General features: G+C 72.4%; 40 protein-coding genes. 22 read left to right on the top strand and 18 right to left on the bottom strand.

Annotated elements, in window-relative coordinates:
* Positions 1-551: 551 nt before the first annotated feature.
* The 7 genes from Ade02nite_RS03325 to Ade02nite_RS03295 all read right to left on the bottom strand — a co-directional run bounded on the left by Ade02nite_RS03325 (position 552) and on the right by Ade02nite_RS03295 (position 6463).
* Positions 552-800, bottom strand: coding sequence for a GntR family transcriptional regulator (locus Ade02nite_RS03325; RefSeq protein WP_203759994.1), 249 nt, complete (start codon positions 798-800; stop codon positions 552-554).
* Between the two features lie 266 nt (positions 801-1066).
* The gene (locus Ade02nite_RS03320) at positions 1067-1915 is read right to left on the bottom strand and encodes an HTTM domain-containing protein (RefSeq protein WP_203759993.1); all 849 of its coding nucleotides are present in this window, start codon (positions 1913-1915) and stop codon (positions 1067-1069) included.
* Positions 1912-2349, bottom strand: a complete 438-nt coding sequence (locus Ade02nite_RS03315; protein ID WP_203759992.1) for a hypothetical protein — start codon at positions 2347-2349, stop codon at positions 1912-1914. Before Ade02nite_RS03315 ends, Ade02nite_RS03320 begins: the two co-directional genes overlap by 4 nt.
* Before the next feature lie 14 nt (positions 2350-2363).
* Entirely contained in the window at positions 2364-3191 is an 828-nt protein-coding gene (locus Ade02nite_RS03310) for a carbohydrate ABC transporter permease (protein ID WP_203759991.1), read from the bottom strand.
* Entirely contained in the window at positions 3188-4213 is a 1026-nt protein-coding gene (locus tag Ade02nite_RS03305) for a carbohydrate ABC transporter permease (RefSeq protein WP_239168485.1), read from the bottom strand. The genes Ade02nite_RS03310 and Ade02nite_RS03305 overlap by 4 nt, the downstream gene beginning before the upstream one ends.
* A gap of 2 nt (positions 4214-4215) precedes the next feature.
* Positions 4216-5451: a sugar ABC transporter substrate-binding protein gene (locus Ade02nite_RS03300; RefSeq protein ID WP_203759990.1), complete on the bottom strand. Its 1236-nt coding sequence runs from the start codon at positions 5449-5451 to the stop codon at positions 4216-4218.
* A 25-nt stretch (positions 5452-5476) separates the two neighbouring features.
* Positions 5477-6463: a LacI family DNA-binding transcriptional regulator gene (locus Ade02nite_RS03295; RefSeq protein ID WP_203759989.1), complete on the bottom strand. Its 987-nt coding sequence runs from the start codon at positions 6461-6463 to the stop codon at positions 5477-5479.
* A 143-nt stretch (positions 6464-6606) separates the two neighbouring features.
* Between Ade02nite_RS03295 and Ade02nite_RS03290 the strand changes: the two genes are divergently transcribed.
* Positions 6607-8544 carry a glycogen debranching N-terminal domain-containing protein gene (locus Ade02nite_RS03290; protein WP_203759988.1) on the top strand — a complete coding sequence of 646 codons (1938 nt, stop codon included), beginning with the start codon at positions 6607-6609 and terminating at the stop codon, positions 8542-8544.
* On the opposite strand, the gene Ade02nite_RS03285 is transcribed toward Ade02nite_RS03290, so the two are convergent.
* Positions 8523-8927 carry a thiol-disulfide oxidoreductase DCC family protein gene (locus Ade02nite_RS03285; protein WP_203759987.1) on the bottom strand — a complete coding sequence of 135 codons (405 nt, stop codon included), beginning with the start codon at positions 8925-8927 and terminating at the stop codon, positions 8523-8525. The genes Ade02nite_RS03290 and Ade02nite_RS03285 overlap by 22 nt on opposite strands.
* 4 nt (positions 8928-8931) lie before the next feature.
* Entirely contained in the window at positions 8932-9495 is a 564-nt protein-coding gene (locus tag Ade02nite_RS03280; protein ID WP_203759986.1) for a GNAT family N-acetyltransferase, read from the bottom strand.
* Between the two features lie 59 nt (positions 9496-9554).
* Here Ade02nite_RS03280 and Ade02nite_RS03275 point away from each other — a divergent pair, with 59 nt between their 5' ends.
* From Ade02nite_RS03275 to Ade02nite_RS03255, 5 genes are all read left to right on the top strand, one after another.
* Positions 9555-10784 carry a winged helix-turn-helix domain-containing protein gene (locus Ade02nite_RS03275; protein WP_203759985.1) on the top strand — a complete coding sequence of 410 codons (1230 nt, stop codon included), beginning with the start codon at positions 9555-9557 and terminating at the stop codon, positions 10782-10784.
* Between the two features lie 5 nt (positions 10785-10789).
* Positions 10790-11314 carry a DUF2752 domain-containing protein gene (locus Ade02nite_RS03270; protein WP_203759984.1) on the top strand — a complete coding sequence of 175 codons (525 nt, stop codon included), beginning with the start codon at positions 10790-10792 and terminating at the stop codon, positions 11312-11314.
* A gap of 26 nt (positions 11315-11340) precedes the next feature.
* Complete coding sequence (gene dapA / locus Ade02nite_RS03265; RefSeq protein WP_203759983.1) at positions 11341-12234, top strand: 4-hydroxy-tetrahydrodipicolinate synthase; 894 nt, start codon at positions 11341-11343, stop codon at positions 12232-12234.
* 25 nt (positions 12235-12259) lie between these two features.
* Positions 12260-13948 carry a ribonuclease J gene (locus Ade02nite_RS03260; protein WP_203759982.1) on the top strand — a complete coding sequence of 563 codons (1689 nt, stop codon included), beginning with the start codon at positions 12260-12262 and terminating at the stop codon, positions 13946-13948.
* An 89-nt stretch (positions 13949-14037) separates the two neighbouring features.
* A complete protein-coding gene (locus Ade02nite_RS03255; RefSeq protein WP_203759981.1) occupies positions 14038-15555 on the top strand; it encodes a S1 family peptidase in 1518 nt (505 codons plus the stop codon).
* An 844-nt stretch (positions 15556-16399) separates the two neighbouring features.
* Here the strand turns inward: Ade02nite_RS03255 and Ade02nite_RS03250 are convergent.
* Positions 16400-16795 (bottom strand): YbjN domain-containing protein, encoded by a 396-nt coding sequence (locus Ade02nite_RS03250; protein WP_203759996.1) that lies wholly within the window; start codon positions 16793-16795, stop codon positions 16400-16402.
* 88 nt (positions 16796-16883) lie between these two features.
* Between Ade02nite_RS03250 and Ade02nite_RS03245 the strand changes: the two genes are divergently transcribed.
* Together Ade02nite_RS03245 and Ade02nite_RS03240 are read left to right on the top strand one after the other, a co-directional pair.
* Entirely contained in the window at positions 16884-19442 is a 2559-nt protein-coding gene (locus tag Ade02nite_RS03245; protein ID WP_203759980.1) for a DNA translocase FtsK, read from the top strand.
* A 45-nt stretch (positions 19443-19487) separates the two neighbouring features.
* A complete protein-coding gene (locus tag Ade02nite_RS03240; protein WP_203759979.1) occupies positions 19488-20051 on the top strand; it encodes a hypothetical protein in 564 nt (187 codons plus the stop codon).
* Here the strand turns inward: Ade02nite_RS03240 and Ade02nite_RS03235 are convergent.
* Positions 20048-21364, bottom strand: coding sequence for a glycosyltransferase 87 family protein (locus tag Ade02nite_RS03235; RefSeq protein WP_203759978.1), 1317 nt, complete (start codon positions 21362-21364; stop codon positions 20048-20050). The genes Ade02nite_RS03240 and Ade02nite_RS03235 overlap by 4 nt on opposite strands.
* 99 nt (positions 21365-21463) lie before the next feature.
* On the opposite strand from Ade02nite_RS03235, the gene rimO reads away from it, so the two are divergent.
* The 6 genes from rimO to pspM all read left to right on the top strand — a co-directional run bounded on the left by rimO (position 21464) and on the right by pspM (position 26571).
* Positions 21464-22927, top strand: coding sequence for a 30S ribosomal protein S12 methylthiotransferase RimO (gene rimO, locus Ade02nite_RS03230; protein ID WP_203759977.1), 1464 nt, complete (start codon positions 21464-21466; stop codon positions 22925-22927).
* A complete protein-coding gene (gene pgsA, locus Ade02nite_RS03225; protein ID WP_203759976.1) occupies positions 22924-23523 on the top strand; it encodes a CDP-diacylglycerol--glycerol-3-phosphate 3-phosphatidyltransferase in 600 nt (199 codons plus the stop codon). The genes rimO and pgsA overlap by 4 nt, the downstream gene beginning before the upstream one ends.
* 9 nt (positions 23524-23532) lie before the next feature.
* The gene (locus Ade02nite_RS03220) at positions 23533-24042 is read left to right on the top strand and encodes a CinA family protein (RefSeq protein WP_203759975.1); all 510 of its coding nucleotides are present in this window, start codon (positions 23533-23535) and stop codon (positions 24040-24042) included.
* A gap of 159 nt (positions 24043-24201) precedes the next feature.
* Positions 24202-24597 carry a helix-turn-helix domain-containing protein gene (locus Ade02nite_RS03215; RefSeq protein ID WP_203759974.1) on the top strand — a complete coding sequence of 132 codons (396 nt, stop codon included), beginning with the start codon at positions 24202-24204 and terminating at the stop codon, positions 24595-24597.
* Between the two features lie 312 nt (positions 24598-24909).
* A complete protein-coding gene (locus Ade02nite_RS03210; protein ID WP_203759973.1) occupies positions 24910-25767 on the top strand; it encodes a PspA/IM30 family protein in 858 nt (285 codons plus the stop codon).
* 24 nt (positions 25768-25791) lie between these two features.
* Positions 25792-26571, top strand: coding sequence for a phage shock envelope stress response protein PspM (gene pspM, locus Ade02nite_RS03205; protein ID WP_203759972.1), 780 nt, complete (start codon positions 25792-25794; stop codon positions 26569-26571).
* Here the strand turns inward: pspM and Ade02nite_RS03200 are convergent.
* Positions 26528-27322 (bottom strand): DNA-formamidopyrimidine glycosylase family protein, encoded by a 795-nt coding sequence (locus Ade02nite_RS03200; RefSeq protein ID WP_203759971.1) that lies wholly within the window; start codon positions 27320-27322, stop codon positions 26528-26530. The genes pspM and Ade02nite_RS03200 overlap by 44 nt on opposite strands.
* Positions 27323-27325: 3 nt before the next feature.
* Positions 27326-30031 carry an AfsR/SARP family transcriptional regulator gene (locus Ade02nite_RS03195; protein WP_203759970.1) on the bottom strand — a complete coding sequence of 902 codons (2706 nt, stop codon included), beginning with the start codon at positions 30029-30031 and terminating at the stop codon, positions 27326-27328.
* 66 nt (positions 30032-30097) lie between these two features.
* Here Ade02nite_RS03195 and Ade02nite_RS03190 point away from each other — a divergent pair, with 66 nt between their 5' ends.
* The gene (locus Ade02nite_RS03190) at positions 30098-30748 is read left to right on the top strand and encodes a hemerythrin domain-containing protein (RefSeq protein ID WP_203759969.1); all 651 of its coding nucleotides are present in this window, start codon (positions 30098-30100) and stop codon (positions 30746-30748) included.
* Positions 30749-30820: 72 nt separating this feature from the next.
* Here Ade02nite_RS03190 and Ade02nite_RS03185 read toward each other — a convergent pair whose 3' ends face one another.
* Positions 30821-31615, bottom strand: a complete 795-nt coding sequence (locus Ade02nite_RS03185) for an SAM hydrolase/SAM-dependent halogenase family protein (protein WP_203759968.1) — start codon at positions 31613-31615, stop codon at positions 30821-30823.
* A gap of 58 nt (positions 31616-31673) precedes the next feature.
* Here Ade02nite_RS03185 and Ade02nite_RS03180 point away from each other — a divergent pair, with 58 nt between their 5' ends.
* The gene (locus tag Ade02nite_RS03180; protein ID WP_203759967.1) at positions 31674-32600 is read left to right on the top strand and encodes an LLM class F420-dependent oxidoreductase; all 927 of its coding nucleotides are present in this window, start codon (positions 31674-31676) and stop codon (positions 32598-32600) included.
* A gap of 61 nt (positions 32601-32661) precedes the next feature.
* Here Ade02nite_RS03180 and Ade02nite_RS03175 read toward each other — a convergent pair whose 3' ends face one another.
* From Ade02nite_RS03175 to Ade02nite_RS03160, 4 genes are all read right to left on the bottom strand, one after another.
* Positions 32662-33915, bottom strand: a complete 1254-nt coding sequence (locus tag Ade02nite_RS03175; protein ID WP_203759966.1) for a hypothetical protein — start codon at positions 33913-33915, stop codon at positions 32662-32664.
* 181 nt (positions 33916-34096) lie between these two features.
* Positions 34097-35095 (bottom strand): hypothetical protein, encoded by a 999-nt coding sequence (locus tag Ade02nite_RS03170; protein ID WP_203759965.1) that lies wholly within the window; start codon positions 35093-35095, stop codon positions 34097-34099.
* A 172-nt stretch (positions 35096-35267) separates the two neighbouring features.
* Positions 35268-36572, bottom strand: coding sequence for a hypothetical protein (locus Ade02nite_RS03165; RefSeq protein WP_203759964.1), 1305 nt, complete (start codon positions 36570-36572; stop codon positions 35268-35270).
* A gap of 110 nt (positions 36573-36682) precedes the next feature.
* On the bottom strand, positions 36683-41263 hold the full coding sequence (locus Ade02nite_RS03160) for an ATP-dependent helicase (protein ID WP_203759963.1): 4581 nt from the start codon (positions 41261-41263) through the stop codon (positions 36683-36685).
* Between the two features lie 91 nt (positions 41264-41354).
* Between Ade02nite_RS03160 and Ade02nite_RS03155 the strand changes: the two genes are divergently transcribed.
* The 6 genes from Ade02nite_RS03155 (at position 41355) to Ade02nite_RS03130 (ending at position 49001) form a co-directional block, all read left to right on the top strand.
* Positions 41355-42185: a DUF4397 domain-containing protein gene (locus tag Ade02nite_RS03155; RefSeq protein ID WP_239168484.1), complete on the top strand. Its 831-nt coding sequence runs from the start codon at positions 41355-41357 to the stop codon at positions 42183-42185.
* Positions 42186-42980: 795 nt separating this feature from the next.
* Positions 42981-43556 (top strand): class F sortase, encoded by a 576-nt coding sequence (locus Ade02nite_RS03150; RefSeq protein ID WP_239168483.1) that lies wholly within the window; start codon positions 42981-42983, stop codon positions 43554-43556.
* A 64-nt stretch (positions 43557-43620) separates the two neighbouring features.
* Positions 43621-45312 (top strand): serine/threonine-protein kinase, encoded by a 1692-nt coding sequence (locus tag Ade02nite_RS03145; RefSeq protein ID WP_203759961.1) that lies wholly within the window; start codon positions 43621-43623, stop codon positions 45310-45312.
* Between the two features lie 123 nt (positions 45313-45435).
* On the top strand, positions 45436-46728 hold the full coding sequence (locus tag Ade02nite_RS03140; RefSeq protein WP_203759960.1) for a hemolysin family protein: 1293 nt from the start codon (positions 45436-45438) through the stop codon (positions 46726-46728).
* Positions 46725-47831, top strand: a complete 1107-nt coding sequence (locus tag Ade02nite_RS03135) for a hemolysin family protein (protein ID WP_203759959.1) — start codon at positions 46725-46727, stop codon at positions 47829-47831. The genes Ade02nite_RS03140 and Ade02nite_RS03135 overlap by 4 nt, the downstream gene beginning before the upstream one ends.
* A 144-nt stretch (positions 47832-47975) precedes the next feature.
* Entirely contained in the window at positions 47976-49001 is a 1026-nt protein-coding gene (locus Ade02nite_RS03130; protein ID WP_203759958.1) for a sporulation protein, read from the top strand.
* Positions 49002-49143 lie beyond the last annotated feature (142 nt).

The raw sequence follows: 49143 nt of genomic DNA, 5'->3' as shown, positions 1-49143 counted from the left end.
TCCATCGGCAATTCCAGGCCGGTTGCGCGGGTTGGTGGCCATCGGCGGAGCAGCTGGGCAGGGTTGGCGACAGGAGTAGCGGCGTCAGACAGGGGCCAGCGCAGGGCAGCTCAGCGCGACCATCTCGACATAGCCAGCTCGGCCTCGCCGGCTCAGCGTGGTCGGCTCGGCGGCGAGCTCGGCGTGGTCGGCTCAGCGTGGTCGGCTCGGCGGCCAGCTCGGCGGCTCGGCGCGAGCCATCTCAGCGAGCCATCTCAGCGAGCCATCTCAGCGAGCCATCTCAGCGAGCCATCTCAGCGAGCCATCTCAGCGGGGCAGCTCAGCGGGGTAGCTGTGCGCGGTACAGCTCAGCGAGGTAGCCGAGCGCGGGTCGCGAAGCGCGAGGTACCTCAGCGGGGTAGCTCGCGCGCGGGGTGACGAAGTGAGCGGTAGCTGATAGCGCGGGGTGACGAAGTGCGCGGTAGCGCGGGGTGGCGAAGCGTGCGGCTCACGGCGACGACGCGACGAGGCGCCGGCCGCGCTTGTCGCGTGTGTGCTGTGCCCGGCAAGCATTACGTGCGTGGGCTGACGAACGAGCCTCGCCCCGGCACCGTGTAGACGAGGCCGCGGTCTCGCAGCGCGGCAATCGCATGGCGGGCGGTCGCGCGAGCCACTCCCCAGCGCTGCTGGATGTCGTTCTCGCTGGCGATGGGGGAGTCCACGGGCGCCTTGGCGATCTCCGTGGCCAGCTCGTCCGCGATCATCACGTAGATCGGGCGGGGTGTCCGGTGACGATACGGCTCCTGCGCTTCATCGCCCATGCAGCGAACGGTAGGCGACCACTCACGCGTAGATCCTGCCATCACCGTATATGTACGTACGTAGACGGGCCTGTGCGAGCTGAGTATGGTGGAGATACCGGAGGAAGCCAGCCGGCCCGCGGGGCTTCTTGACCCCGCTGGCAGCTCGGCCCCGACGTCCACGGGACGTCGGGGCCAGTAGTGCCGACTGTGCTTCGACGGTCTGTCCCGCAGCCGGGAAACCGCGGGGAGGTGCGCTCGTGCGGCCGGGCGGCACAAACCGCCGGCTAGCCGCCGCTCTCGGCGACGGCTGGTCGCGTGGCCGTTCGGTGGCGGAGCCACGCGATCGGGCGCACCTTCTCCAGCGGCAGGAAGCTCGTCATCGCCACCAGATGTGGTGCGAACGAGATGGTGATCATGGAGAAGGTCATCAGGTGGAAGGAATAGAAGAAGGCGACGCCCCAGTTTCGCCACTTCTGCGGCACCGCGAAGATGAGCGGGCTGAGCAGCTCGAACAGGATGATGCCGAACTGGGCGGCGATCAGCAGGCCGGGCACGACGGCGATGTGGTCGGCCAGCCAGGTGCCGCGGCGGATGATGGCCTGGGCCAGCACGGCGCTGGTGAGCCAGTCGATGCCGCCGAAGCGGAGTTTCGCGATCGCGGCCAGGAAGTACGTGCAGATCACCGCGATCTGGGTGACGCGCAGCGCCCAGCCGCCCTTCTCGGACATCTCCGTCGCACCGTGCCGGGCGAGGCCGGCCGTCGGCAGCACCGCCAGGGCGACGAGCAGGCCGACGCGGTCGTGGTCGACCTTGCCGTAGCTCATCGCGATGATCATCCACTCGAAGTAGAGCGCGAAGACGGCCCAGCCCAGGGCCCGGGGCGCCCGGCCGGTCGCGGCCGCCAGCGACAGCGCGAGGAGCAGCCAGAACACCGTCCAGACGAGCGCCGGGCCGGGAGTGGGCAGGTGCAGGAGCCGGCCGATCAGCAGCGGCTGGTAGAGCTCCGCCGGCGTGTTCGCGTGCGAGCGCACCCACGGCGTGAAGACGGTGAGGTCGAGCGCCACGAAGCTGTAGACCACCGTGCGGAAGGCGGCGATGCGGCCCTTCGGCACCGGCGCGAAGAGCCACCTCATGGCCGCGTCCACTCGGCGACGACCTCGTCGCGGTAGTCGCCGGTCGGCCGGGCGTGCTCGATGCCGTGCCAGCGGATCACGATTTTCACGGTGCGCAGGGGTGCGGCGCCGGGCGTGTGGGAGGCGTACGCGTCGGCGATGCGGCTCAGGCGGGACGGGTCGGTCTCGTACGCCTGCTGCTGTCCCTCGATCTCGGCCCGCCGGATGCCGCTGTTGCCCTCGGTGATGGCCACCGTGCGCCCGGCGGTGTCGACGCCCTCGACGCGGGTGTCCTTCGCGTCGCCGTTCGGGTCGGGTGCCGTCGAATACATCCGGAACGGGCCGAACGGGAAGTCGTCGTCGACACCCCAGAAGGTGCCGGCGAGCAGCAGCGCGCCGGCGACCAGGGTGGCGACCACCCGCAGCCGCCGGCCACGCACGGTTAGCTCATCCACAGCGAGACAACCTACTAGCCCTTGTCAGCCCCTTCGGCCGCGTCCCGCACGAAGTAGCGCTGGAAGACCACGAAGATGATCGCGACCGGGATCGTGGCGAGCAGCGCGGCGCCCAGCTTGAGCGGATATTGGGTGCCGGCGCCGAGCGAGCCGCTGACCAGGTCGGCCAGGCCGCGCGGCAGGGTGAACAGGCCCGGGTCCTGCACGGCGACCAGGGTGTGCGGAAACTCGTTCCACACGCCGGTGAACATCAGTATGGTCACCGCGATGAGGGCCGGCCGGGCCATCGGGAGCACCACCGACCAGAAGGTCCGGAACGCGCCGGCGCCGTCGATGCGGGCGGCCTCCTCGACGCTGACGGGCACCGAGTCGAAGAACTGCTTCATGATGAAGACGCCGGTCGCGTCGGCCAGCAGCGGGACGATGAGCGCGGCGTAGCTGTCGTACATGCCGAGCTGGTTGAGCACCAGGAACTTCGGGATGAGCAGCACCACCGGCGGCACCGCCATCAGGGCGATGAGCAGGGCAAAGAGAAATTTCCGGCCGCGGAACCGGAGCCGGGACAACGCGTAGCCGGCCATCGAGCCGAACAGCACGCGGGACAGGGTGACGACCACGGCGACGAGCACGGAGTTGCCCAGCCAGGTCGGGAACCCGGTGCCCTCGAAGATGCGTACGACCGAGTCTGTGGTGAAGGGCGAGGGCACGGGGGACAGCGGATGGGCGGCCGCGTCGGCCTCGGTCTTGAACGAGTTCGCGATCTGGATGACGAACGGGTAGAGGAAGACGATCGCGAAGAAGGTCAGGATCGCGTAGCCGAGGAACCGGTTGAGCAGTTTCATCCGCGCTCCCGGGTCAGCCATCGCTGGAACAGGGTCAGCACCACGATGATGAGGAACAGGACGAACGAGATCGCCGCGCCGGTGCCGTAGTCGAAGTCGCGGAACGCCGTCCGGTACGACAGGAACGCCGGGGTCAGTGTCGTCTTCGCCGGGTTGCCCTGGCTCATCACGTAGATCTGGTCGAAGACCTGCCAGGTGCCGATCAGGCCGAGCGTGACCACCAGGAAGGTGGTGGGCCGCAGCGCCGGCAGCGTGATGTACCGGAACCGCTGCCACCGCGAGGCGCCGTCGATCATGCCGGCCTCCTCGAGCTGCACCGGCACGTTCTGCAGGGCGGCCAGGTACATCAGCATGAACGTGCCCGAGGTGGTCCAGACGACCAGCGAGATGATCGCGCACATCGCCACGCTGGGCCCGGAGGTCCAGTCCCACCAGCTCAGTCCGAGCACCCCGTGATCGGCGAGCGCGGACGGCGGCGCGTTGACGTCGACCAGCCCGATGCTGTCGAGGAACAGGTGAATGACGCCGCGCGGGTCGGAGAACCACTGCGGCCCGCTGATGCCGAACACGCTCAGGATCGCGTTGATCGCCCCGCCGTTGGCGAACATGAACAGGAACACCACGCTGATCGCGACCGAGCTGGTCACCGACGGGAAGTAGAACGCCGAGCGGAAGAACGCCTTGCGCTTGTTCACGATCACGGCGAGGCCGAGGGCGAGCACGGTCTGGATCGGCACCACGAAGAACACGTAGTAGGCGTTGTTGCGGATGCTGGTCATGAAGTCCTGGCGGGTCAGGCCCTCGTCGGTGAACAGCCGGGTGTAGTTGCCGGCGCCGGCGAACGGCACGTCGCCGGTGAACGGGCTGCCCTGGCCGTTCCAGCGGGTGAGGCTCACCCACAGCGCCATGAGGATCGGCAGCAGCATGAACAGCCCGAGGACGATCACGACCGGAGCGACGAAGAGCCAGCCCGCGACCCGTTCGCCGCTCCTCGTGGAGGGAGCCCGTCTCGAGAGCGCCACGCTCAGCCGCCCAGGGCCGACTTGGCGTTCTTGTCGAAGCGCTGGAGGACGGCCTTCGGGTCGCCGTTCTGCAGGCCCTGGAGGCCGGCGTCGAGGTCGGCGAGCACGCTGTCCATCTTGGGCGCGTTCACCGGGCCTTGCGCGTATCGCGCGCCGGCCACGAACGGGGCGTCGTCGGGGTACTGCTGCTGGTAGGAGGCTTGCGCGTCCTGCCGGGAGGGCATGACGCCGAACGCCTTGGCGAAGCCGAGCTGCTCGTCGGCGGTGGTCATGGCCTGCACGAAGGCGACCGCCTGCTGCTTGAACTTGCTCTTGGCCGCGATGCCCCAGCACTGCGTGAACGAGAGCGTGCCCTTGCCCTTCGGCCCGGCGGGCAGCTCCACGACCTTGTACTTGATGTCGGGGAAGTCGGCGCTGAGCGCACCCTTGATCCAGTTGCCCTCGATGGTCATGGCGACCTTGCCCTTGCCGAACGCCTCGCCGGCCCAGCCGGCGTCGAGCGCCTTGGGATACTTGGCCAGGCCGTCCTTGAGCAGTCCCTGGACGTACGTGAGCGCCTGCTCGTTCTGCGGCGTGTCCGCGGTGGCCTGCTTGCCGTCCGGGCTGACCCACCAGCCCCCGGCCTGCACGAGGAAGGCGCCGATCCGGTCGCGGGTGTCGCCGATCGCGAGCGGGGTGATGCCCTTCGCCTTGATCTTCTCGGCGGTCGCCCGGAGCTGGTCCCACGTGGTGGGGACGTCCGCGTCGGTCAGCCCGGCCTTCTGCCACAGCCCGGTGTTGATCTGCAGCGCCAGCGTCGAGGTGTCCTTGGGCAGGCAGTACAGCTTCCCGTCGTACGTGAAGCTCTGCCGCAGATTGGGCAGGAAGGCGTCACTGCCGGCAAGACCTTGGGCGTACGGGTCGAGCGCGCCCACACTCGCGTAGTCGGCGAAGCGGGCCGCGTCGACGTAGAACACGTCCGGCGGGTTGCTGCCGGCGAGGCCCTGCCCGAGCTGCTGGACGATGTCCTGCGCGGGGATGATCGTGGCCTTGTTGCCGCTGCCGGAGGCCCATTCGGCGGCCGCCGCCTGCACGGCCTTGGTCTCCGCGTCGCCGGACGAGGCGATCATGATCTGGAGGTCGGCCGGGCCGGCGCTCTGCTGGGTCGTGGACTTGTCGTCGTCGAAGCCGCTGCCGCAGGCGCTCACCGCGACGAGCGACCCGGCGAGGACCGCGGCGAGCAGTTTTCGGCTGGTCATCGCATGTCTCCTCAGGCGTGGGGGATCAGGCCGTCTGGCGGAGCACCAGGGACGGCGGGAGCAGGACGTGGGTGGGAGCCGAGGGGGCGCGGCCGTCGAGCAGCTCGCGCAGCAGGTCCATGCAGCGACCGGCGGCCTCGGCGAGGGGCTGGCTGACGCTGGTGAGGCCGATCGCGCGGGCGACGGCCGTGTCGTCGAAGCCGATCACCGCGCAGTCGCGGCCCATCTCGCGGGCCGCCTCGAGCGCCCCGAGGGCGAGGGAGTCGCTGGCGCAGACGAGCGCTGTCGTGTCGGGCTCGGCGGCGAGCAGCCCGCGGGCCGCCGCGGCGCCGGTGTCGACGCCGTCCTCGACGCCGGCCGAGGAGCCGAGCAGGTGGGCCGCTCCCAGGGCGCGCGCCCAGCCCTCGCGCCGCGCGTCGCCGACGCCGGACCCGGCCGGCCAGCCGAGGAATCCGATGCGCCGGTGGCCGGTGGCGAGCAACCGCTCGGTGGCGGCGGTGGTCCCGGAGGCGTTGTCGACGTCGACCCACGAGTGGGTGTCGGGGGCGCCCCAGGGCCGGCCGAAGGTGACGAAGGGAATGTCGCGCCCGGCCAGCCACGAGGTGCGGGGGTCGCCGTGGTGCGTGCTGGTGAGGACGAAGGCGTCGAGGTCGTACGCGGAGAGCAGCTCCTCGTACGTCGCGATCTCGTCGTCGTCGCCGGCGGCCGTGTAGAGCATCACGCGGTATCCGGCGAGGCCCGCGGCGTCGGTCAGCCCGTGCAGGAAGCGGTCGAGCACCGAGCCGTTGATGCCGTCGTTCGCCGGCTCGATGCGCACGGCGATCAGCCGGGACCGGCCGGTGCGCATCTGGCGGGCCGCCTGGTTGACCCGGTAGCCGAGCTCGGCGATCGCCTCGCGCACCCGCTCGCGGGTCTCCTCGCGCACCACGTCCGGCGTGTTGAGCACGTTGGACACGGTCTGGCGGGAGACGCCGGCACGCCGGGCCACCGTGGCGATCGTTACCTTTTCCACCGATTCGTGCCTTCCAAGGTCTTGAACGATCAAATTCCTGGACGGCAGTATTGACTGAAAAGCGGAATTGGATCGTTCAAGTTGCGGGATTGTTTCCGAGCTTCGCCGTTCCCCCGCACCGTGTCAACCCCCGAGGAGATCGCGTGGCTCTCCAGCCCCTCCTGCACGACCTGGTCCCCACGCTCGCCGCGCCGACCTCGGCGCTTTCCGGGCCGGACGGGCAGATCCGGGCCGCCGGCGTGCAGGGCGTCTTCCACGCCGACCGCCGGATCGTGTCGCTGGCCCTGCTGCGCCTCGACGGCCGTGAGCCCGAGCCCATCGGCTGGTCCGTCGAGGACGCCGGGACGACCCGCTTCGTCTCGCTGGCCCGCTGGCTCGGCGATCCCGGGCCCGACCCCACCGTGCGCGTCGACCGGATCCGGCGGGTGCGCCCCGGCTCGGTCACGGAGGAGATCCGCATCTCGTCGACCGCGTCCGTGCCGGTCACCACGGCGGTCACCGTGGACGTCGAGAGCGACCTCGCGCCGATCGAGACGGTGAAATCCGGGGAGGTCCGTTCGTCTCCGCCGGCCGCGATCGACGTCCGCGTGGGCGGTGACCTGGACTGCAAGGTCACCCTCGCGCCCGGCCAGAGCGTCACGCTGCGCTGGTCGGCGACCGTGGACGACGCCGGCGCGGTGATGCTGGCGGGCCCGCGGGGCGACTTCGCGAGGCCGGCCGTCACGGCGTACGACAACCGCCTGGAACGCCTCGTCGCCCGGTCGGTCGACGATCTCGCGGCGCTGCGGCTGACCACCCCGGACGACGACGGCGACACGTTCCTCGGCGCGGGCGTCCCGTGGTATCTCACGCTCTTCGGCCGCGACAGCCTCTGGGCGGCCCGGATGATGCTGCCGCTCGGCACCGACCTGGCCATGGGCACGCTGCGGGTGCTCGGCCGCCGTCAGGGCGTCCGCGCCGACCCGGCGACCGGCGAGGCGCCCGGCAAGATCATGCACGAGCTGCGCCGCGCCGACACCGCCGGCTCGCTGCCCGCCGCGTACTACGGCACGATCGACGCCACCCCGCTCTGGATCAGCCTGCTGCATGACGCCTGGCGCTGGGGCCACGCGCCGGACGAGGTCGCCGCCCTGCTGCCGCGGCTGGAGGCGGCCCTCGGGTGGCTCGCCGACCACGCCGACCCCGACGGCGACGGCTTCCTCGAATACATCGACAGCACCGGCCGCGGCCTCGCCAACCAGGGCTGGAAGGACTCGCACGACGCGGTCCGCTTCCACGACGGCCGGCTCGCCGGCGCGCCGATCGCGCTGGCCGAGGTGCAGGGCTACGCGTACCGGGCGGCCCTGGACGGCGCCGCGCTGCTCACCGCGTTCGGCAGGCCCGGCGCCGCGCGGTGGGAGGACTACGCGGCCGCGCTGTCGGAGCGGTTCCGGGCGGCGTTCTGGGTCGACGGCGGCCGCTACCCCGCGCTGGCGCTCGACCGCGACAAGCGCCCGGTCGACTCGCTGACCAGCAACATCGGCCACCTGCTCGGAACCGGCATTCTCAACGCCGACGAGGAGCGCCGGGTCGCCGCCGCCCTGGCCTCCGAGGAGATGTCGGGCGGCTACGGCCTGCGCACGATGTCGGCCGCCGACCGCGGGTTCGCGCCGCTGTCGTACCACTGCGGGTCGATCTGGGCGCACGACACGGCCATCGTCGCCGCGGGTCTCGCCTCCGGCGGCTTCGCCACCGCCTCGGCGCGTCTCATCGACGGTCTGCTCACGGCGGGTGAGGCGTTCGGCTTCCGGCTTCCCGAGCTGTACGGGGGCGACGACCGCGCGACGCTCAGCCGGCCCGTGCCCTACCCCGCCAGCTGCCACCCGCAGGCGTGGTCGGCGGCCTCCGCGATCCACATCGTGCGTGCGATGATCGGTCTGGATCCCGACGTGCCGAACGGGGTCGTGCGGGTGCGCCCGATGCCCGGCGCCCCGGAGGTCCGCGGCCTGCGCCTGGCCGGCCACGCCGTGGACTTTACGAACGGCGAGGTGAGCGGCCTACCGAGCCGTCTGACGGTGACCTATCCGGCGTCCTTGCCGTAGAGCAGGTCGCGCTGGGCCTGGGGGAGCGAGCACGCCGCGGTGCCGCCGGGCAGCAGGTGGCGATGCTCGGCGACCCAGCGGTACGCCGGCCAGGCGGCCAGCCGCACCGGGCCCAGCTGGAGCGCGCCGCCCGCGAACTGCCAGGCGCGGCCCGCGTCGCGCAGCATCAGGGCGATCGCGTCGGGACCGGCGGCCCGCGCCCCGTCGGCGCCGACCCACTGGACCGCCTCCTCGCACTCCTCGGTGGTCAGCCCCAGCGCGTCCAGGTCGGCGAACTGCCAGGGGATCACCCGGGCGTGGGTGGGGATGCGGCGCTCGATGAAGTCGGCGCACGTCGTACAGAAGGAGCAGTCGCCGTCGTAGACGAAGGTCGGCGTGGTCACGCGCCTATTCTTCCGCGACCGCGACGTGCATCCGCACCTGGGGCACGAGCATGTCGTCCACGTCGAGCGCCCGCCCGGCCCCGTCCGGCTCCCAGCCGGCCGACGCCAGGAACTTCTGCATGGCCTGGTCCTGTTCGTACGCCCAGGCGACCGCGCGCGCGAAGCCGTCGTCGCGCCAGTGCGCGACAGCCGCGCTGAGCAGGCGGCTCCCGTGCCCGCGCCGCCCCCAGCGCGGCTCCACCAGCAGGTCGGTCACCGCGGCGACCTCGGCCGGCAACGGCGGCTCCTCGGGCGCGAGCGCCTGCTCGTCGGCGGGGCCGAACGCGGCGAAGCCCACCACCTGGGTCGCCGTGTCGCTCTGCTCCACCGCGATGAGCACCCGGTGCCGCTGCGAGGGCGCCGCCGTGATCGCCTCGGTCCAGCCGCGCGCCAGATAGCCGACGTCCAGGTTGGCCAGCACGTGCGCCGGGAACATCCGCCGGTACGCGGAGCGCCATGTGCTCAGCTGGATCCGCGCGATCTCGGGCGCGTCCTCGGGGCGAGCGGGACGGACGAAGCCGATTGCCATGCGGGGCAGCCTACCGAGGGCGGATTTTTGTCACACCCTTCGTCTACCGTCCGAAGGCGATGGCACTCCCCGAGATCCTCTCCGTCGCGCAGGCCCGCCGCGTCACGCTGGCCGCGCAGGGCTTCGCCGACCCCAAGCCGGGCGGCGCGACCGACCTGCGTCACCTGCGGCGCGTGCTGCGCCGGGTCCACCTCATCCAGATGGACTCGGTCAACGTGCTCCAGCGGGCCCACTTCATGCCGCTCTACAGCCGCCTCGGTCCCTATCCGGTCGAGCTGCTCGAGCGGGCCGCCTACCGCAAGCCCCGCGAGCTCTTCGAGTTCTGGGGCCACGAGGCGTCACTGATCACCACCGACCTCCAGCCGCTGTTCCGCTGGCGCATGGAGCGGGCCGCCGACTACGCCTGGGGCGGCATGGTCCGCATCGCGCGGGAGCAGCCCGAGCTGATCGAGCGGGTGCTCGCCGTCGTGCGCGACCGCGGCCCGATCACCGCCGCCGAGATCGAGCACGACGAGCCCCGCCGCTCCGACCACTGGGGATGGAACTGGTCGTCGGTCAAGCAGGCGCTGGAGTGGCTGTTCTACTCCGGTCAGGTGACCGCCGCCGAGCGCACCACGTCGTTCGCCCGGCGCTACGACCTGCCCGAGCGCGTGCTGCCCGCCGCCGTGCTCAACGCGCCCACCCCGCACCCGCAGGACGCGTTCCGTGCCCTGGTCGGGCTCTCCGCCCGCGCCCTCGGCGTCGCGGCCGAGCCCGAGCTGCGCGACTACTTCCGCCTGCCGGTCGACGGCTTCAAGCGGGCCGTCGCCGAGCTGGTCGAGGACAAGGTGCTGCTGCCCGTGCGGGTCAAGGGCTGGAAGCCGTCCGCCTACCTGCATCACGAGGCCCGGCTGCCGCGCCGGGTCAACGCCGCCACGCTGATCAGCCCGTTCGACCCGCTGATCTGGGAGCGCGGCCGCACCGAGCGGCTCTTCGGCATGAACTACCGCATCGAGATCTACGTGCCCGCCGCCCAGCGCCTCTACGGCTACTACGTGCTGCCGTTCCTGCTCGGCGACCAGCTCGCGGCCCGGGTCGACCTCAAGGCCGACCGCAAGGCCGGCGAGCTGCTCATCCCGGCCGCCTGGCTCGAGCCCGAGGCCGACCAGGAGGAGACGGCGGCCGCCCTCGCCGCCGAGCTGCACCGCCTCGCCGGCTGGCTCGGCCTGGAGCGCATCGCCACCCCGGAGCGGGGTGATCTCGCCGGCCCGCTGACCGCGGCGCTCAAGAGCGCCGCGGGTGTAGCGTGACGGCCATGAGCGCGCTGGACAATCAGCCGGTGCAGGGCCCGCCGGTGCCGCCGGAGTGGCTCGCCTACTACGCGCAGCCCAAGCAGGACCGCGTCACGCGTTTCGTGCAGCGGGTCTGGACGAGGTCCCCCGTCTGGGCCGCCCCCGTTGCCCTTCTGGCCTGCATGGGCGGCGCGGTCGGCTATACCTTGGCCACCCATCCCGCCGAGGCCGGCGCCGGTGAGCCGCCCACCTGCCTGCTCAAATACACGACCGGCTTCGTCTGCCCGGGCTGCGGCGGCACCCGCGCGGCGTGGTACCTGCTGCACGGCGACCTCCCGGCCGCCGCCCGCCACCACGCGATCTTCACGTTCGCGGTGCCGTTCCTCCTTTACATGTACGTGGCCTGGGCCGGCAAAAGGCTGTTCAACTGGAAGCTGCCGCAGCTCACCCTGAGCCCGGCGGTCCTGATCGCTTTTGTCGCGGTCTGGGGCGTCTGGAGCGTGCTGCGCAACCTGCCCTGGGCCCCGTTCACCGCGCTCTACGTCTGAGCGGGCCGTCCGATAGGTTGTGGGGTATGACGCACGACCCGCGACCCTTCGGACGGCTGTTGACCGCGATGGTCACCCCGTTCGCCCCGGACGGCTCCCTCGACGTCGAGGGCGCGGCAAAACTGGCCACCTACCTCGTCGACGAGCAGCGCAACGACGCGCTCGTCGTCAGCGGCACCACGGGTGAGTCCCCGACGACCACCGACGCCGAAAAGGAGACCCTGCTCCGCGCCGTCGTGGACGCGGTCGGCGACCGGGCCCGCGTGGTCGCCGGCGTGGGCACCAACAACACGGCGCACACCATCGAGCTGGCGCACGCCGCCGAAAAGGCCGGCGCCCACGGCCTGCTGGTCGTCACGCCCTACTACAACAAGCCCCCGCAGGCCGGCGTCGAGCGCCACTTCCTGACGGTCGCCGACGCGGTCGGCCTGCCCGTGATGGTCTACGACATCCCGCACCGCGCCGGCACGGCGATCGCCACCGAGACGATGTGCCGCATCGCCGAGCACGAGCGGATCGTGGCGGTCAAGGATGCCAAGGGCGATCTGACCGCTTCGTCCTGGGTGCTCAGCCGCACCGGCCTGGCCTACTACTCCGGCGACGACGCGGCGACGCTGCCGCTGCTGTCGATCGGCGGTGTCGGCCTGGTCGGCACCTCCACCCACTTCACCGGCGTCCTGGCCAAGGAGATGATCGAGGCGTTCGAGCGTGGCGACAACGCCGCCGCGCTCGCCTTGCACCGCCGGGCGATGCCGCTGTTCACCGGCATCTTCCGGGTGCCGGGGACCATGCTGGTCAAGGCGGGTCTCAACGCGCAGGGCCGCCCGGCGGGCCCGGTCCGCTCGCCGCTGGTCGAGGCGACCGGCGCGGAGCTCGACCAGCTGCGCCGCGACGCCGCGGCCGCCGGCATCACCCTCTGAAGAGCAGAAAGATAGATATACGCGAATGAGTCAAGCGCACGTGGATCTGGACGCGCCGCCGCCGCTCCCGGAGGGCGCCCTGCGCGTCATCCCGCTCGGCGGGCTCGGCGCCATCGGCCGCAACATGACGGTCCTGGAGTTCGACGGCAAGCTGCTGGTCATCGACTGCGGTGTGCTCTTCCCCGACGTGGAACAGCCGGGCGTCGACCTGATCCTGCCCGACTTCACGCCCATCCTCGACCGGCTCGACGACATCCAGGCGATCGTGCTCACCCACGGCCACGAGGACCACATCGGCGCCGTGCCCTACCTGCTCGCCCACAAGGCGGACATCCCGCTGGTCGGCTCCGAGTTCACGCTGGCGCTGGTCGAGGCCAAGCTGGCCGAGCGCCGCCTGGACCCGTACACGTTGACGGTGCGGGAAGGCCAGAGCGAGCGCCTCGGGCCGTTCGACTGCGAGTTCTTCGCGGTCAACCACTCGATCCCCGACGCGCTGGCCGTCGCCGTGCGCACGCCCGCGGGCCTCGTGCTGCACACCGGCGACTTCAAGATGGACCAGGTGCCGCTCGACGGCCGCATCACCGACCTGGCCGGCTTCGCGCGGCTCGGCGCCGAGGGCGTCGACCTGCTGCTGTCCGACTCGACAAACGCCGAGGTGCCCGGCTTCGTCGCCCCCGAGCGCGACATCGGCCCGGTGCTCAGCGCCATCTTCGGCAAGGCCAAGGGCCGCATCATCGTGGCGAGCTTCGCCTCCCACGTGCACCGGGTCCAGCAGGTCATGGACGCCGCCTGGGAATACGACCGCAAGGTCGCCCTGATCGGCCGCTCCATGGTGCGCAACATGGGCATCGCCCGCGACCTCGGCCTGCTCAACATCCCCGACGGCCTGCTGGTCAGCCTCGACGAGGCGACCCACCTGCCCGCCGACGAGATCGTCTTCATGTCGACCGGCTCGCAGGGCGAGCCGATGAGCGCGCTCGGCCGCATGTCCACCGGCGACCACCGGCACATCACGATCGAGCCCGGCGACACCGTGGTGCTCGCCAGCTCGCTCGTGCCCGGCAACGAGACCTCGGTCTACCGGGTGATCAACATGCTGTCCCGGGCCGGCGCCACCGTCGTGCACAAAGAGACGGCCAAGGTGCACGTCTCCGGCCACGCCCCGGCCGGCGAGCTGATGTACCTGCTCAACGTGGTGCGCCCCAGCAACCTCATGCCGGTGCACGGCGAGTGGCGCCACCTGCGCGCCCACGCCCAGCTCGGCATCGAGTCGGGCGTCGCGCCCGACCGGGTCGTGCTCTGCGAGGACGGCGACGTCGTCGACCTGGTCGAGGGCCACGCCCGGCACGTCGGCCGGGTCAAGAACAGATATGTGTACGTGGACGGCCTCGCGGTCGGCGACGTCAGCGAGTCGCTGCTCACCGAGCGCCGGATCCTCGGCGACGGCGGCTTCATCTCGGCCACCGTGGTGATCGACTCGGTGACCGGCAAGGTGGTCGGCGAGCCGAGCGTCTCCGCCAAGGGCTTCTCCGAGGACCCGGACGCGTTCAACCCGGTCATCCCACTGCTGACCGCGGCCCTGCACCGCTCGGCCGAGGACGGCATCACCGACACCCACCAACTGCAGCAGGTCGTGCGCCGTACGGTGGGCCGATGGGTCAACGACGCGTACCGCCGCCGACCCATGATCGTGCCAACCGTCGTCGAAGTCTGAGGCGTTTTTAAACCTTTCGCTGCTTTGCCCCGTACCTCTGGTCACCGGTGCCGCCCCCACGGCACCCGTGGCGAGGGGAGTTCTCCAAGATGCAGCGCAGACGGATCGCCGTGGCGGCGGCGGTCGTGGTGGCAGCCGGAGCGGCAGTGGCTTTCACGCTGCCGTCCATGGCCGAGACCACGCCGTCCGGCGAGAAGGCGGCCGGCTCCGGCGACGTTTCCCCGCGGATCCTCGCGGCGATGAAGCGCGACCTGGGCCTCGACGGTGACGAGGCGGCGGCCCGCCTCCAGCGGTCGAAGTGGGCGAGCGGGGTGACCGCGCGGCTGTCCGCGCAGACCGGCGCCGACTTCGGCGGCGCGTGGCTGGCCACGGACGGCGCCACCCTCAAGGTGGCGGTGACCGACCCGGACGCCGAGGCCGCGGTCCGCAAGGCCGGTGCCGAGCCGGTGCTTGTCAAGCGCAGCGAGCAGACCCTCGTGGCGGCCAAGGAGAAGCTGGACGCCGCCGACGGCGACACGGACGGCCTCACCGGCTGGTACGTCGACGTCGCCACCAACAAGCTGGTCGTGGTCGCCAAGCCCGGCGAGGTCACCGCCGCGAAGAAGCTGGCCCGCGCGGCCGGCGTCGCGGGCGACACGTACCGGGTGATCACCAGCGCGGCGACCCCGAAACCCCTGTTCGACGTGCGCGGCGCCGACCCGTACTTCATCGCCGTGAACGGCGGGACCGCCCGCTGCTCGATCGGCTTCTCGGTCGAGGGCGGCTTCGTCACGGCCGGCCACTGCGGCGCCGTCGGCGACACGACGACCGGCTTCAACCAGCAGGCCCAGGGCACGGTACGGGCGTCCACCTTCCCCGGCAGCGCCGACATGGGCTTCGTCGAGGTCAACGGCGACTGGACGCCCCGCGCGGTGGTCAACGACTTCGAGGGCAACGAACTCCCGGTCGCCGGCAGCACCGAGGCCCCCGTCGGCGCGGCGGTCTGCCGTTCCGGCTCCACCACCGGCACCCGCTGCGGCACGATCCTCGCCAAGAACCAGACGGTGGTCTACCCCGAGGGCGCGGTCACCGGCCTGACCCGCACGAACGTCTGCGCCGAGGGCGGCGACTCCGGCGGCCCGTGGCTCTCCGGCGACCAGGCCCAGGGCGTCACGTCGGGCGGCTCCGGCGATTGCACGGTCGGCGGCGAGACCTTCTTCCAGCCCGTCAACGAGATCCTGGCCGCCGACGACCTCACCCTGGTCACCTCCGGCGGTGGCGCCGGCGAGCCGTCCGCCGCCCCGCCGGCCGAGTCCGCGACCGCCTGCGCCGACCAGGCCGCCCAGCGCACCGGCACCCTCCAGGCCCGCACCGCCCAGGCCCAGCCCAACGGCGGCGCCTTCCGCTCGAACGCCGGCCGGCAGACCGCCTGCCTCAGCGCGGCCGAGGGCGCCGACTTCGACCTGTTCCTCCAGCGCCTCACCAACCGGGGCTTCCGCACGGTCGCCAGCGCCACCGGCGAGGGCGACAAGACCCTGACCTTCAACGGCCGCTCCGGCACGTACCGCTACGTCGTGGCGGCCACCTCCGGCAGCGGCTCCTACACGCTGGGCTTCAGCACCCCGTAAGCGCGCGCCGCCACCCACCCTGCCGGGTGGCCAGCGCCGATTGAAGCCGGAGGAGCCTTGGCTCCTCCGGCTTTCTCACGCTCCCGTTATCGTCCCGCGATCCCTTACCCCCGCGCTGAGCCCGACCGCGCCAAGCTGACCGCCGAGCCGACCGCGCCCCGTCCGACCGCGCTGAGTTGGCCGCCGAGCCGACCGCGCCTCGTCCGACCGCGCTGAGTTGGCCGCCGAGCCGACCACGCCGAGCCGACCACGCTGAGTCGGCGAGGCCGAGCTGGCTATGTCGAGATGGCCGCGCTGAGCTGCCCTGCGCTGGCCCCTGTATGACGCCGCTACTCCTGTCGCCAACCCTGCCCAGCTGTTCCGCCGATGGCCACCAACCCGCGCGACCGGCCTGGAATTGCCGATGAACCAACAACGAAGCGTGCCTGCGTGACCGATCTGCCCTGCCCGCACCACAGCGCGGCAGCGAACAACGACCCCAACGGCCGCAAGGGGACCACCCACGCCGACCCCGTTGCCGGCGGCGAGGGACCACCGACTGGCCGTCACCGGACACCACGCAAGGGGGAGGGCCGGGGGTGCGCACTCTCGACGTAAAAGTGCTCCTCAGTCGTGAGTGCGCACCCCCGGCCCTCCACCGTCCACCGTGAGAAAGCCCAACCCGCCCAGCCGACGGCATCCCCGGCCGCGCAAGTCCCAGAGGGCGGCCCCAGCCGACCATCCCGATATCCACAATCACGGTTATCCACAGCCCACCAGCACGATCTTGCGATCGCGCGCGACAATGACGCTGTTCAGGCGGGGGCCCCCTTGGGAGGGCGGGCGCTGTGTGAGTGAGAGCGGATCAGTCGGTGGGCTCGCGAAGTGCCCCCACGGCATCAGCAAGCTGGCACCCCGTAGCAACCCCGCAAATCACCACCTGATCAAGCTGCTCAGGCGTAACCCCCCGCTCCCAATCAGCGATCACTTCCCCCACCACGTTCACCGTCCCGTCGTCCGACACGTGCACATACGCCTTCGGCCACAGCTGATCGTGGTTCCACGCATTGCAGAACTCGTACAAGCGCATCACGTCGTCCATCCCGAAGACGTGCCGCACCATCGCCCGGATCTGGAGCATCTCCTTCTGCTCCCCGATCCGGAAGAAATAGATCAGGTTGCCTTGGAAGTTCCCGCCGATGTCCCCGTCGGCGTCGGTGAAGTAGGTGAAGCCGCGCGCGTCCAGCGCGGCGGTGATCATGTCTTGAGTCAGCGGCTGCACCTGTTGATCTTAGTTCGTCCCGGTGCGCCTCCGGGATTCATGAGCTTCGCGGCGTTACGGTGTGACCATGGCGGGCCGTACCTCTCCGGCGAGCCGGGGTCGCGCCGCGTCCACGCCGCGCGGCGCCGCGACCAGTCGTGCCCGGCAACCGGCCGCACGGCAACCTGCTCGGCAGCCTTCGCGGCAGCCCGCCCGCAAGTCGACCCGTCCGGCCGCCCGCTCTCGGTCGGCGAGCCGCGCCCGGCCCACGCTCGGCGCCGCTCTCGCCACCGGTGTCGGCCGCGGCCTGGGCGCCGTCTGGATGGGTCTCGCGCACAGCGTCGGCTGGGTCGCCCGGGGTGTCGGCCGGCAGGCCGCCACCGCCAAGGACATCGACCCGGAGCATCGCCGCGACGGTGCCGGCCTGCTCATGCTGGGCCTCGCCATCCTCGTCGGGGTCGCCGTCTGGGCGAACAGCGCCGGCCCGGTCGGCAAGTGGCTGGCCGATTCGGTGCATCTTTTCTTCGGCGGCCTCGCCGTCCTGTTGCCTCTGCTTCTGCTCTACGGCGCCGTCCGGCTCATGCGCAAGCCGGCCGACCCGGAGCATCGGGGCCGGTCGCTCGTCGGCTGGAGCGCGATCATCATCGCCACGGCCTCGCTGCTGCACATCTCGGAGGATCCGAGCAACGATGTCGCGATGACCCGGGCGGGCGGCCTGCTCGGGTTCGGGTTCGGCGCCCTGCTCGAGCGCGCGGTCACCGCGTGGGTCGCCGTGCCGCTGCTGGTGCTGCTCTTCGTCTTCGGCCTGCTGGTGGTCACCGCCACGCCGATCAACAAGATCCCCGAGCGGGTGCTGCTGCTCGTCGACGTTCTGACCGGCCGTTCGACCGAGCGGGACCCGCTGCCCTCGCCCGACATGGGCGATGTGGGCGACGATGACGAGGACGAGGAGGAGCCGCCGAAGAAGCGCCGCCCCTCGCGTCGCCGGCAGGGCTCGCTGGCGGACATCGGCCTGGCCGACCCGGCCGACGAGCCGGTTGTCGAGGAGGACGACTTCCTCCTGCACGACACGGTCCCCGTTCCCAAGGTGCCGGCGAGCCGCAAGAAGCCGGAGCCGCCCGAGCACACGCCCGACCCGCCCACGCGTGCCGAGCAGCTGGAGATCACCTCCGTGGAGGGCGACTACCGCCTTCCGCCCCCGGCGCTGCTGGGCAAGGGTGCCCCGCCGAAGTCCCGCAGCCGCGCCAACGACGAAATCATGGCCGCGCTGACCGGGGTGTTCGAGCAGTTCAACGTCGACGCGGTGGTCACCGGTTTCACGCGGGGACCGACGGTCACGCGGTACGAGGTGGAGGTCGGCCCCGGCGTCAAGGTCGAGCGGATCACCCAGCTCTCCCGCAACATCGCGTACGCGGTGAAGTCGCCGGACGTGCGCATCCTCAGCCCGATCCCGGGCAAGAGCGCGGTCGGCGTCGAGATCCCGAACACCGACCCGGAGAACGTGTCGCTCGGCGACGTGCTCCGGTCGCGGGCCGCCACCGCCGATCATCACCCGATGCTGGTCGCCCTGGGCAAGGACATCGAGGGCGGCTTCGTGGTCGCCAACCTGGCGAAGATGCCGCACATCCTCATCGCGGGTGCCACCGGCGCGGGTAAGAGCTCGTGCCTCAACTCGCTGCTGGTGTCGCTGCTGACGCGCGCGACGCCGGACGAGGTGCGGCTGCTGCTGGTCGACCCCAAGCGGGTGGAGATGACCGCGTACGAGGGCATCCCGCACCTCGTCACGCCGATCATCACGAACCCGAAGAAGGCCGCCGACGCGCTCGAGTGGGTCGTCCGCGAGATGGACATGCGGTACGACGACCTGGCCGCCAACGGTGTCCGCCACATCGACGACTTCAACCGCAAGGTCCGCAACGGCGAGATCACCGCACCGCCGGGCAGCGAGCGCGTCATGAAGCCGTACCCCTATCTGCTCGTGATCATCGACGAGCTCGCCGACCTCATGATGGTGGCGCCGCGCGACGTGGAGGACTCGGTCGTCCGCATCACGCAGCTCGCCCGTGCCGCCGGCATCCACCTGGTGCTGGCCACGCAGCGCCCGTCGGTCGACGTCGTCACCGGCCTGATCAAGGCGAACGTGCCGTCGCGTCTCGCGTTCGCGACCAGTTCGCTCGCCGACAGCCGGGTCATCCTGGACCAGCCGGGCGCCGAGAAGCTGCTCGGCCGCGGTGACGGCCTGTTCCTGCCGATGGGCGCGTCGAAGCCGACCCGCATCCAGGGCGCGTGGGTCGACGAGAAAGAGATCCACGCGGTCGTCAAGTTCTGCAAGGACCAGCGGGAGCCGGAGTTCCGCGAGGACGTCACCGAGGCCCCGCCGAGCAAGAAGAAGCAGATCGACGAGGAGATCGGCGACGACCTGGAGCTGCTGATCCAGGCGATCGAGCTGGTGGTGACGAGCCAGTTCGGCTCGACGTCGATGCTTCAGCGCAAGCTGCGGGTGGGCTTCGCCAAGGCCGGCCGCCTCATGGACCTCATGGAGACCCGCGGCATCGTGGGCCCCTCCGAGGGCAGCAAGGCGCGCGACGTCCTGATCAAGCCGGACGAGCTGGAAGAGGCCCTGGCCTCCCTGCGCCTCGACGACTGAGCGACAATCTCCCGTCGACGGTTCCCCTCGATCGACGGACGGCAGATGCATGTGACAACCCGGGCCCGGCGGCCGGCCATCGTGACGCTGGCCTGCGCCATGCTGTCGGCGGGCGGGGCGCTGTTCGCCGCCGAGGTGAAGCTCTCGGGCGACAAGTACTTCACCGGCCTGCGCACCTACGAGCAGGCGATCAGGGACGGCGTCATCGAGAACGACACGGCGTGGGCCGCGGTCGGCGTCACCATCCACTGGGCCATGACGGTCGTCGGCGTCTTCGCCGGAGCCGCCTTGGTGGTGCTGGCCGCCCTCGCGTTCTCCGGCCGGTCCTGGGCCCGCGCCGTCAGCTGGGTCTTCGGGCTGCCGGTGCTGCTCTGGTACGGAATCGTCGCGATCCTCAACTTCCCCGTGCTCTCGGTCTCCGGCGGCGGGGGCGACCCGGACCCGGGCTCCGCGGCGCTGGCCCGGAGCTTCGAGCAGGCGTGGCCGTCGTGGCGGGACACCCTCGACGTCGTTCTCATGGTGGCGGTCTCGGTGCTGCTGATCGCCGCCCTGGTGTGTCAGACGGTCCCGGCCGCCGACGCGTACTTCAGGAAGGACGGGCGGGCCTAGCTCGCCCGGGGCTTCGGCGGGCGCTGGCGTGGGCGGGAGCGAAGGGCGTTCCCCGGTTCGCCGGATCGGGTCAGCGAGCGCCGCGACATCGCCGGCGGGGTGCGGTGGGCCGTCTTCGGCGCCCAGAGGGTCGGGCGCGTCTCGGCCTCCGGTGCGGTGACGGCCGGGTCGGGGACGAACGCCTCGCTGAGCAGGCGGTAGCCAACGATGATCAGGGCGGCGAGCATCAGGCTTGCCGGGATCACGTCCGGCAGCATCAGGGAGTTGCGGCCGAACAGATAGGGCTCGTACGACAGCAACGAGCTCGCCTGCACCAGCAGCGGCACGTACCACAGGCGCGGCCGGTAGACGGCGAGCACCAGCGTCATCACGTCGGCCAGGTAGAAGTAGCGCTCGTGCATGCCGGGCAGCGCGAACGGCACCAGGATCGCGAACAGGGCCGCCGCCGTGACCACCCGTTCGGGCGTCATCTTGCAGGCGCGGGCGACCAGCACATAGAGGACTCCCACCACCAGCGCGGCACAGAACAGATAGCCCAGCATCCGTACGGTGTCCTCGCGCGTCGTGGCGGGGATGAAGGCGAAGACGTTCGGGGCGCGCAGGCTCAGCTCGGGCACGTTGCGCGCCTGCCGGCTCATGTCGTAGATCGTGAGCAGCTCGATCGGGTTGCGGCCGAACGCGATCGCCGGCAGGTCGAGCAGCAGGAAGGCGGCGGGGGCGGCGAGCAGCGTACGCCAGGGAATGTGCCCGGCGAACGCGAGCAGCAGCACCAGCGGAAGGATGAAGACGCCCTGCGGCTTGATCGCCACCGCGACCCCGCAGAGGGCGACGCCCCACCACGGCTTGCCGCGCAGCAGGTAGTAGACGCCCGCCAGCGCCGCGCCGGCCCACGCCGCGTCCATCTGGCCGTAGAACGACGAGTTGATGGCCACGGTCGGCAGCAGCACCATGACCAGCGCCGCGGCGATCGGGATCCGGCTGCCCGGCCATCGCAGGGCGACGACCCGGTAGGTGAAGAAGGCCAGGAGGACGTCGAAGACGATCCACAGGGCCTTGAGCTTGAAGATCAGCGGGCCGGGCAGGTAGAGGCCGATCGCCAGCAGGTAGACGAACGGCGCGTTGTAGTTGCCGATCTCGGTGCCGATCCCGCGCCAGCCGCCGGCCCGGCCGAGCTGGTTGTGCCACTGGCGGAAGATGTTCATGTCGTTGGTCATCTCGGGCAGCGACACCCAGCGGATCAGGATGGCGAGCACGACGAGGGCCGCGAGGAGCAGCGCTTCCGCCTGTGGCGAGGGCTTTCCGGCTTTAGGCATGGTGCTCGGGGGTACGGTCGCCAGGTGAACGCAAGGTGAACTGCGGGTGAACGAAAGTGCGGGCGACCGAAGCGCCGAGCTGCCCGGTAACCTTGTCGGGTGTCGGTAACTCCTCCTCCCTCCCGCCGTGTCGCCCTGCTCACCCTCGGATGCGCCCGTAACGAGGTCGACTCGGAAGAGCTCGCCGCGCGTCTCGACGCCGGTGGCTGGGAGATCAGCACGGACGCCGACGGCGCCGACGTGGTGCTCGTCAACACCTGCGGCTTCGTCGAAAAGGCCAAGCAGGACTCGATCGAGACGCTGCTCGCCGCCGCGGACACCGGCGCCAAGGTGGTCGCCGCCGGCTGCATGGCCGAGCGCTACGGCCGCGAGCTGGCCGAGAGCCTGCCCGAGGCCCAGGCCGTGCTCGGCTTCGACGACTACACCGACATCGCCGCCCGGCTCGACGGCGTGCTCGCCGGTGAGCGCTTCGACGCGCACACCCCGCGCGACCGCCGCGAGCTGCTGCCCATCACGCCCGTGCAGCGCCAGTCCGCCAAGGTGGTCGTCCCCGGTCACGCCACCGTCGACGAGCACACGCCCGCCCACCTGCGCACGGTGCTGCGCCGCCGGCTCGACAGCGGGCCGGTCGCGAGCCTCAAGCTGGCCAGCGGCTGCGACCGCCGCTGCTCGTTCTGCGCGATCCCGGCGTTCCGCGGCGCCTTCGTCTCGCGTGACCCCCAGGAGCTGATCGCCGAGGCCGAGTGGCTGGCCAAGTCGGGCGTGCGCGAGCTGGTGCTGGTGAGCGAGAACAGCACGTCGTACGGCAAGGACCTGGGTGATCCCCGCGCGCTCGAGAAGCTGCTGCCGCAGCTGGCCGCGGTCGACGGCATCGTCCGGGTGCGGGCGAGCTACCTCCAGCCCGCCGAGACCCGCCCCGGCCTGGTCGAGGTGATCGCCACGACCCCGGGCGTCGCGGCCTACTACGACCTGTCGTTCCAGCACTCCAGCGAGCCCGTGCTGCGCCGCATGCGCCGGTTCGGCTCCACCGGCAAGTTCCTCGACCTGCTCGCCTCGGCCCGCGCGCTCGCGCCCGAGGCCGGCGCGCGCAGCAACTTCATCGTCGGCTTCCCCGGCGAGACCCGCCAGGACGTCGACGAGCTGGTCCGCTTCCTCACCGAGGCCCGGCTCGACGCGATCGGCGTCTTCGACTACAGCGACGAGGACGGCACCGAGGCCGCCGGCTTCGACGGCAAGGTCCGCGAGGACACGATCAAGCGGCGGTACGACCGGCTGGTCACCCTCGCCGACGAGCTCTGCAACCAGCGCGCCGAGGAGCGGCTCGGCTCGACGGTCGAGGTGCTGGTCGACTCGGTGGCCGGGGGCGAGATCGAGGGCCGTGCCGAGCACCAGGCGCCCGAGGTCGACGGCTCCACCACGCTGGTGGCCGGCACCGAGGGTGTCGACCTGGCCGCGCTCAAGCCCGGCGATCTGGTGCGCGCGCGGGTGACCGGCACCGAGGGCGTCGACCTCGTGGCCGTGCCGGTCGAGATGATCTCCGCGGCGCCGGTGTCACAGCGGTGACCGACGAGCCGGTTCCGGTCGCCGCGCCGCGGGTGGTGTCGCTCTACAACCCGGCGAACATCCTCACGGTCGTCCGGATCGTGCTCGTCCCGGTGTTCCTGGCCATCGTCGTCGCGTCCGACCTGACCGGGACGGGCCAGCGGATCGCCGCCTGCCTCGTGTTCTGCGTGGCCTCGGCGACCGACTTCGTCGACGGCTGGATAGCCCGGCGCTGGTCGCTGGTCACCTCGTTCGGCAAGATCGCCGATCCGATCGCGGACAAGGCGCTGACCGGCACGGCGCTGGTCCTGCTCTCCGTCTACGACCGGCTGCCCTGGTGGGTCACCCTGCTGATCCTGGTACGCGAATGGGGCATCACCGCGCTCCGGTTCTGGGTGATCCGGTACGGCATCATTCCGGCGAGCCGCGGCGGCAAGCTCAAGACGGTGCTCCAGATCGCCGCCATCGCGTGGTACCTGTGGCCCGTGCCGGACCCGTTCGACGTGGTCGGTGTCTGGCTCATGGGCGCCGCGCTCATCGTGACGGTCGTGACCGGCGTGGATTATGTGGTGGCCGCGCTGCGCCTGCGCCGGGACGCCCGCAAAAAGGCCTTTTAGACTTGGTTTGTGCCTAGCGACAACCAGAACACCCCTTCCGTGGCGGCCGCGGCCGCGGTGCACCGCCTCGTCGAGCGGCGGGAGACCTTCGCGACGGCGGAGTCCTTGACCGGCGGCCTGGTGGCCGCGACCGTCGTGGAGATCCCCGGCGTGAGCGCGAACTACCGCGGCGGCCTCGTGGTCTACGCCACCGACCTCAAGCACACGCTGGCCGGTGTGTCCCAGGAGCTGCTCGACGACCGCGGGGCGGTCGATCCCGAGGTGGCTCTCGCGCTGGCCCGCGGTGTCCGCGAGCGCTGCTCGGCCGACTGGGGCGTGGCGACGACGGGCGTGGCCGGTCCCGAGCCGCAGGACGGCAAGCCGGTCGGCCTGGTCTACGTGGCCGTCGCCGGGCCCGAGGGCGCGACGGTGCGCGAGCTGAAACTCGCCGGAAACCGCGACGCCATCCGGACCGAAAGTGTGACGAGCGCACTACTCCTGCTCGCGGACTGTCTCCAGGAGGCCCCGGCACGGTCCTGAGCTGGGGAATGTTTTGTCGATCTCGTTAGTTGCACGAATGTCCCGCTGCGGGGCTGCTCCGGAATTCGGCGGGGCGGTATGTCGGCCTGGCCGGCAGCGGGTACGGTTGCGGGAAGCCTCCGGCGTGTGCCGGCGGCCCCTTCCGCAGGAGGAGGTGCCATGGTCCTGCTACGCCGGGTTATCGGCGACGCACTGAGGGCGCGCCGGCAGGGGCAGCACCGCACGCTGCGCGAAGTGTCCACCGCCGCGAACGTCAGTCTCGGCTACCTGTCCGAGATCGAGCGCGGTCAGAAGGAAGCTTCCAGCGAGCTGCTCGCCGCCATCTGCGACGCGCTGGGCGCGCGGCTCTCCGAGCTCCTGAGTGAGGTCAGCGACACGCTGTCGCTCGCCGAGGGCATGGAGGGCGTGCTGGTGCCGGTCGAGGAAGACAAGCAGAAGTCGCACAAGGTCGCGACCGACGGCGATGTCAAGGTCTCGGTCCGCCACGAGACGCCGCTCAAGGCGACGCTGCGCACGACGCGCAACCCCAAGCGCGACGTCGTCTACGCCGCCTGATCCCTTTCGCAAACAAATTTGAGCCGGGCTGCCCACGCGGGCGGTCCGGCTTTTCCTGTCCCGGGCGGCCCCTGCGGGATCGACCCTGACGCGCAAAAGCGCGTAGCCTCGAAGCCTGGGGGAGACCCTGAGATCCCCCGGAGGTCACGTGACGCCGGTGGCGTCGAGCTGTCACGATGGCATTCAACGCCATCGCCACAGCTCCTCGATCTGCGTCGGTGGCTGACCCACTGGGCGCATCGACCGACTGGGCGCACTGACCGACCGGGCGCAGATGGGCCCGACTGAGCGACATTGAGGGGATACCGCGAGATGGCGAACCCGTTCGTCAAGGGCTGGCGTTACATGATGGCGCTCTTCGGCGCAAAGATCGACGAGTACGCCGATCCGAAGGTCCAGATCCAGCAGGCCATCGAGGACGCGCAGCGACAGCACCAGGCGCTCGTGCAGCAGGCGGCGGCGGTGATCGGCAACCAGCGTCAGCTGGAGATGAAGCTGTCCCGCCAGATGTCCGAGGTCGAGAAGCTGCAGGGCATGGCGCGTCAGGCGCTGGTGCTGGCCGACCGCGCCCGCGCCGGCGGCGACGAGGCCGAGGCCCAGAAGTACGAGTCCACCGCGCAGACGCTCGCCACCCAGCTGGTCTCCGGCGAGCAGGCGATGGAGGACCTCAAGACCCTGCACGACCAGGCGCTCTCCGCGGCCGGCCAGGCGCGCAAGGCGGTCGAGAACAACGCGATGGTGCTCCAGCAGCGCATCGCCGAGCGCTCCCGCCTGCTGAGCCAGCTCGAGCAGGCCAAGATGCAGGAGACGGTCGCCAAGTCGCTCGAGTCGATGTCCTCGCTGACCGCGCCGGGCAACACGCCATCGCTCGACGAGGTGCGCGACAAGATCGAGCGGCGCTACGCGGACGCCATGGGCCGCGCCGAGCTCGCGTCCAACTCGGTCGAGGGCCGCATGCTCGAGGTGCAGAAGTCGAGCCTCGACATGGCCGGCTCGTCCCGGCTCGAGCAGATCCGCGCCAGCATGGCGGGCGAGAAGCTCGCGGGCGCCGCCCCGCAGCCGGCCGTCGAGCAGGCCGCGCCGGCCGCCGACCCGGCCAGCGTCGCCCGGCTGGACGAGATCCGGGCCAGCATGAACCAGAAGCGCGGGGACACGACCGCCGCCGGCTGACACGAGCACCAGGGGAGGACGACGGTGGACGAGCGGAGCAAGTACTTCCGGCGGCTCAGGCGACTGCGCAACTCGGCGCGCCGCTGGAGCGTGCTCGGTGGGGGTCTCGCCGCGGCCACTGCCGTCCTCACTCCCTATGCGGGCATCGGTGTGGCCGACGCCATCTGGGCCGGCGCGGCCGGTGGCTCGGTCGCCCTGGCCTGGTGGCGGTGGAGCGATCACCGCGAGCTGGCCGCGACGCCGGCGCCGCCCCCGCCCGACCCGGCGCTCGCCGGCCACCGGCTGGCCGCGGCGATCGAGCGCTTCCCGGCGGGCCGCACGGTCCTGCACGAGGTCCGCCGGCAGAAGAACAGATACGCCCTGCGCGGCTCGGCGATCACGCAGGCGTGGGACAGGCTCGACCGGGCCTCGTCCACACTCTCCGGTCTGGCCGGCCGGCTCACCGGCCCGGGCGAGGGCGCGGTGCTCGAGGCCGCGGTCTCCGAGCAGTGGCTGCGCGACCTGGGCCAGCGGGTGGCGAGCGTCGAGCGGGCGCTGCCGCTCACCCCGCCCGATCAGCGGCCCGCCATCGAGGAGTCGCACGCGTCGCTGGCCAAGCAGTTCACCGAGGGCGTCGACGCATACGAGCGGATGGTCGCCGCGGCCGCGGCCTACGTCGCCGAGGACGGTCACCCGGTGACCGAGGGGTCCCACCCGGCGTTCTCGTCGCTGATCGACGCCACCGACCGCCTGCGCGGCCTCGCCGAGGGCCTGTCCGAGCTCAAGCGCCCGTCCTCTTTTGGCAACGCGGGCACCAGTACGTGATCCGTTCGCCCTGCTCGTCCTTCTGGATGGCGCTCGCGCACTTGCGGCAGGGCTGGGCGCGGCGCCCGTACACATAGCTGGTCTCGCCCCGGCGGAGTGAGCCCGTGGTGGTCTGGGTCCAGCGGCCGCGGTTGGAGGCGACCAGCTTCTGGGCGAGCCGCACGGTGCCGGGCAGGTCCTTCACCTCGGCCACCGGCGTCCACGGCCACAGCCCACGCAGGAAGAGCGTCTCGGCCTTGTAGAGGTTGCCGACACCGGCCAGGTTGCGCTGGTCGAGCAGGGCCTCGGCGATGGTCACGTCCGGGCGCTCGGCGATGCGGCGGACCGCCTCGTCCTCGTCCCAGTCGGCGCCGAGCAGGTCGGGGCCGAGATGGCCGAGCAGCTTCCCCTCGTCGGCGGTCGGCAGCAGCGCCACCTCGTGCAGGTGATAGCCCACCGCGACCGAGCGGGCCGTGCGCAGCACCACCCGGATCAGGTGGGCCGGGCGGCCGCTCCAGCGCTCTCCCGGCTTGTACGCGCGCCAGGCGCCGTCCATGCGCAGGTGCGAGTGGAGGGTGAGCGGCTTCTCGCCGTCGCGCGTGAGGCGCAGCAGCAGGTGCTTGCCGCGGCTCGCCGACTCCGCCACCGTCCAGCCGGTCAGGTCGGTGGTGGCGAGCCGGGGCACGCGGAAGTCCGAGCCGGTCAGCACGTCACCGGCGAGGGCGCGCTCGATCACCCGTGCCGTGTTCCAGACGGTGTCCCCTTCGGGCATGCCTCAATCCTGCCTCGCCGGCGGGCCCAGTAAACCGATCATCGCGTCCTCGTCCACCGCGGGGACCGTGGCCGGGTCGACGCCGGCGAGCAGATCGGCCAGCGCCGCGGCGCCCAGCGGGTCCGCGGCGCCGGGCGAGATGCCCCGCCGCGCGGCGTTGCGCCGCACCGCCGCGGCCAGTGTCACGCCGTCGCCGCGCCGGCCCGCCGCGATCAGCGCCTGCGCCCCGGTGAACAGGCACGCCAGCACGTTGCCGACGTCGTCCTCCGCGGTGAAGTGGTCCACCGCCCGGCGCAGCGCGGCGAGCGCGGCGGCCGGGTCCGCGGGCTCGTCGCCGGTGGACAGCAGCAGGGCCCGGCCGAGCAGCAGCTCGCTCATCGCGGTGGTCCAGCGCTGGCCGATGGCGGTGGCCCGCCGGATCGCGCCGGTCAGCTCCCGGCGCCCGGCCCGCGGGTCGCCGCCGGCGGCCAGCGCCCACCCGAGCGTCATCTCGCCGGCCGCGACGAGCCGCTCCTCGCCGATCCGCCGGCCCACCGCCATCGCGTGCCGCCCCTCGGCGACCGCCTCCTCGTAGCGGCCGGTGGCCGAGCGCAGCAGCGACTCGTAGTAGTGCAGCTGCGCCCGCACCGTCCAGCCCTCGCGGTCCGGCGACGGGCCGAGCACGTCGATCGCGTCGCGCAGGGCCTTCTCGGCGGCCGGCTCGTCGCCGGTCATGAAGCAGAGGGTGCCCAGGCACGACAGGGCGCGGGCACGGTCGGCCGGCGGCGCGTCCGGAGCGCCGTCGAGGGCCGCGCGCAGCAGCCGGCCGCCCTCGGTCACGAGGCCGCCGCGAAACCAGAACCACTCCAGCAGCCCGGCGGTCCGCAGCGCGGCGCGCGGCGCGGCGTGCAGGTCGTGCGCGATGCCGGCGCGAATGTTCGCGAGCTCCCGGTTGAGCAGCCGGATGGCGTGCGCCGACCGTTCGCCGCGCAACTCCGGCGCCGTCCGCTCGACGAAGGACCGCACCCAGGCCGCGTGCCTCGCCCGGCTCCCGGCCGGGTCGTCGTCGCGGCCCCGGCAGTACGCCCGCAGGATCTCCAGGAGCCGGTACCGAGCCGGCGTCACGGTCGTGTCCGCGACCACCACCGAGCGGGCCACGAGCGCCGACAGGGCGTCCAGGTCGTCGTCGACGGCCGAGAGCGGGAAGCCGCCCTCGAACGGCCACAGCCGCAGCAGGACGGCCCGGTCGTGGGCGGAGAGCAGGTCGACGCTCCAGGCCACCGCGGCCTCCAGCGTCTCGTGCGGGGCGAGCGCGCCGCGCGGCACGGGCCCGAGCGCCGGGAACCGGCCGTGCAGCATCTCCAGCAGCTCGGCGAGGCCGAGCACCCGGGCCCGGGCGGCGGCCAGCTCCAGCGCCAGCGGGATGCCGTCCAGCGCGGTCGCCAGCCCGTCCAGCGCCGCGCGCTCGGCCGCGTCCGGCCGCCAGCCCGGGCGTACCGCCGTGATCCGGTCGGTGAGCAGGGCGACCGCGTCGCCGGCCGGGAGTGGCGCCACCGGCAGCAGCCGCTCGCCGTCGACGCCGAGCGGCTCCCGGCTGGTGGCCAGCACCCGCAGGCCCGGGCAGCGCGCGAGCAGCACGAGGGTGAGCTCGGCGGCCGCCCGCACCACGTGCTCGCAGTTGTCGAGCAGCAGCAGGCCGGGCCGGTCGCCCAGGGCGGTCGCGATCGCCTCGGCCGTCGAGCCGCGCACGCCCAGGGCGGCGGCGACCGCGGCCGGCACCAGGGTGGGCTCCGCCACGTCGGCGAGCCGGGCGAACCACGGGTCCCGCGGGGCGGCGAACTCGACGGCCAGCCGGGTCTTCCCCGCACCGCCGGGGCCGACCAGGGTCACGAGGCGGCCGGTCGTGGACAGCTCGGCGAGGGCGGCCAGTTCCTCCGTACGGCCGAAGAAGTGAGAAAGCGGGCGCACCGCCGGAGCCGGACGCGACGGCAGCAGCAGGCCGGGGTCCTGGGCGAGCAGGCGGCCCTCCAGCTCCTGGAGCGCGGGGCCGGGATCGATGCCGAGCTCGTCGGCGAGCCGGGCCCGCACCCGGCGCAGGGCGGCCAGCGCCTCGGCCTGGCGGCCACCGCGGTAGAGCGCCAGGATGAGCAGCTCCCAGCGGCGCTCGCGGTACGGCTCGTCGCGGACCGCCGCCTCCAGCTCGCCGACGGCGCCCGGCGCGTCCCCGGTGGCCAGGCGGGCCGCGAGGCGCTCCTCCACCGCCACGGCACGCAGTTCCTCCAGGCGGGTGCGGGCGGGAGTCTCCGGAAGATCCGCGTACGCCTCGCCGCGCCACCGCGCCAGCGCCGCGTCGAAGGCGCGCAGGGCGTCGCCGGGCCGCTCCTCGTCGAGCAGCGCGCGGCCCCGGCGTACGTCCGCGGTGAAGCCCGCCGCGTCCGTGTCGCCGACCGTCAGGCGGTAGCCGTCGCCGGCCCGGGCCAGCGCGCTGCCCGGGCCGCGGGCCTGCTCGAACGAGCGGCGCAACCGGGAGACGTACGCCTGGAGCGACGCGGCCGGGCGAGCGGGCACCTCGCCGCCCCAGACCGCCTCGGCGAGCGCGTCCTCGGACACCGGCCGGCCCTCGGCCGCGAGCAGCGCGGCGACGAGCCGGCGCGGCAGCGGCCCGCCCAGCTCCGCCGGGACGCCGTCCATCTCCACCTCGGTGGACCCGAGCACCTTGCCGATCAGCACGCGCGAAGCATAGGAGTGCAAAGCGGTTGCAAGCAGTCTGCAAGTCGACCTTGGGACCGTACGGACATGACGACGACAACCGACACCTGGGACATGATCATGGTGCACCGCGTCTTCCGGCGCGAGTTCCGGCTGATGCCCGCGCTGGTCCGGGCGGTGGCACCGGGCGACACCGCGCGCGCCGAGGTCCTCGCGGACCACCTGGCGAGCGTGGCCCTCGGCCTGCACCACCATCACACGGCCGAGGACGAGATGGTGTGGCCGCTGCTGCTGCGGCGGGCCGCCATGCACGCCGACCTGATCAACCGGATGGAGGCGCAGCACGAGCGGCTGCACGAGCCGCTCGCCCGCATCGACAAGATCCTGCCGAGCTGGCGGGCGACGGCGTCGGTGGCCGACCGCGACGAGCTCGCCGACGTGATCGCGCAGGCGTCCGTCGCGCTCGACGAGCACCTCGCCGACGAGGAGAGCGAGATCCTGCCGATCATCGAGGAGCACCTGTCGCCGGCCGAGTGGCACGCGGTCGGCGAGCGCGGGCGCGAGATCCTGCCCAAGGGCAAGATGGCGCTGATCTTTCTGGGCGCGCTGCTGGAGGAGGCCACGCCGGACGAGGAGCGGCGCTTCCTCGCGGAGCTGCCCGCCCCGGCCCGGCTGCTGTGGCGGCTCGGCGGCCGGCGCACCTATGCCAAGGCGCGCGACAGGGTCCGCCAGGGCTGACGGGCCTTGGTCAGGGCTGGCGGGCCTTGGTCAGGGCTGGCGGGCCTTTGGTCAGGGCTGGCGGGCCTTTGGTCAGGGCTGGCGCGCCGCCACCCGGACTATGTCGCCGGGGCGCACCGAGAGGACGACCACGGCCCGCCCGTTGTTGACGGCGATCGCGATGCGCCCGGCCGAGTCCTCGAAGACGAGCAGGTCGCCCGGGCCGACGTCGCCGAAGGTGGCGCCGCGACGGGCAGTGACCGTGCCGTTCACGACGAGGTCGGCGCCGAGGCCGCGCAGCAGCTCGCCGTCCGCGGCGAGCTGCACGTTGCCGAAGCGGTCGACCGTCATGACCTCGGCCTCCAGCCAGCCGTCGCCGACCGACACGACGGGGGCGGGCAGCCGCACCAGCGTCGCCGGGTCGATCGCGGCGCCGGCCTCGGCGAGCGCCGCGCCCGCGGCGATCCGGGCGGCGGCCGGCGAGAAGAGGTCACGGCCGTGGAAGGTGCGCGAGACGTCGCCGAGGAACCAGTCCTTGTTGGTCAGCTCGTGTGCCGTCTCGACGCCGCCGAGCGCCTCGGCCGCCCAGATCAGCAGGCCGTTGTCGGGGCCGACGAGGGCGCCGTTCGGGGTGCCGATCGCGATGCCGCGCCGCGCGGTGCCGACGCCGGGGTCGACCACGGCCAGGTGGACGCTGGGCGGCAGGTGCGGCGCGGTCTGCGCGAGCACTGCGGCCCCGCGCGCCACGTCGGCGGGCGGCACGTGGTGTGTCACGTCGATGACCCGCACGTCGGGGGCGATGCGCGCGATCGAGCCGTGGCACGCCGCGACGAACCCGTCGAACGTCCCGTAGTCGGTCGTGAAGCTGATCCATCCATACCCGGCCATGGTGGGAAACGTTACTGCCCCGGCACGGATCGCAGGTGCATCTGGCAGGGTGGGATTCATGCGTCTCGTGATCTTCACCGAGCCCCAGCAGGGGGCAAGCTACGACGATCTGCGGAAGGTCGCGCAAACCGCCGAGGCGAGCGGCTTCGACGGCTTCTTCCGCTCCGACCACTTCCTCACCATGGGCGGCGACGGGCTGCCCGGGCCCACCGACGCCTGGCTGACGCTGGCCGCGCTGGCCGTGCAGACGTCCACCATCCGGCTGGGCACGCTGGTCACCTCGGCGACGTTCCGGCTGCCCGGCCCGCTGGCCATCGCGGTGGCCCAGGCCGACCGGATGAGCGGTGGCCGCATCGAGTTCGGGCTGGGTGGCGGCTGGTTCGAGGCGGAGCACAAGGCGTACGGGATCCCGTTCCCGCCCGTGGGCGAGCGTTTCGACCGCCTCGAGGAGCAGCTCGAGATCATCACCGGCCTGTGGGACACGCCGGCGGGCCAGACGTTCGACTTCGACGGCAAGCACTACCAGATCTCCGACTCGCCGGGCCTGCCCAAGCCGGCGCAGTCGCCCCGCCCGCCCGTGATCATCGGCGGTCACGGCAAGAAGCGGACCCCGGCCCTGGCGGCCCGCTTCGCCGACGAGTTCAACGTCCCGTTCTCCAAGATCGAGGACATTCCCCCGGTGTACGAGCGGGTCCGCGCGGCCTGTGCCCAGATCGGCCGCTCGGAGCTGCCGGTCTTCTCGGCGGCGGCCGTGCTGTGCGTGGGCCGCGACGACGCCGAGGTCCGCCGCCGCGCCGCCGCGATCGGCCGCGAGGTCGAGGAGATGCGCGGCAACGGCGGCATCGTCGGCACGCCGGACGAGGTCGTCGAGACCATCAAGCGGTACGAGGCCGCGGGCGCGTCCCGGCTCTTCCTCCAGGCGCTCGACCTGAGCGACCTGGACCACGTCGAGCTGGTCGCCTCCGCGGTGGCGCCGCAGCTCTGACCCGAGAGCACCGCCGGCCGGGCCGCGTGTGTGCGGCCCGGCCGTTGTCGGGCTTCGGGCATCACCGCGCCTGTGCGCTCCGGCGGCCGCGGCGACGGCCCGCCAGGGCGAACGCCACGCCGAACGCGACGAGCAGGCCACCCGCGACCGCCGGCCCGGCCACCGGGGCGCCGGTGATCGGAAGGCCTGCCCCGCCACCGCCACCGCTGCCGCCACTGCCGTTGCCGCCGCCGTCGTTGTTCCCGCCGTTCCCGCCGTTGTTGCCGTCGCCGCCGTTGTCGCCGCCGCTCGCGGGCGGGGCGGCCTTGATAGCGACCGCCGGAGTGGCGAAGTAGGCCCTCGCGGCCTCGTCGCCGGAGCGGTCGACGGCCGGGGCGACGACCCGGTAGTCCCGGGCGCCGGGGAACTTCAGGCCGAAGGTGAACGCGCCGTCGGCGCGGGCGCGCGTGGTCGCCACGGGCTGCCACGCCGCGCCGGCGCCCGCGCGGGATTCCAGGCGGAGCAGACGGCCGGCGTCGGCTCTCTCGATGGACCAGCACGGACCGGGATCACATGCCCGGACGAGGGAGATCGCCTTGCCGGTCACGGTCAGCTTGCCGCCGGCCGGCACCTTCTTCGGGATGGTGGCGGTGACGCGCGTGCCGTGCACGGGTGCCGAGACACCGCTGAAGGACCACTCGTTGGGCGGGGTCCGCACGCCCACGTTGTACGGCTTCTGCCGGTCGGGCACCACGAACGACGTCGCGGTGATCGGCTGCGGCACCAGTTCCTGGTAGTCGTTGAAGTCCGAGAACGACGCGACGGGAATGAAGCGCGCCGGAACCTCGGCGGGCACGTCGAGCGGGTCGCCGGGCGTCGTGTCGACCAGCTCGCCGGACCGCCAGCTGAACGCCACCGTGCCGTCCGCGCGGGGCGAGACGGTCTCGATGACGGGTAGTGGCGGCCTGTTCGTGTCGAAGGCCGGCGACAGCCCGGGCTCGCTGAGCACCTCGTCGTTGTCGTCGACCACCGTCACGGCGACGCGAAAGTCGTGATCGACGAGGCCGCCGAAGCCGGGCAGCTCGCTCACGTTGGGCCGGCCCGCCTCGACAGTCAGCGTGGCTACCGCGGTGGCCGAGCCGTCCGGCAGCACGAGCGCGACCCGGTTGCGGACATCTCCCGTCTCGTCCCAGGCGACGACAACGGCGTCATGTGCGGGCGAGGCCCACGCCACCGTCACATTGGCAGGAGCAGGTTCCGTCGGCGCCGGCAACGCGGACGGCACCCCGGCGACCGGCCCGGCCAGCGCCAGCACAGCAGCGAAGTTCTCCCACATGGCGGCGAACCGTAGTAGTCGCGGCCTGCTGCCGCAGCCCCACTCCACAGAATGCACAAACACCCGCAATGCCGTGGCATGGCCCCGTTCGTCCGGACGACGATCGGCCCCGCCGGGGCGGGGCCGATCGACCTCTGCAGGGTTGTGGGTGACTGTCAGGCGAGGAACGCGGCTTCCGTCATCAGGAGGCCGCTCTGGCCTTGGTGGTGACCGGTGGTGTGGCGAACGGTGCCTTGGCCAGCTTTTCGCTGGTGCCCACGACGATGGGGGCCACCACGCGGTAGTCCCGGGTGCCCGGGAACGTCACGCTGACGGTGAACTTGCCGTTCGCGTCGGTGGTGGTGGTCGCCACGGTCTGCCACGCCGCCCCCGCGCCGGTGCGAGACTCCAGGCGGACCAGCCTGCCGCTGTCCGCGGACACGTCCTCCCAGCAGCGCAGGCCCATGTCGCAGAAGAGGCGCAACAGGGTCACCGTGCCGGTGACGGTCAGCTTGCCGCCCTTGGGAGCGGTCTTGGGAATGGTCGCCGCGATGCGGGTGGCGGCCACGTCGCCGTAACTGGCGGTCGCCGTCCAGCCGAGCACGGCGTTGGTGGTCCACTCGTTCACGGTGTGCGCGCCGACCCGGGTCACCGTGTTGGCCGGTCCCTCGAACACGAAGGACGTCGCGGTGCTCGCGGGCCCCTCCTCGTAGGGGTCGCCGGGGCCGATCGTGACCGGCACGAACCGCGGCGGGACCTCGGCGGGCACGTCCAGCGGATCGTTGGGCGTGGTGTCCTCGCCGGCCTGCCCGGGAGTCCACGTGGCCTTGATGGTGCCGTCAGCGCGCGGCTCCACCGCCGTGATCACCGGTGCGGGCGGCACGCCGGTGTCGAAGACCGGCGACAGCCCGGCCTCGCTGAGCGGGTTGCCCGAGGCGTCGACAGCCGTCACCGCGACCCGCAGGTCGCGATCGATGTCGACGCGGATCTGCTCCTTGTCGACCACCAGACGGTTGGGCTGACCGGCCTGGGAGTAAAGCTGGTAGAAGCCCGCGGAGGAACCGTCCGCCCTCACCGCCTCGACGCGGTTGCGGAGGTCGCCTGTCTCGTCCCACGTGACGACGACCTGGTCATGCGTGGACGAGGCCCACGCCACTTGCACGTTGGTCGGCGCCGGCTCCACCGGCGCCTGGAGCGCCATCGGCGCTCCAGGCACTGGCGCTGTCAGCGCCAGGGCTGCGAAGACGTTTCCTAACATGCGTCCGAACGATACGGTCCGTGTTCACAAGGTCACTGTCCCGTGGTGCATAACGGACACAGGCCGGCCCCGCGCCACATGCGGGGCCGGCCTGTTCTGTCGCGTCTTTGCCGCGTCAGGCGGTGAAGGTCGTCCTGCGCCGGCGAAGACGGCCGGTGAGGAAGAACGCCGCGCCGACGAGCAGCAGCAGGCCGCCGGCGACCGAGATCCAGACGATCGGGGCGCCGGTGATGGGCAGGCTGTCGCCGCCGCCGGTGCCGCCCGTTCCGGGCTCGCCGCCGGGCTGGTCGGTGCCGGGCTCGCCGCCGGGTTGATCGGTGCCGGGCTGGTCGCCGCCGGGGGTGTTCCCGCCGCCGGTGGCCGAGCCTGCCGTGACGGTGGCCGGGGCGGTGGCGAAGTAGGTCAGGGCGGCCTTGTCGCCGTTGCTGGTGCCCTCGGCGACCGGGGCGACCACGCGGTAGTCCGCGGTGGCGGGGTTGGCGACGGTGAACGTGAACGTGCCGGCCTTGTCGGCGTTCGTCGTCGCCACGGTCTTCCACGCGCCGGTGGCGCCGGTGCGCGCCTCCAGGTGCAGCAGCCGGCCGGCGAACTCGTCCTGCACGGTGTTGCAGATGTAGCGCGAGCAGTTCTGGTACTTGCGGATCGCCTTGCCGGTGACGGTCAGCTTGCCGCCGGCCGGCACGGACTTCGGGATGGTCGCCGTGATGCGCGTGTCGAAGAGGAACACCTGCGCGCCGCTGGTGCTCCACGGCTGGACGGGGTCGGTCCACTCGTTCGGCGCGTAGACGCCGACGGTGAACAGGGTGGGGATGCCGGCCTTCACCACGAAGGACGTCCCCGTGGTCGGCTCGCCCGCCGGCACGGGCTGGTCCGCGCTGCCGGCGATGTAGTAGGGCACGAACTGCTGCGGCCCGTCGGCGGGCGCGTCGAGCGGGTCGTTCGGCGTCGTGTCCGGCTTGGCCGTCCCGGGCGTCCAGGTCATCTTGACGGTGCCGTCCTCGCCGGGCAGCACGCTGGTGAGCACGGGCCGGGGCGGCGTGGCGGTGTCGAAGACCGGCGACTTGCCGGCTTCGCTGATCGCGGTGCCGCTAGCGTCGACAGCCGTCACGGTGAACACCGCGTCGAAGTTGTTGAGGCTGGTGAGAAGGTTCCAGTCGTTTTTCACCACGAGCCGATCGGGCTGGCCCGCCGCGACGATCTGCCGGCTGACGAAGCTGTTCGGCTCCGCGGTGTTGACCAGGGCCACCTGGTTACGGAAATCTCCCGTCTCGTCCCAGGTGATGACGATCTCCTTGTGCGCGGGCGAGGCCCACGCCACGGTCACGTTCGTCGGCGCGGGCTCGGCCGGCGCCTTCAGCGTCACGGGCGCACCCGTGACCGGCACGGTCAGGGCGAGCGCTCCAAGAATGTTTCCCAGCACGGGCGCACACAATAATGATCAGCACCGCCGGCCGCTGCCCCGCTTTTCATCCGGGCAAGCGCAACCCCTTCGGTGCTTTCATCCGCGTAAGCGCAACCCCTTCGGTGCTTTCATCCGCGCAAGCGCAACCCCCTCGGTGTGGCCCGGAAGCCGGCCTCGGTCAGGGCGTCCCTCAACGGGGATGCGTGCACCGACTCGCCGTCGGCGCGCTCGACCGACATGACGCCCAGCGCGCCCGATCGCACGGAGGCGGCCAGCGCCTGGCCCGCGGCGATGAGCATCTCGGGATCGTCCACGAAGGACAGCAGGGTGCGCCCGCCGCGCTCGACGTAGAGCACCAGCTCGCCGCCGACCAGGACGACCAGCGCGCCCGCCTTGCGGCCCGGGCGGTGGCCGGCCTTGACACCGGGCTCGCCGTCGCCGCTGTCGATGACGCGCTCGGGCCAGGGCAGCGCCGCGCCGTACGGGTTGGCGGGGTCGGTCGCCGCCAGCACCTGGGCGCCGGGGCCGGTGCGCCTGGACAGCTCCGCGGGCTCGGCCAGGGCCCGCAGCCGGTCGACCGCTCCGGGAACGGCGAACTGCGCCGCGCCCAGGCCCTCGACGAAGTAGCCGCGGCGGGCCGCGCCCCGTTCCTCGAGCGCGCCGAGCACCGGATAGACGGCCGCGAAGCCGCCCGTCACGCCCTCGGCCATGACCGCGCCCCGGGTCACCACGCCGTGGCGTTCGAGCAGCAGGTCGGCGAGGGCGGCCGCGCGCCGGGTCGGGTCGAGGTCGCGGCCGGGCAGGCGCGACCAGCGGCCGGCCATGTTCGGCGGCCCGCCCCGCGACGGCATGGCCGGCCGGCCGGGACGGCGGTAACGGCTGCGTACCGGAGCGGCCTTGGCCTTGTGTGCTCCGCTGCCGCCGAGCAGCGCCCGCAGCGGCGCGAGCGTGTCGTTGGTGAGCTGGCCCGCCCACACCAGATCCCACACCGCGGCGGCCAGCGCGGTGTCGTCGGTCGAGCCGACGCGGTCGGAGAGCGAGCGGAAGAAGAGCGCCTGACCGTCGCCGAGCGCCTCGAGCACCTGCTGGTGGAGAGGTGTCAGGGCCAGCTCGTCGTCGGGTGGGGGCAGCAGCAGCGCGGCGCTGTCCGCGTAGACCAGGGACACCCACCCGTCGTTGCCGCCGATGGAGCCGGACCCGGCCCACAGCACCTCGCCGCTCGCGCACAGCTCGTCGAGCAGCGGCGGGGCGTAGTCGGCGACCCGCGCGGGCAGCACCAGCCGCTCCCACGCCGAGGCCGGCACCGCGATGCCCTGAAGCTGCTCGATGGAGGCGGCCAGCGCGTCGACGCCGCGGGCGTTGCCGCCGATCTGATGCCAGCGCGGCAGGAAGGCGGCCAGCACCCGCGGCGGCACCGGCTCGATCTCGCGGCGCAGCGCAGCCAGTGAGCGGCGCCGCAGCATGCGCAGCACCTCGGCGTCGCACCACTCCGTGCCGGCGCCGCCGGGGGAGAACTCGCCCGACGAGACCCGGCCGGTGGCGCTGAGCCTCTTGAGCGCCTGCTCCACCACGAAGACGCCCAGCCCGAACCGAGCCGCGCAGGTCGCCGCCGCGAACGGGCCGTGGGTGCGCGCGTATCGCGCGACCAGGTCGCCGAGCGGGTCGGCGACCGAGGCGAGATAGGCCTCGGGGAGGCCGACCGGCAGCGCCACGCCGAGCGCGTCGCGGTAGCGGCCGGCGTCGTCGATGCCGATCCAGCGTTCCTCGCCGGCGATGCGGACGCGGATCGCGCGGCGCGCCCCCTCGAGCGTGGACAGCCACGACTCCTCGACGCCGCGCATCGCCAGCTCGGTGGGGGAGAGGTCGCCGAGCAGCCGCAGCAGCTCGGCAGTGTCCTCCGCGTCGCGCGGCCGGCGCTGGCTGGTCAGCCACTGGAGCTGGGCCTCGGTCTCGCCGACCACCTCGGGGTCGAGCAGCTCGCGCAGGTCGACCCGCCCGAGCAGCTCACCGAGCAGCGTCGAGTCGAGCGCGAGCGCGGCCGCGCGCCGCTCGGCCAGCGGCGCGTCTCCCTCGTACAGGAAAGCGCCCACATAGCCGAACAGGAGGGAACGCGCGAACGGCGACGGGCGCGGAGTCTCGACCTCGACGAGGCGGACCTTGCGGCCGGCGATCTCGCGCATCAGGCCGACCAGGCCGGGCACGTCGAAGACGTCCTGGAGGCACTCGCGGGCCGCCTCGAGCGTGACCGGGAAGTCGGCGAACTCGCGCGCCACGTCGAGCAGCTGGGCGGACCGCTGCCGCTGCTGCCAGAGCGGCTGGCGCCGCCGCGGGTCGCGCCGCGGCAGCAGCAACGAGCGGGCCGCGCACTCGCGGAAGCGGGAGGCGAACAGCGCCGACGTGCCGACGGACTCCTCGACCAGCTGGGCGATCTCCTCGGCGTCGAACGCCACCAGCTCGGCGCCGGGCGGCTCCTCGGCCGTGTCGGGCAGACGCACCACGATGCCGTCGTCGGAGGGCATCACGGCGCCGTCCACGCCGTACCGCTCGGCGAGCCGCCGGCCGATAGCCAGCGCCCACGGCGCGTTCACCTTGGCGCCGAGCACACAGTGGACGGTCATGCGCCAGTCGCCGAGCTCGTCGCGGAAGCGCTCGACCACCACCGTGCGGTCGTCGGGCAGGTTGCGGGTGGCCTCGCGCTGCTCGCGGACGTAAGCCAGCAGGTTGTCGGACGCCCACTCGTCCAGCCCGGTCGCGCGCAGGGCGGCCGCCGCCTTCTCGTCGTCGGCGCGGGTCAGCGAGCGCAGCTGCGCGCCGATCGCCCGGCCCAGCTCGATCGGGCGGCCGGGTGAGTCACCCTTCCAGAACGGCATCCGCGCCGGCGCGCCCGGGGCGGGGGAGACGAGCACCCGGTCGGGGGTGATGTCCTCGATGCGCCACGAGGTGGACCCGAGCAGGAACACGTCGCCGACCCGCGACTCGTAGACCATCTCCTCGTCGAGCTCGCCGACCCGCGAGGCCCGCTCGGAGCCGGCCAGGAAGACCCCGAACATGCCTCGGTCGGGGATCGTGCCGCCGCTGGTGACGGCGAGGCGCTGGGCGCCGGGACGGCCGGTCAGCTCGTCGGTGCCGCGGTCCCAGACCAGGCGCGGGCGCAGCTCGGCGAAGGCGGTGGACGGATAGCGGCCGGAGAGCATGTCGAGCACCGCGTGCAGCGCCGAGTCGGGCAGCTCGGCGAAGGGCGCGGCCCGGCGGATCACCGTCGCCAGCTCGTCGACCTGCCACGCGTCGAGCGCGACCATGGCGACGATCTGCTGGGCGAGCACGTCGAGCGGGTTGCGCGGGTAGCGCAACTCCTCGATCGCGCCGGCGCTCATCCGGTCGGCCACCACGGCGCAGGAGACCAGGTCGCCGCGGTGCTTGGGAAAGACGACACCGCGGGACACGGCGCCGACCTGGTGACCGGCGCGGCCGATGCGCTGGAGGCCGGCGGCGACCGAGGGCGGCGCCTCGATCTGCACGACCAGGTCGACCGCGCCCATGTCGATGCCGAGCTCGAGGCTCGAGGTGGCGACCACGGCGGGCAGGGCGCCGGACTTGAGCGCCTCCTCGATCTGTTTGCGCTCCTCGCGGGAGACGCTGCCATGGTGGGCCCGCGCGACGACCGGCGGGGCGCCATCCGCCTGGCCGGCCTGGGCCATGATCTGGGCCGGCGGCCTCTTGGGCTCGACCGGCGCGACGCCGGCGCGCTCGGCGGCCGGTTCGTTGATGCCGGCGCGCTCGGCGGCCAGCTCGTTGATGCGGGCGCACAGGCGCTCGGCGCCGCGGCGCGAGTTGGTGAAGACGATGGTCGAGCGGTGCGCCTCGATGAGATCGAGCACGCGCTCCTCGACGGCCGGCCAGATGGACGGCGTGTGGCGGCCGCCGCCGGGATCGTCGAGGTCGGTGTCGGGCACCTCGTCGAGGCGGGTCATGTCCTCGACCGGTACCTCGACGGCCACCTCGATGGTCTTGGCGGTCGGCGGCTGGACGATCTCGACGTCGTGGGCGCCGCCGAGGAACCGGGCCGTCTCGTCGATCGGCCGCACCGTGGCGGACAGCCCGATGCGCTGGGCCGGGCGGCCGAGCAGCGCGTCGAGCCGCTCGAGGGAGAGCGCCAGATGGGCGCCGCGCTTGGTGGCGGCGACCGCGTGCACCTCGTCGATGATCACCGTCTCGACACCGCGCAACGAGTCACGCGCGGCCGAGGTGAGCAGCAGGAACAGCGACTCGGGCGTGGTGATCAGGATGTCCGGCGGGGTGCGCTGGAAGAGCCGCCGCTCGTCGGCCGGGGTGTCGCCCGTGCGCATGCCCACGGTGATGTCGGGCGGCGGGACGCCGAGCCGGCCGGACGCCTGGCGGATGCCGGTGAGCGGGGCGCGCAGGTTGCGCTCGACGTCGACGGCGAGCGCCTTGAGCGGGCTGACGTAGAGAACCCGGCAGCGGCGGCGCGCATCCTCGGGCGCCGGCTCGTTGGCCAGCCGGTCGAGCGACCAGAGGAAGGCGGCCAGCGTCTTGCCGGACCCGGTCGGCGCGACCACGAGGGCGTTGCGGCCGGCGCCGACGGCCCGCCACGCGCCGGCCTGGGCCGCGGTGGGCGCGGCGAAGGCCGCCGTGAACCACTCTCGCGTGGCCGGCCCGAACTGCTCCAGGACTTCTCGCACGAGACCCATGCTGCCCCAGGGGTACGACAAAAACGCGCCGGACGATGGCGTAGGTCACCTGCCGGGCGATATATATGGACGCCAGTCGAAGGGAGCCCCCGTGTCCCGACTCGCGCGCCTCGTGGCGGCGGTGGCCGTCCTGGCCGTGCCCGCGTTCGCCGCCACTCCGGCAAAAGCAGCCCCGACCAGCGGATACGTCCGGCTGGCTCACCTGTCGCCGGACACGCCGGCGGTCGACGTCTATCTGAAATCGGACGCCAACGCGGTGCCGCCGCAGACCTTCCGCGCGGTGGCCTACGGGGACATGTCGCGCTATCTGCGGCTGCCCACCGGGACATATCAGGTCGCCATGCGCAAGGCGGGCGCTCCCGCCACCGACCAGCCGGTGATCACCACCGAGGTCGGGGTCACGGACGGCGGCGCCTACACGGTCGCGGGCGTGGGCCGCTTCGCCGACCTGGGCCTGCGCATCATCCAGGACGATCTCCAACTGCCCGACGCCGGCAAGTCGAAGGTCCGCATCATCCAGGCCTCGGTGAAGGCCCCGGTCCTGGACGTGGCCGGCAAGAACGGCACAAAGATCGCCGACGGCGTCGAGTTCGCCACCACGACGAGCTACCGCGAGGTCAACCCCGGCAGCTGGAGCGTCCGGGTGGTCCCCACGGGAGGAGGCCGCACCAGCGAGCTGCCCTGCACCCTGGGCGCCGGCAGCGTCTATTCGCTGGTGGTCCTCGACGACCAGAACGGTGGCCTGAAACCCCAGCTCCACGTGGACGCCGAACGCCAGGGCACGGTCCCCCTGGGCGGCGTGGCGACGGGCGAGGGCGGCACCGCGCCGCGGTCGGCGCTGCCCGGAGCCCTGCTGGCGGCCGGCTGCGCGGCCTTGACGGCTGGTCTTCTCACGGCCGTCCTCCGCCGCCGCACTATTTAGGTGTACGAGGTGACGCCCGCCCCGGATCACCCATCGGCCCACGAGCCGTCCGCGGGTGGGGTGGCGCCCGACCCCGAGCGGCCGACGCCACCGCCCCACGAGCTGGCCGCGCCTCCCGGGCACGACGTCGTTGCCGCGCCTGGAATCGCGTCACCATCCCAGCCCGGAGCCCCCCAAGAGATAGAACGTTCGGTCTATCAAACAGCCAGCGAGGCAGATCGTTCCGTGGATCGAGTCTCGGGCGAGAAAGAACGTTCGTTCTACCGCGGGGCCGCGAAGGTCGGCAAGCCGGAGACGGTGCGGGCGTTCGCCACGGTTCCGGGAGCGCTTTCCGTGCCGAGTCCGCAGCCGCGCCAGGCGTCGTTCCCTCGGCCCACGGCACCTTCCCCTCGGCCCACGGCAACTACTCCTCGCGCCACGGCATTTTCTCCTCGAGCCACGGCACCTTCCCCTCGGGCCGCTTCTCCGTTTGCGCGTATCGCTCTCTCGTCGGCTGGTGCTGGCGAGGTGGCGGCTGTCGTAGTGCCGCCGCTTCGGGCTGCCGCTCCCTTGCCCGTGCAGAGGGGCGGCTCGGGAAGCGGCAATCAGGGGAGCGGGCGAAAGGGCACCGGTGATCTGTCCGCGGGCCTGCGTGGTGGAGCCGGTAGATGGCGAGGTCGTCTTGCGGTCGGGTCGCGTGCTCGTCCCGTACAGGAAAAAAGACTCGCCCTGCCCGCGCTCGCCGCGACGGTGGCCGCGGTCCTGGCCGCGGGTGGCTATCTGGCCTGGAGTGATCGGGCGCCGCGGGGTGAGCCTGTGGGGCAGAGCGCGCCCGGATTGGCCGATGCCGCCAATTCGGCCGGCAGGAACAATTCCGCCGGCATCGCATCGGGCGGGCCGGATGCCGGGCGGCGACCGGCGGGTGATCCGTTCGGAGCCGTGACGACCGCGGCGAGTGGGCGACCCGCCCGGCTGCGGGTTGGGGCGATCGGGATAGACACGCCGCTGGAGACGCTGCGGCTCGGGGACGATGGCGCTCTGCAACCGCCGAAGAGCTTCGCGAAGGCCGGCTGGTACGCCGACGGCACGGTGCCGGGGGACACCGGACCTGCGGTGATCGCCGGGCATGTCGACTCGCGCGGCGGGCCGGCGGTCTTCTATCGGCTGCGGGAGCTGACCGTCGGTGACCGGATCGACGTGGTGCGGGGCGGCTCGACCGTGCGTTTCACCGTGACGGCCCTGCGCTGGTATCCGAAGGCCGGCTTCCCGACGGACGAGGTCTACGGTCCGACGCCCGACCGGCAGCTCCGGCTGATCACGTGTGGCGGCGTGTTCGATCGATCGCTGCGGTCCTACCGCGACAACCTCGTGGTCTACGCGGTGGCCGGGTGATCGTGATTCCGCTGCCGGCCGGTGCCTGTCTATGGTGGAGATCGGGTCGACATCAGGGGGCGGGATGGCGGTCGGACGCATGCTCGTCGCCGGTCGGTATCGCCTCGGCGAGCCGGTCGGCGCCGGTGGCATGGGCCGTGTCTGGCGCGCCCGCGACGAGATGCTCGACCGCGACGTGGCGGTCAAGGAGTTCGTGCCGCCCGAGTGGATGAGCGACGAGGAGAGGGTACGCCTCCGCGACCGCACGCTGCGTGAGGCCCGCAGCGCCGGGCGGCTCAACCATCCGCACGTGGTGCGCATCTACGACGTGGTGCACGCCGACGGCCTCCCGTGGATCGTCATGGAGTACGTGCCGTCGCGCTCGCTTCACCAGGTCATTCAGGACGACGGGCCCTATTCGCCGGCCACCACGGCGCGGATCGGGCTGGCCGTGCTCGACGCGCTGACCGCCGCGCACCGGGCCGGGGTGCTGCACCGTGACGTCAAGCCGCACAACGTCCTGATCGGCCACGACGGCCGCGTGGTGCTGACCGATTTTGGTCTCGCCACGTTCATGGATGACGGCTCGGTGACGGGCCCCGGTCTGATAGTGGGCTCCCCGCAGTACGTGTCGCCGGAGCGCGCCCGGGACGGCACGTCGACGCCGGAGTCCGACCTGTGGTCGCTGGGGGCGACGCTGTACGCGGCGGTCGAGGGCCGCTCGCCGTACGCCCGGGAGAACGCGATGGCCACGCTGATGGCGCTGGCCACCGAGGAGCCGGATCCGCCGGCGCGGGCGGGGATGCTCGGCCCGGTGCTGACCGGGCTGCTCAAACACGAGCCGGCGGCCCGGCTGACCGCGCCCGAGGTGGAGCGGCGCCTGCGCATGATCGTCGCGGCCACGCCGAGCCCGGTGCCGATGGGCGTGCCGGCGCCGCGACGGGTGCGGGCCGTCGTCGGGTCCGATATCGATCAGATCCTGGCGCCGGTGCGGGCGGCCGCGGCGGTGGCGGCCTTGCCCCTGCCGTCCGTGACGCCCCCGGCGCAGAAGCCACCGAAGGCCGCGCAGCGTTCCACCCTGATGGCAGCGGGGCTGGCCCTGGTGACCGTGCTGGGCGTCGGCGGGATCATGGCCGGCTACCTGGTGCAGCGCGACGACGAGAAGGCGGCCGGGCCCGTCCTCAGCGTTCCTTCGTCGCCCTCGCCCTCCCCTTCGAAGACCGTCGTCGCCGCCGGCTTCTCGCCCGCCACGTGCGACTCCCCGCCCCCGTCCGGCCTGCCGGTCACGCCGCAGCGCGCCGCCGCCCGAGGTGTCAAGGGCTGGTCGCTGCTGGGCGGATGGTCATATTTCACGGACGGCTCCGGATTTCACATGCCGGTCCCCGACGGCTGGACGTACGAGCGGATCGGCTCCACCTTCTGCTTCCGCGACCCCGTCGGCACCCGGGTCATGACGCTCTCCCTCGACCGCGACCCGGCCGGCGACCCGGTCAAGGCGTGCCGCGCCGAGGCGCAGCGCCTGGTCGGCTCCGGCGCGCTCGCCGGCTACCGGCTGATCGCCATCGAGAAGAAGGAACTGCTCAACAAGGCCGCCGACTGGGAGTACACGTACGTGGCCGCGGGCACCCAGCGTCACGTGCGCACCCGCTGGCTGGCGACCGGCGGCAAGGCGTACGCGATCAGCTGGGCCACCAGGGAGTTCGACTGGACCGCCGACCTCGCCAAGGTCAACATGGTCCTGAGCACCTTTTACGCCGACCGCGGCGCCGGATCGTAGGAGCCGGAGCTCACAGCGATCACACAGCGGACCTTGCTACCGTCTTTTCATGATCGGCAGTAGTCAGCCGGGCTCGGCCCGGCTCCCCGTCGACCGTCCGTTCGCGTACGGATCCTCCCGGCCGTGTTGATCGTCACCGGCCTTCTCCTGGTAATCGTGGTGACCGCCGTCACCGGCTATTTCGTCGCGCAGGAATTCGGCTATGTCGCCGCCGACCGCGGTCGCCTGCGCCGCGACGCCGAGCAGGGCGATCAGGCCGCCGCCCGCGCGCTCAAGGTCACCGAACGTCTCTCCTTCGTCCTCTCCGGCGCCCAGCTGGGCATCACGGTGACCGCGCTGCTCGTCGGCTACGTCGCCGAGCCGTACCTCGGTGAGGGCCTCGCCGACCTGCTCGGCGTCGCCGGCGTGCCCACCGCGGTGAGCATGCCGATCTCGGTGGCGCTCGCCCTGCTCATCGCGACAGTGGTGCAGATGGTGCTCGGCGAGCTCGCCCCCAAGAACCTGGCGATCGCCCGCGCCGAGGCGCTGGCCAAGGCGCTCAGCCGGTCCACGCTGATGTACCTGACCGTCTTCGGCCCGGTGATCAAGCTGTTCGACCGGGCCGCCGGCCGCCTGCTGCGCCGCATCGGCATCGAGCCGATCGAGGAGCTGCCCGAGGGCGCGACCTCCGAGGACCTGGAGCAGATCATCGCCGAGTCGCGAAAGAACGGCGGCCTCGACGACGAGATGTCCACGCTGCTCGACCGCGGTCTCGACTTCCGCGGCCGGACCGCCGCCGAGGCCATGGTGCCGCGCGTCGACGTGCACACCGTGGCCGAGACGGCGACCGCCGCCGACGTGGTGGCGCTGCTCGACACCCACCGTTCCCGTTTCCCCGTACGAGGCTCCGTGCTCGACGAGATCGTCGGCGTGGTCGGCATCGCGGACATCCTGGCCATCCCGGCCGCCGACCGCGCGAAGGTGACGGTCGCCGAGGTGATGTCCGCGCCGATCCTGGTGCCGTCGTCGCTGCGGCTGCCGGCCGTGCTCGACAGGCTGCGCACCGCGCACCGTCAGCTCGCCTGCGTCGTCGACGAGTTCGGCGGCTTCGCCGGCATCATCACGCTGGAGGACATCGCCGAGGAACTGGTCGGCCAGATCCGCGACGAGGACGACGGGACCGAGCCCGAGCCGGTCCGCCAGTCCGACGGCTCCTGGCTCGTGCCCGCCCGCTGGCGGATCGACGAGATCACCGACGCGACCGGCGTCGACCTCCCCGCCGGCGACGGCTACGAGACCGTGTCGGGCCTGGTCATGGCCCGGCTCGGGCGGGTGGTCCAGGCAGGTGACTCGGTCACTCTCGACGACGGGTCCCTTTCGGTACGAGTCGAGAGCGTCGACCGCCACGTCCCGCAGACCGTACGGATCACCCGATGAACGCCCTCTGGGTAGCCCTGTTGCTGATCGGCAACGCCTTCTTCGTCGCCGCCGAGTTCGCGCTCGTGGCGAGCAAACGTCACCGGCTCGAACAGGCCTCCGCGGCGGGCAGCCGTGCCGCGCGGGCCGCGCTCGACGGCACCCGCGAGCTGTCGATGATGCTCGCCGGCGCCCAGCTCGGCATCACGCTGTGCTCGCTGGGGCTCGGCGCGCTGGCCGAGCCGTCGATCGAGCACCTGCTCGGCCCGGCCCTGCACGCGGTGGGCCTGCCCGAGGTGGCGAGCCACGTGATCGCGTTCCTCGTGGCGCTGACCGTGGTGACGTTCCTCCACCTGGTGATCGGCGAGATGATGCCGAAGTCCTGGGCGATCACCGACCCGGAGCGCTCGGCGACCCTGCTGGCGCTGCCGTTCCGCGGCTTCGTCACGCTGGTGCGCCCCGCGCTGCGAGTGCTGAACGCCCTGGCGAACGCGGCGCTGCGGCCGTTCGGCGTGCACCCGCAGGACCAGCTGGCGCAGGCGCACGGCCCGGCCGAGATGCGCATCCTGCTCGACCGGTCGCGCGCCGAGGGCCTGATCGAGGAGGAGCAGAGCGAGCTGCTGACCAGCGTGCTCGGCCTCGGCTCGATGCGGGTGCGCGACATCCTGCTGCCGGCGTCGCAGCTCGTGACGATCCCGGCCACGGCCGGCGCGGCCGGCATCGAGCTGGCGTCGCTGAGCAGCGGCCGTTCGAGGATCGCGGTGACCGGCGACGACGGCTCGGTGATCGGCGTGGTGCACGTCCGGGAGGCCGTACGGGCGACAGCCGCGGGCCGCGAGGTGTCGGCGCGCGACCTGATGGAGCCGGCGTTCACCCTGGACGCCGACGTCAGCGTCGTGGAGGCGGTCGCCGCGCTCCGGGCCGGCCGAGCCCAGCTCGCGATCGTGACAGCTCCCGCCACGTCGAACGCGGCGCCGGCGCTTTCGGGCGCCCCAGCCCCATCGCGCGCACCCCTCGCCGCGAGCCGTCCGGAGCAGATCGGCTTCGTCGCCCTGGAAGACCTGTTGGAGCAGGTGATCGGCCGCTTCGACGACGAGACGGACACGCCCGTGGCCGTTGCCTGATCTCGACGTGACCCGCCGGGCAAGCCGGTCCCTCGGCCCGACGCACTCAGCCCGCCGCCCTGACCGAGCCCGCCACCCCTGACCGAGCCCGCCACCCCTGACTGTTGAGTTAACGCACCGCCTTGTTCGAGGAGGAATGATCCGGTGGTCTTCAAGAAGATGATGCGCGCCTTCGGCGTCGGCGGCCCGTCCGTCGACACCGTGCTGGCGAACCCGAACACCCGCCCGGGCCTCAACCTGGACGGCCAGGTCCACATCACCGGCGGCGACCACGACGTCGCCATCGACCGCGTTGTGCTGGGCCTGGTCACCCGGGTCGAGTCGGAGCACGGCGACGGTTTCGTGGAGTTCCACCGCCTGCCGGTCGCCGGTGCGTTCCAGCTGCGGGCCGGCGAGCAGCGACAGCTGCCGTTCTCGTTCCCCGTGCCCTGGGAGACGCCGATCACCGACGTGTACGGCCAGCGCCTGCACGGCATGACGATGGGCCTGCGCACCGAGCTCGCGGTCGCGAAGGCCGTCGACAAGGGCGACCTGGACCAGGTGGCGGTGCACCCGCTGCCCGCACAGGAGCGGATCCTGGACGCCTTCGCCCGGCTCGGCTTCCGCTTCAAGAGCGCCGACCTGGAGCACGGCGGCATCTACGGCGTACGTCAGACGCTGCCGTTCTACCAGGAGATCGAGTTCTACTCGCCCCCGCAGTACGCCGGCGGTATCAACGAGGTCGAGGTGACCTTCATCGCCGACCCGCAGGGCGTCGAGGTGGTCCTCGAGTTCGACAAGCGCGGCGGTTTCCTCCAGCCGGGCCACGACGCGTACGGCCGCTTCCGCGTCTCGCACGCCGAGGCCGACACCGCCGACTGGACCTCGGTCGTCGAGGGCTGGGTCAGCCAGGCCGCGGGCCGCTACCAGGGCCTCCGCGGCGCCGCCGGCTTCGGCGGCCACGGCGGCGGTTACCCCGGCGGCTACCCGGGCCAGGGCGGCTACCCGGGCGGCGGCCACGGCGGCTACCCCGGCCACGGCTACCACGGCCACACCCGCCACCGCGGCGGTATGGGCATGGGCGGCGTCGCGGCCGGCGTCGCCGGCGGCGTCATCGGCGGCATGATCCTCGGCGAGGCCCTGGACGACGCCTTCGAAGGCGGCGACGAGGGCGACTTCGGCGACGAGTGATCCAGGGAGGGCTGTGGCGACCCACCACGAAGGCGGGACGCCACAGCCCCTCCGCCAGGCCAGACAACGCGCCGTCCGGAGACAGCACGCAGGCGGCCCTGGCTCGGATCCGCCGTGCAACCACACCACCGATCCGGGCCCC

It is taken from the genome of Paractinoplanes deccanensis, assembly GCF_016862115.1.
GTDB classification, from domain to species: Bacteria; Actinomycetota; Actinomycetes; order Mycobacteriales; family Micromonosporaceae; genus Actinoplanes; species Actinoplanes deccanensis.
The sequence above is the reverse complement of the archived record's forward strand: the minus strand, read 5'-3'. Positions and strand labels throughout refer to the sequence as shown.

What these genes read in the sequence shown, in the direction of transcription:
- Ade02nite_RS03325 (WP_203759994.1), bottom strand. Translation starts at nt 800, where the DNA reads ATGGGCGATGAAGCGCAGGAGCCGTATCGTCACCGGACACCCCGCCCG.
- Ade02nite_RS03320 (WP_203759993.1), bottom strand. Translation starts at nt 1,915, where the DNA reads ATGAGGTGGCTCTTCGCGCCGGTGCCGAAGGGCCGCATCGCCGCCTTC.
- Ade02nite_RS03310 (WP_203759991.1), bottom strand. Translation starts at nt 3,191, where the DNA reads ATGAAACTGCTCAACCGGTTCCTCGGCTACGCGATCCTGACCTTCTTC.
- Ade02nite_RS03300 (WP_203759990.1), bottom strand. Translation starts at nt 5,451, where the DNA reads ATGACCAGCCGAAAACTGCTCGCCGCGGTCCTCGCCGGGTCGCTCGTC.
- Ade02nite_RS03280 (WP_203759986.1), bottom strand. Translation starts at nt 9,495, where the DNA reads ATGGCAATCGGCTTCGTCCGTCCCGCTCGCCCCGAGGACGCGCCCGAG.
- Ade02nite_RS03275 (WP_203759985.1), top strand. Translation starts at nt 9,555, where the DNA reads ATGGCACTCCCCGAGATCCTCTCCGTCGCGCAGGCCCGCCGCGTCACG.
- Ade02nite_RS03270 (WP_203759984.1), top strand. Translation starts at nt 10,790, where the DNA reads ATGAGCGCGCTGGACAATCAGCCGGTGCAGGGCCCGCCGGTGCCGCCG.
- dapA (WP_203759983.1), top strand. Translation starts at nt 11,341, where the DNA reads ATGACGCACGACCCGCGACCCTTCGGACGGCTGTTGACCGCGATGGTC.
- Ade02nite_RS03260 (WP_203759982.1), top strand. Translation starts at nt 12,260, where the DNA reads ATGAGTCAAGCGCACGTGGATCTGGACGCGCCGCCGCCGCTCCCGGAG.
- Ade02nite_RS03255 (WP_203759981.1), top strand. Translation starts at nt 14,038, where the DNA reads ATGCAGCGCAGACGGATCGCCGTGGCGGCGGCGGTCGTGGTGGCAGCC.
- Ade02nite_RS03250 (WP_203759996.1), bottom strand. Translation starts at nt 16,795, where the DNA reads ATGATCACCGCCGCGCTGGACGCGCGCGGCTTCACCTACTTCACCGAC.
- Ade02nite_RS03245 (WP_203759980.1), top strand. Translation starts at nt 16,884, where the DNA reads ATGGCGGGCCGTACCTCTCCGGCGAGCCGGGGTCGCGCCGCGTCCACG.
- Ade02nite_RS03240 (WP_203759979.1), top strand. Translation starts at nt 19,488, where the DNA reads ATGCATGTGACAACCCGGGCCCGGCGGCCGGCCATCGTGACGCTGGCC.
- Ade02nite_RS03235 (WP_203759978.1), bottom strand. Translation starts at nt 21,364, where the DNA reads ATGCCTAAAGCCGGAAAGCCCTCGCCACAGGCGGAAGCGCTGCTCCTC.
- Ade02nite_RS03215 (WP_203759974.1), top strand. Translation starts at nt 24,202, where the DNA reads ATGGTCCTGCTACGCCGGGTTATCGGCGACGCACTGAGGGCGCGCCGG.
- Ade02nite_RS03210 (WP_203759973.1), top strand. Translation starts at nt 24,910, where the DNA reads ATGGCGAACCCGTTCGTCAAGGGCTGGCGTTACATGATGGCGCTCTTC.
- Ade02nite_RS03200 (WP_203759971.1), bottom strand. Translation starts at nt 27,322, where the DNA reads ATGCCCGAAGGGGACACCGTCTGGAACACGGCACGGGTGATCGAGCGC.
- Ade02nite_RS03190 (WP_203759969.1), top strand. Translation starts at nt 30,098, where the DNA reads ATGACGACGACAACCGACACCTGGGACATGATCATGGTGCACCGCGTC.
- Ade02nite_RS03185 (WP_203759968.1), bottom strand. Translation starts at nt 31,615, where the DNA reads ATGGCCGGGTATGGATGGATCAGCTTCACGACCGACTACGGGACGTTC.
- Ade02nite_RS03180 (WP_203759967.1), top strand. Translation starts at nt 31,674, where the DNA reads ATGCGTCTCGTGATCTTCACCGAGCCCCAGCAGGGGGCAAGCTACGAC.
- Ade02nite_RS03175 (WP_203759966.1), bottom strand. Translation starts at nt 33,915, where the DNA reads ATGTGGGAGAACTTCGCTGCTGTGCTGGCGCTGGCCGGGCCGGTCGCC.
- Ade02nite_RS03170 (WP_203759965.1), bottom strand. Translation starts at nt 35,095, where the DNA reads ATGGCGCTCCAGGCGCCGGTGGAGCCGGCGCCGACCAACGTGCAAGTG.
- Ade02nite_RS03160 (WP_203759963.1), bottom strand. Translation starts at nt 41,263, where the DNA reads ATGGGTCTCGTGCGAGAAGTCCTGGAGCAGTTCGGGCCGGCCACGCGA.
- Ade02nite_RS03145 (WP_203759961.1), top strand. Translation starts at nt 43,621, where the DNA reads ATGGCGGTCGGACGCATGCTCGTCGCCGGTCGGTATCGCCTCGGCGAG.
- Ade02nite_RS03135 (WP_203759959.1), top strand. Translation starts at nt 46,725, where the DNA reads ATGAACGCCCTCTGGGTAGCCCTGTTGCTGATCGGCAACGCCTTCTTC.